Genomic DNA, 57,671 nt, shown 5'->3' on the forward strand with positions numbered 1-57,671 from the left:
AGATAGGAAAACGAATTAATCCTGCCGATATCAGCTTGCTGGCAAACTTAGGTGTCAGCGAAGTGAGCGTGTTTCAACCACTCGTCGTCGGTGTGCTCGCGACAGGCGATGAGCTCGTCGCTATTGGCGATGAGCTGGAACATCTAGCCCAAATATATAATTCAAACACCCCAACGCTCAAAAGCTTACTGTCGGATCTACCTATAATTATTCGTGACTATGGCATCATTCCTGATGATTTGGATAAGACGACAGCTGCGGTTCATGAAGCCATGCAAGACTGTGATGTGCTCATATCGACAGCAGGGGTTTCGGTTGGCGATTATGATTTTTTGACGACGGTGATCGAAACGCTTGGGCAAATCAACCACTATAAAGTGGCGATGAAACCTGGTAAGCCTTTCGTATTTGGCGAGTTAAATAAAAATCTCGATAAGCCCGTATTGTATTTTGGTCTACCGGGTAATCCGCTCTCCACAGTTGTGGGCGCGCTACAGTTTGTGATACCCGCATTGTGGCAGATGTCAGGTGCGAGTGTGTCCGAGCAGCCGATGCCGCTAACGATCAACGCTAAACTCACAAATGACATCAAAAAGTTCCCTGGCCGCAAAGACTTTCAGCGCGGCGTATTGTCACAAGATGAGGCGGGTCATTACCAAGTTGAATGCTTTTCAAGTCAACAATCACACAGAATAAAACAGCTGAGCCGCGCCAATTGCTTTATTGTATTAGACAAAGACAGTGGCAACGTAGTATCTGGTGGTGAGGTTACCGTACAGCCGTTTCCTTGGTTGCATCGCTAATTCACCGTTTGCCAATCTGCTATAAAACGATGGAACGAAATTAAAAAGCAATCTAGCAATGGGATGCTAAACACGAATAATAAAGTAACGCTTATGGTAAGCAATACTGATGGCAGTAATATATGAATGACAACAATCTCAAAATAGACAGACCGCAACTGTATTCTCCTGCGTCAGCACCTGTGCTGTCCGACAGCTATATACCGTCTAATTTAGTGATGCCGATTGATCAGGCAACCCAAATCCATCAGCCTTTAACTGATGGGTTTGCACGGCGTCTGACGTATCTGCGCCTATCTATTACGGATTTTTGTAATTTTCGCTGTGAGTACTGTTTGCCAAATGGTTATCAAGGCAAACGTCCTGATGATGAGTTGAGCGTTTCTGAAATTGCGACATTGGTACACGGCTTTGCCCAAGTAGGTACCAAAAAAGTGAGAATTACAGGCGGTGAGCCATCCATTCGCCGTGATGTTGTCGAAATTATCGACACGATCAAGCAAACGGACGGTATTGAAACAGTGGCGATGACCAGTAATGCTTATAAGTTGGGGAAACATTTAGCGAGCTGGCAAGCAGCTGGACTTGATCAGCTCAATATCAGTATGGACAGTTTTGATGCGGCCATTTTTCACAAAATGACTGGCTTTGATACTTTACCGCAGATACTGGCAGATATGGATACCTTGCTAGAAACGACGGATATCAAACTCAAAATAAACAGCGTCTTGATGGCAGAGACTGCCTTTGAAAACCTGATCACCGCGATCGACTACGTCAAAGACAGGCAAGTAACGTATCGTTTTATTGAGTTTATGCAGACCAGTGACAATAGCGATTTGTTTTTTGCCCAGCATGCTCAGTCTGATATCATCACGGATTATTTGTTAGAGCATGGTTGGCAGCCACACGAGCGTGGCAGTGCCGATGGTCCAGCGGTCGAGTACAGTCACCCTGATTATGTCGGCCGTATTGGTATGATTGCCCCTTATGCGGCGCACTTTTGTGATACTTGTAACCGCTTGCGAGTCAGTAGTCAGGGCAAGGTGCATTTGTGCTTATTTGACCAAGGTAATTACGATATTCGTCCATACTTACAACAAAACGATATCCAAGGACTGGTAAACACTTTACATAGCTTTATGCCGATTAAGCCTGAGCATCATCATCTGCATGACTCGAACAGTGGTATCATGCACAATCTCTCGATAATCGGTGGTTAAGGCATTTTAAGACTTCAACTGTGATGCTAACTGATGCTGTTTTTGCTATTGCTTTTCTGACATAAGCTTTTTTTAATACATTTATAAAATTATATCTATAAAGGATCTTTTATGAGTAAGCCTGCTGCACCATTTACCCCTCTTAATATTGCGGTATTGACTGTTTCTGATAGCCGTACGCTGGCAGAAGACACGTCAGGTCAATATCTAGCCGATAGCTTGACCGAGGCTGGACATCATTTGGCAGACCGTCAGCTGATCACTGATGATATCTATCAGATTAGAGCGGTCATTAGTGGCTGGATTGCCAGTCCAGACGTGCACGCGGTCATTACAACAGGTGGTACAGGGTTCTTTATTAGAGATAGCATGCCAGAAGCTGTCAGCGTACTATTTGATAAGTCGATTGATGGTTTTGGTGAGATGTTCCGTTTGATCTCAAAAGACGAGATTGGTATGTCTACGGTGCAGTCGCGGGCAGTAGCTGGTATGGCCAATGGTACCGGTATCTTTTGTCTACCAGGTTCATCTGGCGCGTGCCGTACAGGGTGGGAAAATATCCTAAAAGAGCAGTTTGATAGCCGTACTCGTCCATGTAATTTTGTGCCGCATTTTTTGGCGCAAAACCCCAGTCATGACTGATTTATAAATAATTGATGATAAATGATTAAGCCATAACGGCTATTTAACCAAAAATGACAGGCAATGGCATAATGATGGGTTGCTCAAATAGTTCGGACAATTTGGCAGGGGTAGTTATTTTAGCTGGCGGAGCATCCAAACGTATGGGAACACCAAAGGCGACGCTCACTCTGCCGACAGGTGAGCAGCTGCTAAATTATCATGTTCGTCATGCCAGCGAGTTGCAAGTTCCTATTTTGATTGCGGATAACGGGCGAGGCTTTTATGTTGATTCAGATGCTACTTTGAACAAACCCAGTTTGCCCGTTATGCCTATTGCTGACTACGTTTCTGATTTTGACGCGGATAATGATGAGCAGATTCGTACAGGCGGTGCGTTGGTTGCTATCGAATCAGCATTGCAAACATTGACTGGCTCGAATAATCTGTTTACAACTAACAATCAGCGCGCATCGTGGCTACTGGTGATGAGTTGTGACAGCTTAATATCCGCCACTGATCTATGGCAGAAATTGCAACAAGCGATTAATACAGCCGCTGATAAGCGCGTTATTTGCTTAAAAGATGACAGTCACTTATATCCACTATTGGGACTTTATCATTTAGACATTGAACCTGATTTGAAAGCCTATATTGATAGTGGTCAGCGCCGAGTCATGCCCTTTATTCAGCCGATGGTGCGGACTGTACCATTTACCAAGGCGTGGCAGCATTTGACCAATTTTAATATGCCTCAAGAGTTTGAACAGGCGTGTGCCGCGCTACCAAAATAATAAAAATACTAATAAAGAGATTACTAAGAAAAGGTGATATCAATGAGTAACAGCGTTCAGATAGATCATCAATCTGCTTTATCACATTTAGATGGTAATGGTGACATCACGATGGTCGATGTCAGTGGCAAGACTGCAACGACGCGAGAAGCCAATGCAATTGGGCAGGTTCGTTTTCCGAGCGATATTTATGAGCAGATTAAAGCGGCTGATGGGATGACCAAAAAAGGCAGCATTACGCAAACGGCACACATCGCCGGCATCATGGCTGCCAAACGCACGCATGATTTGATACCGCTTTGTCACCCGCTGCCGTTAGATAAGATCGGCCTCACCTTTACATATGATGATGTGCTCAACAGTATTACGGTCAGTGCGGTGGTCAAAGTCACGCACAAAACGGGGGTTGAGATGGAAGCGCTAACCGCTGTGAGCGTTGCCTGCTTGACCATCTATGATATGACTAAAGCACTATCACATGACATCGTTATAAATGATATTCACCTGATTAAAAAAACAGGTGGCAAGTCAGACTATACTCATGCTTAGTGTGATAAAAAACCTAATCAATGACTAAAGATATATTGGATATCAAGCAAGGACGCTTGCAAAAGAAGGAGAATTTTATGAGTGTTATTGAGACAAAAGCTGATATCGAATCAACGATGGATATCAATGTCATGTATTTCGCCAGTTTGGCAGATGAGGCTAACTGTCAGCAAGAGACTGTCAAACTACCCCAAGACACCTCATTGACTGAACTATATGAACAGCTTAGCCAAAAGCATCGTTTTAGCCGTCCGCAAGCAGAGCTACGGGTGGCAGTGAACGATTATTTTGCTAAATGGACAGATCAAATCAATGACGGCGATAGCGTAGTATTTATCACGCCAGTCGCTGGTGGTTAGGTATATATTTATAAGCGGCTATAGCGCCACAATTAGTGTAAATAGAGAAAAAAATGACAGATAACATCCATAACCATTCAATGACCATCAAACGTAGTACCGATGAAGCGTATCTTATTGCTGAGCGCGACGGTTTTGCGTTACTCGATATTGCAATTGACGAAAATAAGCTCAAAAGTACATTGGACAATGACAGCTGCGGTGCGTTTGTTTGCTTTGAAGGGCGAGTGCGTAATCATAATAATGCCACGAGCGTTGATCGTCTTACGTATTACGGTTATGAAGACTTAGCAATCAACCAAGGCCGCGCCATTATAGAAGAAGCCAAAAAGCGCTTTGAGATCACTCACGCTATTGCCATACACCGCATCGGAGCGTTAGAGATTGGTGATGTGGCAGTGTGGGTGGGGGTAGTGTCAGCGCATCGCTATCCAGCATTTGATGCCTGCCGCTGGATACTAGATACCATAAAAGCCGACATTCCTGTCTGGAAGCAAGAGTATTACGAAGATGCTTCATCTAAGTGGCTCAGCAACAATGGGTAGTCCTATAGCTGCTATTAGTACCTCTGCGTGTTTGCTATTGGCATTAAGTGCTTGTACAGCAGATAACAGTACGAATAAAGAATCGGCGACTGCGACAAGTGCTGAGCACCAAACCTTACGTATCGCTGCGGCCGCCAACTTATCTGATGTCTTACCCAGCATTATTGACAGTTATCAGGTGGATCATAGGGTTTCTGATAGTACCTCTGACAAAAGTGACTTAGATATTGACGTTACTTACGCGTCATCTGGTAAGCTCTATGCTCAGATAAAGGCAGGCGCGCCCTATGATTTGTATTTGTCTGCCAATCAAGCATTCCCTCAAAAGCTTGCTGATAACAAGCGTGATAAATCTGTACAGCCGTTTACTTATGCCAGAGGTCAGTTGGCGCTCTATAGTGCCACAAAACCTTTAAATGACTTTACGCCAGCATCACTTATTGACGCATTTACAAGTGCTAGTTTTACAGATAATAGCAAGATTTCTATTGCCAATCCTGATCTTGCCCCTTATGGGGCATCTGCAAAAGCTTATCTACAATCACAAAAGATATATGAAAAATTAAATGCACAGAAAAGCCTGATACAGGCAGAAAATATTGGTCAAGTATTTCAGTACGCCCATACAGGTAGCGTGGATTATGGGTTTGTGGCGCAGTCTCAGCTTGTTGCGATAAAAGCCAAACCTGAGCAGTTTATTACTGTGCCAAAAGCATCCTATCCAGCCATCTTACAAGATGGTATCGTTATCAATAATACAGTCCCAGCAGCGGCGTTTACTGATTACTTGCGCTCGGATGCAGGACAACAGCACTTCGCGCAAGCAGGCTACCTGCCCATTCAGTAATCCGTTAGCCTAGACACTCTACCTATAAAACGAGCCGTGACATTATATGATCGACCAGTCTCTTATGTCAGATATGCTCAGTCCATTTTGGGTAAGTATTAAGCTCGCTTCTGTCACGACCTTGTGCTTACTGTTGTTTGCGACCCCTGTTGCTTATTGGCTTGCCAAACCAAGTCGAAAGAAGGCAGTTGGGCGTTTCAAAATTCTGCTCATGGGCATCATTGCCATGCCTCTGGTGCTCCCGCCTACGGTTATTGGCTTTTATTTATTATTACTGCTAAGTCCAAGTATGGGTATCGGTAAATGGCTGATTGAGCACAATATTAGTCCGCTTATTTTTACTTTTGAAGGTCTAGTGGTTGGGTCTATTATTTACTCACTGCCTTTTTATATACAGCCAGTGTATGCACAGTTTTTGCGTATTCCGCAAAGTGTCACGGAAGTCGCGCATCTTTTAGAACCCAGTCGTCTGCGCCGCTTCGTCAAGGTAGCCTTACCGCAAGCGCGCGTAGGTATTATTTTAGGTGGTTTGATAAGTTTTGCTCATACCATTGGTGAGTTTGGTGTGGTGTTAATGATAGGGGGGAGTATCTCAGGTGAGACTAAGGTGGTATCGATTGCGATATACGAGCAAGTAGAAGCGCTCAACTATGAGGCGGCGCATATGATGTCTGGTATTTTGATTATCATGGGCGTAGTAATGGTGGCGTTGATTGCTAGTGTGAGTCGCATGAGCCAGCGTCCATAATACTAAAATACCTGCACGCCCGTTGGATGATTATAACTATTGTGAATACAAAATAGATGCTTATCGAAAGGTAGTTATATTAGAAGGAACATAGACAAAAAACACAAACACAAAAAAACCCCAAACAATCTAATGTTTGAGGCGAAACTTGCTTAAACTTAACCGTTTAAATTCGTTTTAAATATGGCGCAGCGGACGGGACTCGAACCCGCGACCCCCGGCGTGACAGGCCGGTATTCTAACCAACTGAACTACCGCTGCTTAGGTCGTCTTAGCTTCTTGCTCTTATTTAAAGAGCCCACTTGCTAAAAAGTGGTGGGTGATGACGGATTCGAACCGCCGACATTCTGCGTGTAAGGCAGACGCTCTACCAACTGAGCTAATCACCCTGAGCGAGGAGCAAACGAAGCACTGCTTCGTCCGAGCGCAAGAGAATTTACATTTTTGTAAATTCTAGAAGCTCAGTACCCAATATAAGGTATAACTTCTACTACAAGAGAAATTCTTTAAATAGAATTTCTGTATTGCTTCATTAACATCAGCTGTCACACTCAATGTTAATTTAATCAGCTGGGCTTATCTAAGTAAGTCCCCTTGCTGTGGGTGTGTATTATATAGATTTACACTTGGCTGTCAAACGTTATTTTAACTATTTTATGAAATAATCGGAAATAAATTTTTAATGGTATTAAAAACAGTAATATATGGTAGATACTTACTTGTATTTTTTAGAGGCAGGTTATGATTGTTAGCAGTTGTTTGACAGCGAAAAGCTACTATACTACGGATACTTTGTTTTTTGAGCATGATTGAGGGAGGCCAGCATAGATATTTTTACGATTGGGCAGATCTTTACCAACTGGACGTGGGGAGAGTACGCAGGTCTAGGTCTGATATTTCATATTATGCTGATGATTGTTATGACATTACGCGTTGTGTCAGTGCAGCGTAATATTGGTGTATCCATTGCTTGGATTGCAGTGCTTTATACCGTGCCCGTGTTCGGTCTGATTGCATACATACTACTAGGCGAGCCGATGATTGGACGACGCTACCGTGAGCGCGTGGATCAAGCAAGCATCATGATGAATGACATGGCACGGCGCGAGCATCTGGTGTTTGATAAAGGACAAGATCTGCTACCCATCAAATACCGCGGTGTGAGCCAAATAGGAACGCGCTGGACAGGGCTAGGAGTATTTTCCGATCATCAAATGCAGTTGTTAACAGATCCTGCATCGATCTTTCAGCGTTTGATTGAGGATATCCATGCAGCGCAGCGCATTGTCTTTATGGAGTTTTATATTGTATATCCAAAAGGACAAGTGCTCGATGTGATAGAAGCGTTGTCCATAGCGGCTCAGCGCGGCGTAGAGTGTCACATATTGGCAGATAGCGTAGGCAGTTTTAGTTTTATTAATAGTAGTGCCCATCATAAGTTAGAAAAAGCGGGTGTTTTTGTCCATCAATCGTTGCCAGTAGGTCTATTAAAGACACTATTTAAGCGCTCTGATTTACGCAATCATCGTAAGATGGTGGTCATCGATGAGTATATTGGCTATATCGGTAGCTTTAATTTGGTTGATCCACGGTTTTTTAAACAAAATAAAAACGTTGGACAGTGGATTGATGTGGCCATACGAACGGTCAGTCAAGAGGCTATCAGTATCAATACGGCAATGGCCAAGGTTATTGTTACTGATATTGGTGCTGAAAATAACGACAATCTCGCTGAGCTACATCAGCGAGTTAACAATTACACGCGTAAATTGTATGTGATGGACCCAACTATCAACGATCTGAATAGTCGAGTAAAGGTGTTGGGTGAGACGATTGATTATCACGAGCAGCCAGATATCGGTAGCACTTCAATTGTGATACCAAAGATGCCTGTCGTAGACAAGGTGATGGCACAGCTCATACCGTCAGCACCGCAGCTGACAGCGCATGTGATTTACAATACGTTAGTGACGGTCATTCACCGTGCCAATAAGCGTATTCGTATTACCACCCCATACTTTGTACCCGATGAGTCGCTATCAGGTGCACTGACGATAGCGGCAAAGCGCGGCGTTGAGGTGACGATTATTGTTCCTGAAAAAGTCGATTCGTTTTTGGTGCAGCATGCTTCACAAGCTTATTATCAAGAGCTGCTGGATGCTGGCGTGACCATTGCGCTATTTCGAGGGGGGTTGCTACATGCAAAAACCGTGGTTATCGATGATGACTACTGCCTGTTTGGTACGGTCAATATTGATATGCGCAGCTTTTATTTAAATATGGAAGTCAGCTTGGCGATTTATACGCCAGAGATGGTCGCTCAAGTGGCTGACTGTCAAGAAATATATTTACAAAGTTGCCGTATTTTGGACAATGAAGAGTGGCAGCAGCGCCATGGGTCAAAACGCTTATTTGATAATGTTGTACGCTTGTTTAGTCCTTTATTGTAGCGCGCTGAATTTTAGGTTAAGGTAACCTGTCCATGTTTTTTATGCTCATATTTTCAATCATTATCACTGCCTCTATAATCAACTTATCTAAAAAAGGACACGCCTGTCTATGTCTGCCTCGCCCTTAACACCACTCGATTATATTGCAGAAGGCTACTGGCAAGATTTCTTAGCTGGGCGTCCTATCGCAGGTGGTATCGCATATGAGACACAGCTGCATAATTGTGCGCTAGATGAGTCGCTTGAGAGCTTACAGCGTATCGACACGCTATTGTCTCAGGTGCGCCGTGACATGATAAAAGGCGGTATATGGAACGAGGCGACATTACTGGTCGATGAGCACTATCGCAACTTTATGGTGTTTTTAGGATTTTATGCAGGTCGCGTATTGGCACAGCAGTGGGAAAACAGACCACGCTGGTATGGGCAGTTTGAGCTACGCAAACGCTATCCTGAACTGTCATTGATTACCGATGACTTTTATCAGCATATGGCCGTTGGCTATGGTGATAATAATGCGGCTACTGATGCGCTGCCTTTATTTTTTCCTTTAGAGCCAATAGGGCTGCGTCTATTTGGCAATATTGATCGGCCATTTGAAGCGGTACAAGGGGGACAGGCGGCGAGTGGACTATACCAAGCAGTTAGCGCAAGATTGCCAGATTTATCGGATCAAGCGAGTAATGCAGATACTCTTAGTTATTTAAAGACTGAGTCAGCAACGCATAATACGACCCAAAGCATTCACTCAACGACAGATTCGAGTACAACTATCAGTACAAGTCAACCTGCTAGTCATTATGAGGCATCAGAGGACGTACCAGTAAATAATGAATTCGATGATGTTAATATAGTATCAGCCAATATCGAGCGCCCTTCTGCTGCAACTACTGTATCTAAACCATTAGTGAGTACCGCGCCGCGCCAACCAGAGCTTCAAGCAAAACCTGAGCTGACGAAGGTAGAATCGCCAGCCACCAAGCCTATGGCGCCTGTAAAAACCCCACCGACACCAGAAATGTTTACGCAGCTGCTCATAGAGCTAGACGAGATTGAGGTGCCGCAAACAGCAGGCGTGACTGAATATCAGCAAGCTTGCAAAGTCCTCGATCAGTTTGAGCAGCACATTGCCAAGCAGGACAAACCGCGTGGCCAAGTTGTGTTTTCAGACAATCATATAGCAGCAAAAAATAAAGCATTGCTAGCATTACAGGCGGCTGCAGAAGCGGGTAATACGGCTGCCATGCTGCGCTTCGCCATGTACGAGTTGCTTGGCGAAGGACTCACGGCAGATGACAAGGACGCTAAAAAATCTGGCGTGGAATGGGTGAAGCAAGCCGCTAGCAAAAACGACAGCCGTGCCCAGCGCTTACTTAGCAAGCTCTACTATCAAGGGGTAGGCATGCCGCAAGATATTGATAGTGGTAAATACTGGCTAGAGCAAGCGGCAGATAATGGTCATATAGAGGCGGCAAACCTTGTGTCTCAATGGGAGCAAGCGCAAGCGCTGATCACGACGCAAAAACAAGAGCAGCACAGTATCAAGCGCTATCAGTTACTGTTTGGTGCAGTGATCGTGGTTGCGGTACTGATACTGATTATCGTCTAATCGCTATTTACTCAGTAAACTTTTAAAAGTTTATGGTTACGCGCTGATTTCAGGTAGAATTGGCGCGTTTTTATATTTACCTTTCTGCTGTTTGATTCATTACTAATCTGGGCTACTCCATGCCATCATCTCATACTCCATCTGACACATCTTCCCATTCGACTGACACTAGGTTGTCAGGTCATAATTTATTGACTGATCGTGCGGTGTATCAGACGCCATTTTATTATCAATTTCTGATCGGTGTGCTAAAACCATTATATCGCCTGCAAGTATGGCGGCGCTCTCACAAACGTGACAATTATCAGCAAGAAGTTGCTCAGCGTTTTGGCAAGCAATATCCACCGCGTCCAGCGATTACTGGTCACAGTAATAAAGGTGTGATTTGGTGTCATGCGGTATCGTTGGGTGAGACCAATACGGTTGCACCTTTATTAGACGCATTACTGGCTAGTGGTTATCAGATATGGTTGACCAACACCACGCAGACAGGTTTTGCTCGCGGTGCCAGTCGGTTTGCAGATGCAATCGCTCAAAACCGCATGAGCCACAGTTATGTCCCTGTTGATACTCCTGACGTGATTGAGACATTTTTGACGCACGTACAGCCTATCGCCGCGCTGTTTGTCGAAACTGAACTATGGGCGAATATCTTGACCAAGCTTGCTGAGCATCAGATACCAAGTATCTTAGTCAATGGTCGTCTCTCGGCGGCTTCTTTTAAAAGTTATCAAAAAATTGGTGCGGTGAGTACCAGCATGATGAAAAACCTTGCGCTCATCATTGCGCAAGACAGCGATTCTGCCAAACGCTTTCGTCAATTAGGGGCGGATAGCGCACAGATCCGCGTAGCAGGGTCGCTAAAGTGGGTCATCAATACGCCTAAAATTGATGTGGAAGCTATCGATTCCGATAATTTAGCTGTTGATGCAAAAGATGCAAGTGCGCAGATACCCTCTAAAAAAAATGCGCTGGCAAAAGCGTTTGCGATAGCAGACCGACCAGTTTGGGTGGCAGCAAGTACTCATAATGGTGAAGAAGAGACGGTGCTCTCGTTACATCAGCAGATCTTATCGCAGACAGCATTAGCCAATGCGTTACTGATCATCGTACCTAGGCATCCTGAGCGTTTTGATGAAGTCGCAGCATTGATCCAAAAAACTGGGCTAATAATGGCACGGCGCAGTCTTGATGAGGCCATCAATGCAGACACGCAAGTCTATCTGGCGGACAGCATGGGTGAGATGATGACTTGGTATACACTGGCAAATGTCGCATTGGTTGGAGGGTCGCTAGTAGACATAGGCGGACACAATCCCGTTGAACCTGCGAGCGTGGCAACGCCTATTATCATGGGTCGTTACACCCAATCGTGCCAAAGTGTGGTCGATAAGCTGGCCGAGGTAGGGGCTTTATATCAGCCAAACAATAAATTTTATCGTCCAATGACGATAGATGGTTCAAATGAGTGCGCTAAAATTATAGCAAATCATCTGCATGGTACTGATAGCGCTGATGACACCGCACTTATTTGTCAGCAGCTAGAGGCTTGGTTAAGTGATTTACCATTAGCGACGCACGCAGGGCAGGCTGGCGAGACAATAACCGTACAACAGCAAGCAGTGTTGACTCGTCAACTGGCTATGATTGAGGATGTTATTGAACGGTATTATCCTAAAACGTTAGACCAAGAGATATTATGAATTGTATATTACTGCCCGTTGAAAATTTCTCTGCAAACACGGCAAAGATCAATGACGTGGTGCAAGTCGACCATGTCAATAACATACTGGGCGCAAAAGTCGGTGACACGCTCAAAATTGGGCAGCTAGGTGGCAATCTTGGTACGGCTGTCATTGAGGACATTGCTGCTGATAGTATTCAGTTATACGATGTTCAGCTCGGTATTACCCCGCCAGCCAAACTGGATCTAACCGTCGTTTTAGCCTTACCTCGTCCCAAAGTATTGCGGCGTTTGATCATGGATATGACGGCGCTTGGCGTATGCGATATTGTGCTTGTTAACAGCTATCGCACGCAAAAAAGCTATTGGCAAAGTCCGCTGCTTGAGCGTCTTGATGAATTTGTATTAGAAGGGTTGCAACAAGGGGTTGATACGATTGCACCTCGTATTACGCTACAAAAACGTTTTAAGCCATTTGTCGAGGATACGCTTACCAGTTTGGTGAGTAATCAAGCGATCGTTGCACACCCTTATGCTGACCAGTCATTTTCTGAATTTCGACAATTAGATACAACATTAGAATTGCCCAGTTTGGTCTGCATCGGTGCTGAAGGCGGTTGGATCGATTATGAGATAGCGCTACTCGCCGCACACGGGTGCACGCCAGTACATATAGGGCCGCGTATCTTGCGTACAGAAGCGGCGGTCAATGTTATGTTAGGGCAATGGCTGCTCTAAATTGGTTTGGTATTCGTTAATATATTTGCCATTTCCAAGAGTGCAGGAGTACAAAAACACAAGAGCTGTTTTGGGTACAACTTAGCTTTAGAAAATGACTAATAAGCCAAATAATTTCAGCATCTTGGGTTAGATAAATGTATTGATAGTTAATCTCATTTCTATTAGTATGTTGTTTCCATGATTATGGTCCAACGAATCCCAACAAACAGGGGCTTTGACCATTTTATCTCACTATTTGCCGTCTCTTTTTTATCGCATTACTATGGGGAAAACCATGCCACTGAACACCATCCGCACTAATCTAGTCACCACCAAGCCTGTATTGTCTGCTGCCATATTTGGCCTGATGTTGGGAATGGTTGGCTGTAGCAATTCTTCTACCACCGAAGACAGCGCGGAGACAGAGACAACAGCGGCTGGCAGTGAGCAGCAAGTCGCGAATGATGACGATGCGACCAGTGCAGATGGTCAAACAATTACTATTTATTCTTCACGTAATGAGCAGCTGATTAAACCATTGCTAGACCGCTATACTGAACAGACTGGTGTCAAGATTGAACTTGTCACAGACAAAACTGGCCCACTGATGGCGCGCTTGCAAGCCGAAGGTCAAAACACTCCAGCTGACATGCTACTGACGGTGGACGCGGGTAACTTATGGCAAGCGGCTCAGCAAGGGTTGCTACAACCAGTAGCGTCGTCTGTGCTAGAGGCCAATGTCCCTGCAAAGTATCGCGATCCAAAAGGTCAGTGGACAGGTCTATCACTGCGCGCGCGTACGATTTTTTATGACCCAAGCAAAGTTAGCGCCGATCAATTATCGACTTATGCAGATTTGGCGGATCCAAAGTGGAAAGGCAAACTATGCTTGCGTACTTCTAAAAAGGTATACAACCAGTCACTTGTGGCCAGCATGATAGAGCATTTAGGTGAAGAAAAAACAGAAGCTGTCATCCGTGGTTGGGTTGATAATCTTGCCACTGACGTGTTCAGTGATGATACCGCTATGCTAGAGGCGATTGCTGCTGGTCAGTGTGAAGTTGGTATCGCCAACAGTTACTACTATGGCCGTCTATTAGACGAAAAACCAAACTTCCCTGTGAAAATATTCTGGGCAAACCAAGGCACCACTGGTACACATGTAAACGTTTCAGGCGCGGGCGTGGTTACAGGGTCAGATAATCCAGACGGTACACTTAAACTGATTGAGTGGTTGTCATCTGATGAGGCGCAAGGCCTTTACGCCAGCTCAGACAAAGAATTCCCAGTCAAAGAAGGGGTGGATGAGTCAGAAATGCTCAGATCTTGGGGCGAGTTCAAAAAAGACGATATCAACGTACAGAAATTTGGTGAGCTACAAACTCAAGCCATTCAAATGATGGACAAAGCGGGTTATAAATAAAAGACTGCCAGTCATCGTGATACCAAGCTCAACATCATCTTTTTTAAAGGACAGTTTTTAAAGAACAGCCTTTAAAAATAAGTCATTAAGAGTTAGTTATTAAAGTAATGACGGTTTTGAGTTTGGTCTATGCTTAAAAAGCCTCGATGAGTGAGTATGACACGGTAATGATACTATGATCACAACGCCAGATGCGTCTGTTAGCGAGCAAGATCCAATCAGTAGCAGAGCTGATGACAATCAGACGGTCAGTCAAGACTATGCCCTTCGTAAACGTATTATCTCGAAATCAGTCTTAGGGCTGATTTCGTTGTTTATGCTGGTGCCGATTTTGATCGTGTTGTTGTCGTGGACGCAACCAGTCGCCGATATTTGGACACATATGGCAGAGTATGTCCTGCCGCAAGTGCTCAAAAATACGGCGATTTTACTGTTCATGGTGGCTGTTATATCGGGGACCATTGGTACGATTCTCGCTTGGATAACCAGCATGTACCGCTTCCCTGGCCAGCGGTTTTTTTCGTGGGCACTCATGTTGCCGCTTGCCATACCGGCTTACGTATTGGCGTTTGTCACCATTGGTATTGTGGATTTTAGTGGGCCGTTACAGACAGGACTGCGCGATTTTGGTATCACGACAGCGATTCCCTCGGTACGTAATGTCTGGGGTGCAGGTTTAGTGTTGTCGCTGGCATTTTATCCATATGTGTATTTGCTGGCGCGTCAGGCGTTTTTGTCGCAAGGTCGGCGGGCGATTGAAGCAGGGCAGATGCTAGGTTTGAGCCGTAGCCGTGTGTTTTTTCGGTTGGCATTACCGCAAGCACTGCCGTGGATTATCGGTGGCTTATTGCTGGCAAGTATGGAGACATTGGCAGATTTTGGCGCGGTTTCGGTATTCAATGTCGATACGTTTACCACCGCTATTTACAAAGCCTGGTTTGGCTTTTTTAGTTTGACCACAGCGGCTCAGTTAGCAGCGTTGCTCATCGGTGTGATTTTTATTGTAGTACTGTTTGAGCAGTATTGGCAGGCCAAGCGCGGCAGTTCGATTACGCAAGGCAGCAACCAGCGTTTTGATGCCAGTACTCCTGCCAAAATAGGGATGAGCTTGCTATGTACGTTTGTATTTTTGCTGGCTTTTCTAATACCGTTCTTGCAGCTGATTTATTGGACTGCATTGAATTTTCGTCAAGATTTTGATGCGCGCTATATTGATTTTGTGACTAACAGCCTTATGATTGCTAGTATGACCACGCTTTTTATTGCCTTTTTGGCAGTGATTATTGCGTGGATCAAGCGGCAATATCCTGATAAATCGACTAAACTGATGACCACGCTCGCTAATTTAGGCTACGTCGTGCCAGGTACGGTATTGGCAGTGGGTATTTTTATTCCTATTGCGTGGCTAGACAATCAAATGATTGCTTTTGGTATCACCTCGCAGCAGGTGCTCTCAGGCAGTGTGATCGTTATGCTATTGGCATTGTCGACGCGTTTTATGACGGTGAGTTTTCAGCCAGTGGATCGGCAGTTGCAACGATTGACCGTCAATCAAGAGGCCGCAGCGAAACTGCTTAGTGACAGTGCGTACCAGCGTTGGCGTCATGTGATGCTACCTGTGCTTAGCCCTGGGGTACTAACGGCATTGTTAATGGGATTTGTCGAAGTGATGAAAGAGATGCCGATCACATTGATGACACGCAGGCAGGGCTGGGATACGCTGGCGGTGCGCGTGTTTGAGATGACCAGCGAAGGTATGTGGGGGCGGGCGGCACTACCGAGTTTATTGATTGTACTGGTCGGATTGCTTCCTGTTTGGATACTATTGCGTCAAAGTGACAAACACAGCTAACCGCCATTGCTGCTTATAAATGTGCCATGTTTAGTGGTGCTTGACCTAACTTATATTATCATTTTTACTACTTTATCCAACATTGTATTTACTAATAGCGAACTGGGATTGTCTATGTACACTGATTCAATGAACGACTCGTCAGACGCTCAGTCCGTAAAGACTGGAGCACGTAGTACTCCTGTCAAAAAATCACCAGTCGTGCAAACTCGGACAACCCAGTCTCAACGTAGCAATCCTGTAGAACAAGCCGATACTGCGCGCCAAGATACTGAGAGCACTATCGCGACCAATCCATATTTTAGTGTACAAAACCTAATTGTCGGCTATGACGATACTATTGTAGTTAATGGCATGTCTTTAGTATTAGAGCAAGGAGAGATTGGCTGTTTTTTGGGTTATAGTGGCTGCGGCAAGACCACGGCATTGCGAGCGATTGCAGGACTGGAGCAAAGCCGCGGCGGTACTATCCATTTAAACAATCAACGTCTAACGGAAAAAACAGCTCGGCACTCTTTTGCCGTGGCACCAGCCAAGCGCGGCATGGGGATGGTGTTTCAAGATTATGCGCTTTTTGGTCATTTGAGCGTGGCAAAAAACATTGCCTTTGGCCTCAATAAATGGTCAGCTGCTGACAAAAAAGCTCGTGTGGCTGAGATGCTAAGCCTGGTCGAACTGACGGAGCATGCGGATAAACGTCCAAATGAGCTGTCCGGTGGTCAGCAGCAGCGTGTGGCACTTGCAAGGGCGCTTGCACCGAAGCCTAAATTACTACTACTTGATGAGCCATTTTCTAATCTGGACGTGGTATTGCGCGAATCCTTGGCAATGAATGTCCGTGACATTCTCAAACGTACCAATACTACTGCAATCTTGGTCACTCATGACCAAAACGAAGCGTTTGCGTTAGCAGATAAAGTCGGGGTAATGGATAAGGGCAGATTGGTACAGTGGGCAACACCAAGCGAGCTGTATCATGAGCCTGTCAGTCCTTTTGTCGCTGAGTTCGTCGGCGAAGGCGCGATGATAGACGGTATCATCAAAGAAGGTCGTGTGGAGACGGCGCTTGGCAATATCTATCGCCGCATGGAAGTCTATGATCAATCAGGACAACCACAGTACTGCGAATATGATTATCCAAATGGTACACCAATCAAAGTGCTCGTGCGTCCTGACGATATTATCCATGATGATGATAGTACGCAGACAGCCTTGGTGATTGGGCGAGTGTTCCGCGGTGCCAACTATTTGTACCGTCTACAGTTAGATGACGGACAGACCATATTATCACTGGTTGCTAGCCATCATAATCATGAAATTGGTTCACATATTGGTATCTTGCCGTTATTGGAGCATGTGGTCGTGTTTGACGAAAAAGAGGTCAATGCCACCACTTGGTCAGAATATGACAGATCATCGAGAGTTGATGAAGACGTTTAGCAGCCTTCATAGCTTTTAAGCGGTTGTCTAAGTTTACCGTTTAGCCAGAATATGCAAATACCGTCCAAGCCATTTGTATGGCTCTAATTGTGAGTAGCGCAGCTCCATCCTTATCACCGCATCTGGATCGTTATGCCCGCCACGCTTGAGCGGTGCATAGTCATGAAATACTCGTAGACCACTGCTACGTACCGTCTGATAGTCATGCGCCTTCAACCAAGACTCCACTTCTTCTTTAGCAACGGGATGATTGGGTGTGAGGCTTTTCTTATTGTCCGCCTTGTAGTCTGTATTATCGAGTAAATTAAAATTTCCCATGATGAGGTTGCGATAATCAAAGCTTGCGGGATTATAAAAGCACAAAGACAGCGCGCCATTATCTGTCAAATGCTGATCGAAGAAATCCATAACGGCAGCAGGCTCTGCCAACCACTCAAGTAGCGCATGCGATAGGATCAAATCAAACTTATCGTTTTCTTCTTTACCTAGCGTTTCTTCAAGTGTTTGGTATGGACAGACGTGCCATGTGATATCCAGCGCTTGATCGATTTGTTCAGCGTTTGCTTTTGCCTTCTCAAGCATATTTGCTGAGATATCGTTGATGACGACGCTATGACCTTGAGTAGCAAGCTCTATGGCAATTTGTGCAAGCCCTGCACCCACATCTAAGATACGCAGCGGTCGTCCAAGCGCTTCACTCATTTGTGTACTATATTCAAAAATATCACGGCGTAATACCGCCAATCGGATTTCACCTTTTAAACCGCCATAGACCTTTTTTTCAAAATGATCGGCAATGGTATCGAAGCTACGATCTGCTCGTGTGTCTTCTGGTGCGGTGGCTTGGTTTAGGCCAAGTTGGTTGTTTTGATGTTTAGTTGTCATAAGGCGTTCAGATCAATAGCGGAGAGGTTGAGAGCAACAAAAATATTCAGTATAGCTTAGCGTTTCAAACGTCTATTAATGACCCATTTAAAAACGATCTTGGCTAAAACAATAATGACAAATACGACGATAACAAATACCCACATACCGTTGCCTTGTAGGTTTTCTTGATAGGCTTTTGCTAAATATGCTGACAAAGCCATGGCGACTAAAAGTGCTCCCCAACGGACATAGGGTACAGCGCGATTGTTATGGTTAGGAAAGCTAGCAACATAATCGCTCGAAAAGCTATATAGCACCATTGCTAAAATCCAAACAATCGCAAGAATGATATCCATAATAAAAGTAGCCTGTTAGGTCGTTATTCGAGTTCTATAAAAGATGAGTTAGTGTAACGCTTAGGATTTTTTTGTCCAGCGTCACTAAAAAAATAGCCTCATTGACCTAATTTAAATCATCATATACTTATGAAACCCATTAGCTCATGTTAGAACAATTGGTAGGCTCTGTTCAGCTAAGATGGACGGAGTATCTCTTTGCTCAGCAGGTTGTAAGTTCGTCTGTAAAAATGGCAAAATCAGCCAATCAAAAAAAACCTGTCATTAGAATTATTTTAGAGTGTATGGGTAATTCAAAATATCACTGCAAATGAACCGCCTAGCTTGATTTTAATGGTGGTCAGAACCCCCTAAATCAGCAAATTTGTGCTAAAATAGCTTCTTTTATTAAACATTGTTTTTAACAAAAACCGTATCACTATTTTCCTATTGTTTTGCACGTGTAGCAGTGTTTTTTTATGGTATGTATTTTGATCATGACTGCCCATTTATGTGGCAGTATTTTTATATGATCTGTGGGTGCTATAAGCGATGTGTCAACGTTAGAAAAAAATGTGAGTGAAGGAGTGTATATGAGCGAATCGGTCAGTCCTATTGGCATCGTAGATGAATTAAAGCAATCCTATCTGGATTATGCGATGAGTGTGATTGTCTCGCGTGCGCTGCCTGATGTGCGTGATGGGTTCAAGCCTGTACACCGCCGTGTGATGTACGCCATGCACGTGTTGTCTAATGATTATAATAAGCCGTACAAAAAGTCTGCCCGTGTGGTCGGTGATGTCATTGGTAAGTATCACCCACATGGTGATAGTGCAGTATACGATGCTATCGTACGTATGGCGCAGGATTTTAGCTTGCGCTACCCAATGGTTGATGGTCAGGGTAACTTTGGTTCGATCGATGATGATCCTCCGGCTGCCATGCGTTATACCGAAGTACGTATGACCAAGCTGACTCATCAGATGCTGGCAGATTTGGACAAAGATACGGTCGATTGGGAAGACAACTACGACGGCTCTGAGCGCATGCCAAGCGTAATGCCAGCGCGTATTCCTAACTTATTGGTCAATGGCGCGACGGGTATTGCTGTCGGCATGGCGACCAATATGGCACCGCACAACCTCACCGAAGTCATCAACGCTTGCTTGGCTTATGCAGAGAACCCACAAGTCTCAGCCGAAGAGTTAATGTCACACATCTCAGGCCCTGACTTTCCTACGGGGGGTATTATCTATGGTCGCGCAGGCATTTTAGATGCTTATCGCACGGGTAAAGGTCGCTTGCACATCCGTGGTCGCTATCATATCGAGCCGATGAGCAATACTGGCGTCAACCGCGATCGCGAGCGTATCGTATTCACCGAAGTGCCTTATCAGGCGAATAAAGCCAAATTGATTGAGCGTATCGCAGAGCTTGTTCGTGATAAAAAAATCGAGGGCATCAGCGAGATTCGTGATGAGTCTGACAAAGACGGCATGCGTATCGCTATCGATCTGCGCCGCGGTGAGACAGCGGAAGTTATCGTTAATAACTTGTTCTTGCAGACGCCGCTTGAGTCTAGCTTTAGCATCAATATGGTCGCGCTAGACAATGGCCAGCCCAAACTATTGACCTTGCGTCAGCTTATCGCTGCATTTGTGCGCCATCGTCAAGAAGTCGTGACACGCCGTACGATTTATGAATTGAACAAAGCGCGCGTCCGTGGTCACCTGCTCGAAGGCTTGACAGTGGCACTGGCGAATATCGATGATATTATTGCGACGATTAAAGCGTCTGCAAACCGTGGGCTCGCCCGCGAAAGCTTATTGAATAATACCTGGGGCTCAGGCAGTGTCGTTGCGATGTTGACTGCTGCTGGCAGTCAGTCTGTACGTCCTGAATTTATCGAAGGTGAAGATCCTAAAGCGCCGTTTGGTCTGATCGAAGGCGAAGAGCGCTATCGTTTATCCCTTGAGCAGGTCAATGCGATTTTAGATATGCAATTGCATCGCCTAACGGGCCTTGAGCAAGATAAATTGACCGAAGAATACCAAGACTTACTACGCGAAATCACTCATTTAGAGTCTATTCTTGGTGATTTTGATAAGCTTATGAGCATTATCTCTAATGAGATGATTGAGATTCGTGATAATTTTGGTGATGAGCGCCGTACTGATATCATCGATTCGCGTATGGACTTCAGCCGTGAAGACCTGATTCCTGAGCAAACCGTTGTGATGACCGTCTCACGTACTGGTTACGCAAAAACTCAGCCAATTGATGACTACGTCGCACAAAAACGTGGCGGCAAAGGCAAGTCTGCAACGGCAATGAAAGAAGATGATGTGATTGATCATCTGGTCGTGACCTCAACGCACTCTACGGTATTGTGCTTCACTGACAGTGGCCGCGTCTTTAGCTTACGTGGGTTTGAAGTGCCGATTGCCAGCCGCGGTGCTCGTGGTCGTCCGTTGGTCAATCTAATTGGTTTAAATAGCGACGAAACCGTTACGACGATATTGCCAATTCCAAAAATTGTGGAAGATACATCAGTAGTAAGTGGGGTATCAGAGCATAGCAATGATGACGATTCGGTAGAAGATAGCAATCAAGCAGAGCCACCTTTCGTATTCTTTGCCACGGCTAATGGTACAGTGAAGCGCGTAGAGCTGAAGCAGTTTGCCAATATTCGCTCGAACGGCTTGATCGCGGTTGGTCTAGAAGATGGTGATAAATTGGTCAGCGCTCGTATTACCAACGGCAATCAAGAAGTGATGCTATTTGCTTCAAGTGGTAAAGCGATTCGTTTTGATGAGAATGATGCTCGTGCGATGGGCCGTACAGCGAAAGGCGTCCGCGGTATGCGTTTGGCTACTGATGAATTTATCAAATCATTGGTCGTTATCGAAGATGATGTACATGAAATCCTAATTGCTTGTGAAAACGGCTTTGGTAAGCGTACCCTTATCGAAGAGTTCAATACGCAAAATCGCGGCGGCGGCGGTGTCATCGCCATTAAGACCAGTGCGCGTAATGGTGAGCTCGTTCGTGCCACCAAAGTTGAGCCTGAAGATGATATTATCTTAATATCTGACAAAGGAACATTGGTACGCACACCTGTTGAGCATGTCGCGAGCTCTGGCCGTAACACCCAAGGTGTCACGCTCATTCGTCTGCCAAAAGATGAAAAATTGGTCGCTATGGCGCGTGTTGAGCACGAAGAGGGTGATGATGAATTAGTCGATGCGATGAAAGAAGATGGCACGTTTGAGGTGGAAGGTCAGGAGCAGATAGATATCGATACCGCAACTGACAATACTGCTTTGAGCGATGCCAACGACGCTATCGATATTGCCAACGATTACACATTGGATAATGATGCAGTAGACGATGACGAGTAATAGTCTTGGTAGTTAGCTTTTCAGTCTAGTTTCTGATCATTGTCCTAGAAAAAAGCCTCTGACGTTGTCGTCGGAGGCTTTTATTTTTTATTCACTTTTTCTTAATAATGTACATAGGATTTTACTTTTAAGGCTGTTGTTATGCTTACGACCAATCAAACTTTTCAGGGAACTGTCGCAGCGGTATCGTCGAGCTTTTTATTCTCGATGATGTTTTTGTTTGGACTGTTTATGCTGCCCTTAACGGGGACACAGGTAGCCTCATGGCGAGTGCTGATGATGTTGTTAAGTTTGGTCATCTTGCTCAGTTTGACCAAGCAATGGCAGCATGTCTTTGATTATATAAAGACGCTTAAGACCTTAAAAGAATGGCTGATATTTATATTGCCTGCACCGATCTTGGGCGGCCAGATTTGGTTGTTTATGTGGGCACCCGTGAATGGATTTGGACTGGATGTCACCTTGGGCTATTTTTTATTGCCACTTGTGATGATTGTGCTTGGTCGGTTTTTTTATCGTGAGGATATGAGTGTCTTGCAGTATGCGGCAGCGATACTGGCAGCGCTCGGTATTGGCTACGACATTCTTCAATATGGTTCGGTGTCTTGGGTGACGCTATTTGTATGTTTGGGCTATCCGCCGTATTATCTATTGCGCCGCACACTTGCTGTACCGCCCATTACTGGCTTGTTGTTTGATTTGACATTGCTGACGCCAGTGGTATTGATCATGCTTTATCTCACTGGTGGTTTTAGTGTGGCGGCACAAAATATGAAGTTTTGGTACCTACTGCCATTGCTGGGTGCATTTAGTGCACTGGCAATGTCGCTAACGATGATTGCGAGTAGCAAGTTGCCAGTCTCGCTATTTGGGGCGCTGAGCTACATAGAGCCGCTACTGTTATTTGTGTTGTCCATTACCGTTCTGAGTCAAAGTCTTGATGAAGGTGGCTCGCTCTTTATGTACGGCATGATTACACTTGCCCTAGTGGTCATGATAATCGATAGTGCGATAGGCTATCTCGTTCGTCAGCGTAATGACCGCTTGCATGGCTATAGAGAGCCGCAGGTAGGAGGCTTTCCACCGCGTCGTCATTTTATCAATCAGCGTATCGATGGTGTGCTAAAAGCGCATCGCTTTCGCAAAATTCGTCGTTATCAAAAAAAGATGGATAAGATACAGCAAAAACTCGAACAACTTGATGCAAAATAAGGACTTACGAGCATTAAATTTGCTTGATAACGACATTGAGATACTAGATGCACACTGGTATTGCTTATCTATTCTGACTTTGACATAATGCCGCCCATGATGTAGCAAGATACATTAAAAGCGTTTATCTTAGATTGCGCGACGACCTTATATGCAAAAGCCTCAGACGTTATCGTCTGAGGCTTTTGTTTTTTTTTAAAATTGCAAAGGATATGCCCCAATCTCTAAAGACTGTTGTGATGTTGACTACTAACCAAACTTCTCAGGGTACGATCACTGCTGTGGCTGCAAATTTTTTATACTCATTGCTGTTCCTATTTGGTTTGCTATTGCAACCGTTATCAGGTACGCAAGTTGCTTCGTGGCGTGTGCTCACGATGTTTTTTAGTCTGGTGCTGCTAGTGAGTGTGCTAAAGCAGTGGCAGCATATTTTTGATTATCTAAAAACACTAAAAAACGCAAAAGAGTGGTTTTTATTTATATTACCCACACCGATTTTGGGGGCGCAAATCTGGATGTTTATGTGGGCACCAGTCAATGGCTTGGGGCTTGAGGTGACGTTGGGCTACTTCTTATACCCGATGATAATGATCGTGGTCGGTCGCTTTTTTTATAATGAAGATATGAGCTTGCTACAGTGGGCTGCGATTATATGCGCAGGTCTTGGTATTGCTTACGATATCTTTGAATATGGCGCGATCTCTTGGGCGACTTTGTTTGTGTGCTTGGGTTATCCGCCGTACTACTTGCTGCGTCGTAAACTGGCCGTACCGCCTATCACAGGCTTGATCTCTGATCTTGTATTGCTGCTACCAGTCGTATTGGTTGCGTTATATATGAATGGCGGCTTTGAGGTGGCAATCACCAACCATAAGCTTTGGTATCTGTTGCCGTTATTGGGCATCATCAGTACTGCTGCAATGTCACTGACGATGGTTGCGAGTCAAAAGCTACCTGTCTCGTTGTTTGGGACTTTGTGCTACCTTGAGCCGGTATTTTTATTCATAACTTTCGTCACAGTTCTACAAAGTTGCAGTGTCAAAGGGGCAAAAATTACGCTATTATCGAGAACAGTGGTGTCATATTTCATTCAAAACGTGGCGCCATATCCAAGAGATTATGGCTGATTTAAAACAATATATAACTAGGACGGTTTATGTTAACTCTGCATCATTTAAACAATTCGCGCTCGTTTCGTATTTTATGGCTGCTAGAAGAGTTGGAGCTGGATTATGAGCTGACAACCTATGAGCGTACTAAGGCGTATCTTGCACCTGAGAGCTTAAAAAAAGTGCATCCGTTGGGGCACACGCCGGTGCTTGAAGTGGGTGATCGCGCTTTGGCTGAGTCAGGTTTTATCATCGAATATTTGCTCAGACATTATGATAAAGAACATCAGTTTAAGCCGGCTGATGATAATGAAGCGGCGTGGGAAGATTATACTTTTTGGTTGCATTTTGCCGAAGCCACGGCGATGCCACAATTAGTCATGCGTCTGGTATTTAGTAAAGTCGTTGAACGATCGCCTATGCTCATCAAGCCAATCAGCAAAGGCATTCGTAAACAAGTTGAAGATGGCATGATCAACAATAATATTATCAACAACTTAAATCTGATGGAGCAGCATCTACAAAATAGTCACTGGTTTGCAGGGGAGACGTTTAGTGCCGCTGATATTCAAATGTATATCGTAGTTGCCGCATCTAATGCGCGTGCAGGTATGGACCAATCTAAATACGCCAATCTATTGAACTGGCTCAAACGCTGTCAAGAACGCCCCGCTTTTAAGCGTGCTGAGGCAAAGGGCGGAACACCGCAGTTTTAATAGATATTGGTATAATTACTTAAACACCTCTCAATACTTGAGGTGATATTGGATAAAAGGTTTTGTTTATTTATAAGCAAAGCCTTTTTTAGGATAAAACAATGACAGAATTGAATACATCGCATCATGCAAAAACAAAGAAAGACACAGATGCTAAGCAGTCGCTAGATCAGAACTTGCAAGGCAAGCAAACGGTTGATAACCAGCAAGTATCTATCAAATCTTGGTCACAGAAGCTGCTGGTTGTGATTCTGTGCGCCGCTAGTTTTTATGGTGGCTGGAAATCTTATGAATCTAATATGGTCAATGAATGTACGGCCAATGGTGGACAAATGATTGACGGTCAAAAAACCATGATATGCGAACGGTCCTAACCCGTGCCTCTGATAAATAAAAGACATGACCTATGCTAAAATTAACCTTTTTGGGCACCTCCGCAGGCGTGCCAACTAAGCAGCGTAATGTAACGGCATTGGCAATCGAGTGTTTGAATCCTCATGCGTCTGGTTCATCAAAAGGCAACCAGCCGCATAGCAACAGTCAAAATAAAAAGTCGCGCCCGTGGCTACTCATCGATTGCGGCGAAGGCACACAGCAGCAATTACTGCATACCAAGCTCTCCTTACGTCAATTGACGGCTATTTGTATTACGCACGTCCATGGTGATCACTGTTATGGTATGCCAGGACTGCTGGCGAGTGCCGCGACGTCAGGTCGCCGTGAGCCATTGACGCTCATTGCACCAAAAGCCATCTCTGCGCTGCTTGATGCCTTTATCCTACATACTGAACTATATCTGCCATTTACCCTCAACTTTGTGTCGATAGATGATCTGTTGTCGCAAGAAGACAATAAGAGTAAAGTAAAAATCGACTTGGATAATCAACATCAGCTGATGATAGAGGTTCATCCGTTATCGCACCGTGTGCCATCTCATGGATTTGGTATCACGCAGACCATAAGCCGTCGCACGCTTAACACGGATAAGCTCGTAGCAAATGGTATCCCAGCAAGTGCGCTGTGGGGCAAGCTACAACAAGGTGAAAATGTCACCACTGAGGATGGTCAGTACTTGCATTCAGCAGACTATGTTCATGATGATGTGCAGCGGACAAAAGTAGTAATAGCAGGGGACAATGACACGCCAGAGTGTTTGAGTGAAGCAGTTATGGATGCGGATTTGTTGGTGCATGAGGCCACTTATACGCACGAGGTCATGATGGCTATTCAAGCCCGCAACCCTGACTTTGACCCCATGCATAGCAGCGCGCATATAGTGGGCACATTTGCGCAAAAAATGAGCTTGAAAAATATCATTTTGACCCACTTTAGCGCTCGTTATCAGGGCTTTGAAAATCCAGATAGCGAAACGCCAAATATGGCCTATATCCGCTTAGATGCGCAAAGTGTCTATCAAGGCAATCTATGGCTGGCAGAAGATTTTGCTCAATATACCGTCAATGGGGCTATCGATTTGGCAGACAATCAAGCGGGCAGTCAAAAGGAGAGTCGCGTGCAGTATGTAGGCTCTGCACGCAGCAATTAGGCATGACTGTAAAGAGATAGTTTCAAAGATATAGCTTAGCGGCTATGATTTACGGTCTTCAATAGCCAATTGTGTTTTGCCACTCCAATAACGACTGAATTGATAAGCCACCCGACCTGAGCGTCCACCGCGTTCAGATGCCCAGCGCAAGGCGTCCATTCTGATTTTGTCAGGTAGATTTTCACCGTCCACATCCATTTCAATATCAGTATCAATGCGAGCTGAAATTTTCCGTTGCTCTAAATTTAGATAATGCTGCACAATCTGTAAGTAAGTCTGCTGATCCATAGGATGAAAGGTCAAGGACAAGCCAAATCGATCTGATAATGACACGGTCTCGTCAATGGTCTCGTAAGGATTGACTTCATCCGTCTGCCCATTATAAATATCAAGATTGTCCTTCATCATTTGTGGTAGCAAGCGACGGCGATTACTGGTGGCATAGACCAGTAGCTTGTCTTGCTCAGAATCAAGCGCGCCATCAAGCACGCTTTTTAGCGCCCGATAACTCTCATCTTGACCGTTAAATGCCAAATCATCACAGTAGACGATATAGCGACAAGCGCAGTCCGCTGGCAGCGCATTAATCGCGGCACGAATCTTGTCTAGCACCTGTAGATCATCACGTGCAATCTCGATAATGCGTAACCCTTCACTGTGATAGGCTTGTAGTAATGCGCGAATCAGCGAGGATTTGCCGGCACCACGTGTCCCTGTCATCAGGACGTGATTGGCAGGATAACCTTTGAGAAACTGGCGGGTGTTTTGTACCAGTTTGGATTTTTGCGTATCAATACCGTGCAAATCATCCAAGCTCAAAAATAGATTGACCGATAAAGGCTGCAGGTGACCAGTACGTCCACCGACCCAGCGATACGCAAGCTGGCTTGGGTCAATCTCAATGGTTGGTGTGACGTGCTCTTGCAGATACTGGCTAAGCAATGCTAATAAAGGGGCGGGCAGGGCGTAATTGTTAGACTGTGACATAATGACTCTAGCGGTAAAGTGGCGGTTGGGTAAAACGATAGTGCGCGATTGCGACTCTATAATATGATGAGAGATAACACTGTGAAAAATAGTGCCAGTAATTTGCCTATTACACAAGCCTTGCAAGCGCAATCTGGACAACTATTGCCAGTCATTACCCAAGTATTGTCAGAGTTACAATATACCCAAATAGTGCATCAGCGTATCAGTCAACAACTCAGAGAGGGAAGCACAGAGCAAACCCAAGAGAGCAAAACGCAAATTACCAAACAACGCAGCAAGCAAAGCTGCTATCAAGGTATAACGCGTGCACGCCATGTAGAGTATGGTAGCGTGATAATTAAATGGGAGCTACGTGCCACTTCAATTAGACTTCAAAGTGTCTCAGATTTAACTCATGAAATAAGCGTGTTGCAAGCGTTATATACTTCGCAGAAAACCCAAGTTAGCTCTATTACGCCACCTCTATTGGCCTATCACAATGTAGAGGTCGATACATTAGGACAGAGCCAGCAGTTAACGGTATTGGTCATGCCTTATTATGAAAGCGGCAGCTTAGCTAAGCTGTTGAATCACCATGTGTCATTAACAGACAAGCAAAAACATGATTTGATCAAAGAGTCTGCTCATTTAGTCTGCAACCTACACAACGCTGGCTGGCTTCATAATGATATTAAACCCAGTAATATTTTGCTCAGTGATAATCTAACAAGTCACGCCGATAGTGATTGTATAGTGCCTGACTTACTATTGACAGATTTTGCATTAGCCCAAAGAAATGATCGACCAAACGCAATAAATTTTTCTGGCGGAACACCAGCGTATTTGGCACCTGAGCGTTGGCAAGGACAAAGAGCAACGATACAAAGTGACATCTATGCCTTCGGTATCATGATGGTTGAGATATTGGTAGGGAAGCGACCATTTAATATAGACCCTCAAAGTAATCAGTCCATGACAGATTGGGCCATTCAGCACTGCCAGCAGCCTATTCCAAAATTACCGCTAGAGTATGTTCGCTATCAAAGTATTGTTGATAAAGCATTGGCAAAGCGAATAGAGAAAAGGTATCAGAGTATGGATGAGGTGATAGCAAATTTATAAAGGTTATAACTACAAACTCAAATTGCAGACACAAAAAAACCTGCTAAAAAGCAGGCTTTAATATTTGGTCTAAGATCTACTATCCGAAAATGGTGGGGCTGGAGAGACTCGAACTCTCACACCTTGCGGCGCCAGAACCTAAATCTGGTGCGTCTACCAATTCCGCCACAGCCCCATTTTCGTTACTCTATCATCAAAAGCGATTAAGTTCAAACGCTATCTAGACAGTTAACTGATTCGGTAGTGCGTCTCAGTGGTTGGCTATTATATAGAGTTTGAATTTTTGGTCAACCCCTATTTGCGATTATTTTTAATTATTTTGCATTTATTTTCACGTATTTTTATAAATAATTGATATTAATGGCTTTTTAATATTGCGTTTTAAGCCTTTATTTACTCTTTGGATGGCACTCTGGGTGCAGAGATATCTAACTGCTGTAATTTACGGGTCAGGGTATTGCGACCCCAACCAAGTAAGCTTGCTGCCTCTATCTTTTTGCCACCACTATGGTTGAGTGCTGCTGTTAGCAAGACCCGCTCAAACTCAGGTGTGGCCGTTTGTAGAATATCAGTTTCGCCTGTATTGAGAGACTGCTCAGCCCAGATAGCGAGCGCTTTTTGCCAATTTGGACTGGCAGGAGCTTGAGTGACTTGATCATTTTGGCTGTGATTATTTTGGCTTTGATTATTCAAGTCATCTTTATTTTGCAGTTGAGGGTTCACTGTATTTGCTTGTGGTGACGAGTCGTGTTCTTGGTCTAGCTCTGAGTCTAGAGGCGTGTTTTCTAATAGCTCTGGTGGCAAATCTGTCGCCATTACCGTGTCACCAGTTGCCATCACTGTCAGCCATAGGCAGACATTCTCAAGTTGACGCACATTGCCGCGCCAGTCAAAGGTCTGCATCATCTGTAAGGCCGCAGGATGCAAATGTTTCGGTGTTGTGTTCATTTGCTCAGCTGCAGACTGCATAAAGTAGGTCGCTAATGCAGGAATGTCTTCGGGGCGTTTACGCAGTGGTGGCAGCGGTAGACGAATGACATTGAGACGATAAAACAAATCTTCACGGAAACGATTTTGTTTGACTAATTCTTCTAAGTTCTGGTGAGTGGCGGCGATGATACGGACATCTACTTGGATCGGCTGCTGTCCACCAACGCGATAAAACTCGCCATTGGCCAGTACGCGTAACAGACGTGTTTGGGTACTAAAGGGCATGTCGCCAATTTCGTCCAAAAATAACGTACCGCCATTAGCCTGCTCAAAACGTCCTTGACGAGTTGTCGTTGCACCAGTGAACGCGCCTTTTTCGTGACCAAATAATTCAGACTCAATCAAATCATGTGGTATGGCTGCCATATTAAGTGCGATAAATGGTTGCTGTTTGCGCGGTGAGTGCTGATGCAAGGCACTGGCAACCAACTCTTTACCTGTTCCTGACTCTCCAGTAATTAAGACTGAGATGGGGGACTGCGCCAATCTACCAATGGCACGAAACACGGTTTGCATGGCTTGTGACTGACCAATGATACCGCTCGGATTGCTATTAGCTTTAGAGGCAGTTGTCACCTCAGCTTTATTTTTGCTGTGTTTAGAGTGTGTACTGGTAGGTGCTTCAGGTGTTATATCACTGTCAGCGCGCGCGTCAATTGTGGTTTGGGTATCAGACTCATTCGAATAATGGGCTATCACCATATTTGGCTGGTAGTTGATCGCTTTATAGATAGTGGCAACAGCATCATCTAGGTCAAAAGGCTTTGGCAAGTATTCAAACGCACCGGTCTGATAGCTATTAATCGCAGAGGTGAGGTCTGAGTGCGCTGTCATAATGACAATCGGCATGTCCGGAAAGTGCTGGTGTACCCAGTCACTAAATGACAATCCATCCATCATTGGCATACGAATATCAGTCAATATCACATCGGGTAACTGCGCGGCTGATTCTTGCTGTTTTAGCGCATCATTGAGCCGAGTCCATGCTGCCTGCGCTTGGGTAAAACTGATAACGGTCAATCCAGCATCTTCAAACGTATCTGCCAATACCATACGCAGCGCTGCATCATCGTCGATTAACCAGAGCGTTGCAGGCTGATCGCTGAGTGCATTATTGACGGTGACTATTGGAGAGTGTGCATCGCTTTTAGGGTTTTGGTTGTCACTGTATTGGGTCATGTATCGGGCCTAATGAGCAATTGTTATTGTCGGTTTGGGATTGGATGCCTTACAATTTAGCAGTTTTATGCCGCCATGTGTTCTATGATTCAGTGACGGGCTGGGTAAAAGGCAGATATAGTGTAAAGCGTGTTTGCTTGCCGTTCGCCTCCTCTGTAGAGCTCACATCAATCATACCATGATGATGGCTGATAATATCTTGTACGATAGATAAGCCAAGGCCAGTACCTGCTGCACGGCTGGTCACCATCGGAAAAAATATTTGTCCGATAAGTGCCGGATCAATGCCCGAACCATTGTCAGTGATAGTGATTTGCAGCACTTGCTTGTGCTGCTGCCCGACAATCGTATGCTGAAAGGCAACGCGCGTTTGAATGTGCAAGGTTGGCTGATAAGCAGTCTCTCTATCGGTCTGCACATCGGTTAATGGTAACTCCTTAGACGCAGAGAGCTTGTTCTGCTGTAGCGTTTGCTCAAACTCAGTCATAGACTCACACGCATTATTCATAATATTTAAAAATACCTGAATCAATTGGTCTTTGTCAGCACACAACTCAGGCAATGACAAATCATAATCCCTCTGTATTGTCACTTGTGGGTATTGACTGACTACCAAGGTCAAAACATGCTCTAGTGGTTCATGGACATTCAGCGTTTGCCAGTTTGGCAGCTGATTTGAGCCAAGCAGTTGAGCAATCAGATGTGTCAAACGGTCAGTTTCTGAGATGATAATATCGGTATAGTTACGCAGCTTTTGATTCATTTTTTGCAAATCATCGTTTGTGCCAGCGCTAGTGTCCTGTGAGATGCTGAGCGCGTTAGAGTGACTGTTGGCCGCCGTCGTATTCGCATCACTGAATTTAATAAACTGTCGCTGTAATAACTGCGCTGCACCCCGAATGCCCGCAAGTGGGTTTTTGATTTCATGCGCGACCGACCGTAGCATGTGACGAGCAACCGCATATTGCTGCTGCTGGCGCTGCTCCTCTGAGATGCGACTTTGGCGGTCTTTGCCCCACATCTCGATAATAAAATACGACTGCTGCTCGTAGATAACAGGCGTCACGCTATAATCGACCGAAAGTAGTAGGTTGCCATTCAAAGGCGTCTGGATGACGTGATCATGGTCAATGAAAGGCTGTTGGTAGTTTTGTGCTTGATTGAACCGCTCTGTCAAAGAGTAGAGGGGTTCATCCAGAGGTTTGTTTTCACTATCATCACTGACATTGTCGATAGAAGCATTTTCTTTTAGTTTTAATTCATCGGGTGCCAATAGCGTCAAGATAGATTGGTTGATTAACCTCCCACTACTAATAGCCAGTAATTGCTCCGCTTGAGCATTTAAACGGGTTATCGATAACTGATCATTGACCCACAAAATAGCGGTGAATAGATGCTGTGATACGAATGCTAAATCAGGGGTGGTTTTGGTGGTGATAAAATCAGCAGTCATGGATATTGCCCAGAAAAATAGGATGTTTGAATCAATATTTAACCATAAATCAAGACTATAGAGCGGCAAAACTGGTGATTTTTGCAAAAAAAACGTACAATGCGCTCAGCCAATTTATCTCTAGCAAGGTCAGCCATGTCCAAAACTTCTACCGAGTCAGTGAACACGACAACGACAGCCCCTACGTCAGCCGTAAAAGACACTGCCACTATCTTTAATCCTGCAAAGCCATCAATACCGCAAGAGCAGAGTCAGACAGATGTCAGTCAAACACATGCTGACCAGCCTTATCATCATAAAGCCAACCACAATCAAAACCGCAGCATTACTCAAAGCAGCCACGCTACTTCAGCCTCGACGGCTAATGCAACTGCCACGATGCCAGTGAGCGCCGCGCCAAAAATTGGGTTTGTGTCACTAGGTTGCCCCAAGGCCTTGGTGGATAGTGAGCGTATTATCACTGAGCTGAGCCGTGATGGTTATCAAGTCGCAAGCGACTATGATGGTGCGGACTTGGTCGTGGTCAATACCTGCGGTTTTATTGAGTCAGCGGTGCAAGAGTCGCTTGATGCGATCGGCGAAGCAATTAGTCAAAACGGCAAAGTAATTGTCACCGGTTGCCTAGGCAAAGAAGCAGACAAAATCCGTGAGATGCATCCCGCTGTACTCGCAGTGACGGGCGCTCATGCTTATGATGAGGTGATTACAGCCGTTGCACAGCACGTGCCAAGGCCAAATCGCAGCTTGGATGCCAACTATGATCCAAAAATAGATTTGATCAATGAAGCGGGGGTCAAACTGACGCCAAGTCATTATGCATATCTAAAAATCTCAGAAGGCTGCAACCACCGCTGTACGTTCTGCATTATCCCAAGCTTACGCGGTGATTTGGTATCGCGTCCGATTGATAATGTCATGAACGAAGCCATGGCGCTCAAAAAAGCGGGCGTGAAAGAGTTGCTTATCATCTCGCAAGACACTTCAGCTTACGGTCTTGATCTCAAGTATAAGACCAGTTTTTGGAATGGCATGCCGCTCAAGTCTAAGTTTTATGATTTATGCCAAGCATTGAACGATTTGGGTATTTGGGTACGCCTGCATTATGTCTATCCATACCCACATGTAGACAAAGTCGTTGAGCTAATGGGCGAAAAGAAACTGCTGCCTTATCTCGATATTCCTTTTCAGCATGCCAGTCATCGTATTCTAAAAGCAATGAAACGTCCTGCACACAGCGAAAACACCTTGGCTCGTATCAAAGCATGGCGTGATATCTGCCCTGATATTGTGATTCGTTCGACCTTTGTGGTTGGCTTCCCGGGTGAGACTGAAGAAGATTTTCAGTGCTTGCTTGATTGGCTGGTCGAGGCGCGACTTGATCGTGTAGGGGCATTTACGTATTCAGAAGTAGAAGGTGCGGTGGCTAATGATTTGCCAAACCATGTGCCTGAAGACGTCAAGCAATCTCGCTACGAGCGTTTGATGGCGCTGCAACAAGATATCTCAGCGCAAAAACTACAAGAAAAAGTCGGCAAAACCTTAATGGTATTGGTTGATGAGATTGATAGTGATGAGAATATCGCTATTTGCCGCAGTTATGCTGATGCGCCTGAAATTGATGGGCATGTCTATGTTGATGACATTACTGCTCAAGTCAAAGTTGGGCAGTTCCTGACCGTGACGATTGATGATGCCAGCGAATATGATCTATTTGCCAGTTATCAAGGTTAAGTGTTCGACAAGATATACGAGTGAAAATTGCCCAATAGCGGGCAGTTTTTGCTACAATTAGCGCAATTTAGCCTGTTTAATATGCTTGTCTTTAAGTGCAGCGTTACGGGCAAACTTGATTTGTGTTTTACCCATAATTTTCTTTATAATTTCATGATAATAAGGTGACCCCATGTCTGACAAAAACCCGCGTTACGCCCGTATCTTGCTAAAACTCTCTGGTGAAGCCTTGGCTGGTAGCAAAGACATGGGTATTGATACCGAAGTGCTCGATAAAATGAGCCTGTCTATCGCTCATTTGCGTGGACTAGGTGTTCAGGTTGGTATCGTGGTTGGCGGTGGCAACTTATATCGCGGCGCACAATTACAAAAAGAAGGTTTGGTTGGCCGTGTGACGGGTGATCAGATGGGTATGCTAGCCACTGTCATGAATGGTCTGGCGATGCGTGATGCGCTTGAGCGTCGTAATATCAAAACGCGTTTGATGTCTGCATTGCCAATTGGTGAGGTCACCGAAAGCTATAGCAGTCGTAATGCGATTCGCTATCTCAAAAATGGTGAAGTGTGTATCTTTGTTGCCGGAACAGGCAACCCATTTTTCACCACTGATACGGCTGCTTGTTTGCGTGGTATCGAGATTGAAGCCGGCTTGATTTTGAAAGCGACTAAGGTTGATGGCGTTTATGACAAAGACCCAAGCCTACACGATGATGCAGTCAAATATGACGGCCTGACCTTTGATGAAGTGTTAGAGCAGAAACTTGGCGTGATGGATTTGACTGCTATCGCGCTATGCCGCGAGCATAACGTACCGCTACAAGTGTTTGATATGACCAAACCTAATGCATTGCTAAATGTCATCATGGGTGAAAACGAAGGCACACGCGTTTTTCATTAATTAATTCCCTGAATTGATGTAGCGTTGATCGGTCACTTCAGAGAGTGGCTAATAACAAAAAGTAGCTAATAACAAATATCCCAATAGCAAATAAAAATTTGTCGATAGCGATAAATAAGGACACACAATGATTAAAGAGATTAAGCAAGACGGCGAAGCACGCATGCAAAAAACGTTGGAAGCGCTTGAGAGCACTTTCAGTAAAGTTCGCACTGGACGTGCACACCCAGGTATGTTGTCAGGCGTGATGGTCAGCTACTACGGTGCACCAACCCCCCTAAATCAAGTCGCCAGCGTCAACGTTGAAGACTCACGTACGTTATTGGTTCAACCGTTTGACCGTACGATGGTACAAGCAGTAGACAAAGCCATTCGCGAAGCAGATTTGGGTCTAAACCCAATGACTGCTGATGTGATTCGTGTGCCCATGCCAGCGCTGACCGAAGACACCCGCCGCGATATGCAAAAACTTGCTCGCGGAGAAGCAGAGAGCAGCCGTGTGTCTATCCGTAATATTCGCCGTGATATGATGAATGACATCAAAGATCTAGCAAAAGAGAAAGAAATCTCAGAAGATGATGAGCGCCGTGCTAACGATGACATCCAAAAAATCACTGACAAGTACATTGAAACTATCGATAGCCGCCTGAGCAGAAAAGAAAGCGATTTGATGGAAGTTTAATACTGATCCATTTGGTATTTATAGCAAGAATCAATTCGGTAGATTATCTGTAATTTAGCAGCCAATATCTTGTAGTTATTGGCTGTTTATTATGATATGGATAATATGATTTATTAATGTGAGTGCAGTTTACTGATATTTCTCAAATATATTGTAAGCTATAAAAATTTTGATCGCTAAATTATGATAAATTTGTGAATTATTTACATGGCGCTTTTTAATCGCCACTGCACACGTTATTATTATTTTACCTTAACAATAAGCAAGTTTGCCTATGTCCACTTCAGCCGTTACGGCTCCTAACATTCTTCCTCGTCATATCGCTATTATCATGGATGGTAATAACAGATATGGCAAAGCCAATAACCTGGGTAAAGGTCAAGGTCACATAGCTGGTAAAACTGCTTTAGACCCTATCGTAGAATATTGTGTCGAGACCGGTATTGAAGTACTGACTGTTTTTGCTTTCTCTAGCGAAAATTGGCAGCGACCACCTAGTGAAGTTGCACTATTAATGCAGTTGTTGGCATCGACCATTGATGAGCAAATGCCGCGTATGAAAAAATACTGTATTCGCTTACGTTTTATCGGTGATCGCAGTCAGCTTAGTGAAGAATTACAAGCGTTAATGGCGGATGCCGAAGCAGAAACTGCAAGCTTTGATGCCATGACATTAGTCATTGCGATTAGCTACGGTGGACAATGGGATATTGCTCATGCAGCAAAACAGCTGGCACAACAAGTGCAGGCAGGTGAGTTGAGGGCTGAAGATATTAGTGCAGAAATGCTCGGTGAGCAAGTACAACTGGCAGACGCTCCAGCAGTAGACATGCTGGTTCGTACTGGTGGTGATTATCGAATATCGAATTTTTTATTATGGCAAGCGGCCTATGCAGAGTTGTTTTTCACGCCAACTTTATGGCCAGATTTTGTTCCAGAAGAGCTGGCTTCGATGATGGCTGAGTTTGCACAGCGTCAACGCCGTTTTGGTAAAACCAGCGAGCAGGTAGGGATAGAGCAGCATAGTCGCTGATGCAATAGTAGCCATAAAAATTCAGACAGTATTCTCTAGGTCGCTAATACCGCTTGCTTACGAGATGATAAACCGTTTTAATGAGGGTCAATGCTATTAATGGGCACAGGTCTATCAACTGTTATAATGCATTTTTTTGACTGTACCTTCTTCATTATTATAAGGCTCGATAAGTATGTGGCAACGAATTAGAACGGCAATAGTTCTCGTTATTATCGTTGGTATTGCAATGTTTGCGAGCCAAACCCCTATTTTATTCGCACCGCTTTTAGCCGTTGGCGTCATTATCGCAGCTCATGAGTGGGCGAAGTTGATGCCGAAGTGGCGTCAACCTATTGTCTTTGTGCTATTAGTTTTAGTGATAACTGTCGTATCGCTTATGTTGAAGGTGACTTGGTTATTCTGGTGGACGGCCTCGTTTGTCATATGGCTGATGGCATTGTCTTGGGTACGTGCATTCCCAACACAGACAAAATGGTACGGAAAACATCTAGCGTTGTTGGGTGTGGTTATTTTGACAGCCTCTATTACTGCGATTTTTTACCTCTGGCAGCTATCAGCATGGTGGCTACTTTATGTGTTTTTATTGGTCTGGTGTGCTGATAGCGGTGCTTATTTTGTTGGTCGTAAGCTTGGCCGCCGAAAAATGGCACCCAATGTCTCACCCAATAAGAGTATGGAAGGATTGGTCGGCGGTTTGATTACAGGTCTACTGGTAGTCGTTGCGATCAGTGTGTTTAAGCTACAACTGACGGGCGCAGCGCTAGTCGCCTTTGTGGCACTATCGGCGCTAACGATTCTGGCTTCTGTGCTTGGTGATCTTTTTGAATCAATGCTCAAGCGCCGTGCTGATGTCAAAGACTCTGGTACCATCTTACCAGGGCATGGTGGTGTACTTGATCGTATTGATTCATTGCTATCTGCAACTCCGATATTTGCACTTGGCTTTTGGGCGATACAGCAGCTAGGTTTGATTGTGGTATAAGACTTTGATTGTGGTATAAGACAAAGTCACTTAGCTGACTTTATGGTGTGATAAGTAAGCGAAGTGACCGTTTTGGTTAGTCTTTTACAACGGTCTTATTTGTTACTACATAGTCTTATTATCCTTTATATTTTTTAAACCTCATTTATTCTTTTCTCCTTCTCTAAATATTAAATATCATAGGCATTAATGGTTATGACGCAACGCATCGCCGTACTAGGCGCGACAGGCTCGATAGGCGATAGCACGTTAGCAATATTAGCGGCGCAACCGCAACATTATGAAGTTTATGCATTGTCAGGCTACCACCGTTTAGATAAGCTATTTGCGCTTTGTCAGCAGTTTTTGCCTAAGCGCGTCAGCGTGCCAACAGCCGCTGTGGATGATTTTGCCAAAAAGCTTAAAGCAGCAGGGATTGATAGTGATGTAGTAGGGGGTGAGGAAGGTCTAGTAGATATAGCCACTGATTCACAAACTGATACGGTTGTTGCTGCCATCGTAGGCGCAGCAGGACTGCCTTCTACCTTAGCCGCAGCACGCGCAGGTAAGCGTATTTTGCTCGCCAATAAAGAAGCGCTGGTGATGGCAGGGCAGGTCATGATCAATGCGGTCAAAACACATAATGCGACGTTGTTACCCCTCGACTCTGAGCACAATGCTATTTTCCAGTGCTTACCACTCGCTATTCAGCAAGACAATACCCAAATTCATCAGCCAAATCATGGTGTACGCAAACTGTGGTTGACGGCTTCAGGTGGCCCATTTTTGCAGCAGTCTTTTGAGCAGATGCAGCAAGCAACTGTCGCAGAGGCAGTCAAGCACCCTAACTGGTCAATGGGCCAGAAGATATCTGTCGACTCAGCCACAATGATGAATAAAGGGCTTGAGTTGATCGAGGCTTGTCATTTGTTTGATCTGCCTGAAAATAAGATAAATGTGGTCATTCATCCACAAAGTATCATTCACTCAATGGTAGAATATAGCGATGGTAGCTTTTTGGCACAGCTTGGCAGTCCAGATATGAAAACCCCAATTGCCCATGCGCTCAGTTACCCGAGCCGTATTGATAGCGGTTCGCAGCCATTAGATTTATATGCACTTAGTGGTTTGGAGTTCATTGAGCCTGATCTGCAAAAATTTGCCTGTCTACGCCTTGCTCGTCAAGCAATGCAAGCAGGTACGCAGGCGACTATTGTACTAAATGCAGCCAACGAAATCGCAGTGGCGGCGTTTTTGGATGGACAAATTCGTTTAACTGACATTGCTGATATCAATGAGCGTGCCTTAAACGATATACAGCTGCCACCATTAACTGAAACGGCTGATATAGAAGATATATTAGCCATTGACAAGATAGCGCGTCACCTTACTGATAAGCTTGTGGCAAAATTGGCATAATCGTAGCCATCATTAGCCATAAATAGCCTCTTGGTTAAAAATGGTACTAATAAACGATATCAGTGAAGATGTTGATGTTGATAAAAGATGCTAAGCAACAATACTGAGAAAAGATCATGACGTTTTTATTAACGCTTCTTGCGGCAATATTTGTCTTAGGTCCACTCATTGCCTTACATGAGTGGGGGCACTATATCGTGGCACGGATGTGCGGCGTCAAAGTATTAACGTACTCTATCGGTTTTGGCCCTAAACTATTTGGTTGGACCAGCAAAAAAAGTGGCATCGATTATCGTATCTCAGCATTGCCACTGGGCGGCTATGTCAAAATGCTTGATGAGCGTGAAGGCAATGTCGCAAAAGATGAACAGCATCTTGCGTTTAATTATCAGCATCCGCTCAAGAAGATTGCGATTGTCGCCGCTGGGCCTATCATGAATTTCATCATTGCTATTGCGCTCTTTTGGGTGTTGTTTATGACGCCGTCTGAGCAATTGGCTACCAAAATTGGGCAAGTACTGCCAGATACTCCAGCTGCGATGGCGCAGTTACCTGTCGGTGATAAGATTGTTGCGATTGATGGGCACGATGTACAGACGTGGGAAGGTATCAATTATCGCCTTGCAGGACGGATGGGTGAGACAGACAATGTGAGTATTACACTACAGTCAGATGCTCAAACCAATCAGTCGATCAAAACCTATCAAGCACCAGTCACACAATTTATGCAGGGTGATGCACAAGGTAAAGATGCATTGACCAGCTTTGGTATGTTACCGTGGCAGCCACAGATTGCCCCGATTGTCGGTGAATTGGCGCCTGATGGTGCGGCTAGCCGTCAAGGTCTACAGGTGGGCGATCGTATTACCGCCATCAATAATCAAAACATTGACGATTGGATTAGCGCCACGCGTATTATTCGTGATAATCCCGAGGTGTTACTTGATTTTACCGTATTGCGTGATGACAAAACGGTGCAATTGCAAATTATGCCGCAAGGTAAAAAAGACAACTTGGGTAATGATTACGGTCAAATTGGCGCCATGGTTGATCAGACTGAGATTGTTATTCCTGATGCCTACAAAACCACCGTGGTTTATGGCCCTGGCGAGTCATTGGTCAAGTCGTTCGAGAAGACTGAGCAGCTAGCCGTGATGACGGTAAGCTCGATGGGGAAAATGCTCTCAGGTATGATTGGTCTGGATAACTTGTCAGGTCCGATTACCATTGCCAAAGTCGCCAAGCAAAGCTTTGATATCAGTTGGCAGATGGTATTATCGACGGCTGCATTGATTAGCCTGAGTCTTGCTGTATTGAACCTGTTACCGATTCCAGTATTGGATGGTGGTCATATCGTTTATCATTTTATCGAACTGATTCGCGGTAAACCGCTCTCTGAAGGGGTGCAAATGGTGGGGTTAAATATCGGTTTACTCTTACTGGCAGGTTTCATGGTGTTAGCAATTGGTAATGACATCAGTAGGCTGTTTTGACCGGTTAATGAGTAATGTAATCAATAAAGCACGATATACTAATGGTTTAATGGCTCTTACGCTTTGATTGTTGCTATTATACGCAAGATAATTTGTGTCATAGCCTCTGTACTAATCGTAATTTTTAGTTTATTTTGTGATTCTTTTTATATAAAGTGTTCTGAGTCAGGCATGCATGGAGTTGCGACTTTGTGCAAATGGGCTGGACAACATATGCTTTTTAACTTAACTTTAGCAAGTTTTTTATTGACGGATAGTGTTTATGCGTACGCCTTTATTTATGAGCGCGGCTGGGTTGCCGTTAGTTGTAGCGATGATGAGTATGCCGGTACAGGCTGCAGAATTTGTAGTGACTGACATCGGTTTCAATGGCTTACAACGCCTAACCCCTGATAGCCTCTATCCGGTTCTACCTATTACGGTAGGAGATACGGTAAATGACAGTAGCTTAGCTGCCAGTATCAAGGCACTATACGCCACTGAAAACTTTGCTGATATTCAAAGCCGTGTCGAAGGTGGCAATCTAAGGTTTGATGTTATTGAACGTCCAACCATTGCCGAAGTGAATTTTGAAGGTAACAAACTCATTCCCAAAGAAGGGCTTGAGCAAGGCCTTGGGAATGCTGGACTGTCTGTCGGTAATGTACTGAAGCAATCGACCCTGCAAGGCGTTGCTAATGAGCTGCAACAGCAGTATATCAGCCAAGGTTACTACAACAGTAATATTGAAGTAGATCAGACGGTACTTGATGGTAACCGCGTCAAACTTGATGTGCGCTTCATCGAAGGTAAGCCTGCCAAAGTGGTCGATATCAATGTGATTGGCAACAAACACTTTAGTGATGAAGAGATCAAAGATATCTTTGCTGTAAAAGAATCATCATGGACACGCTTGCTATCAAAATCTGATCGATATGCACAAGAAAAACTGGCCGCCAGTTTAGACAATTTAAAAGCATTGTATCAAAACGATGGTTATGTGCGTTTCGCAGTAGATAACGCGGTACTCAATATTAGTGAAGATAAACGTAGTGTGTTCATCGAAGTCAGTTTGAGTGAAGGTGAGCAGTATCAGTTTGGTGACGTCAATTTCTTAGGTAAGCCTACTTTTGATAACGACGAACTAAAAGAGTTGGTTACTTTTGCGCCTAATGAAAAATATTCACAGGCCAAACTGGATGACACCACAGCTGCGCTCAAAAGACGCTATGGTAACGAAGGGTATTATTTAGCTCAAGTTAGACCTGTACCACGCATTAATGACGACACCAAAATGGTTGACGTGGATTATTATATCGATCCTGCACGTCCTATTTATGTTCGCCGTATCAACTTCACAGGCAATCTAAAAACTCAAGATGAAGTATTGCGCCGTGAGATGCGTCAGTTAGAAGGCTCTCTTGCCTCTAGCGAAAAAATCCAGCTTTCACGTACACGTCTTATGCGTACCGGTTTCTTCAAAGCTGTTAACGTTGATGTAAAACCAGTACCCAATCAGCCAGATCAAGTAGATGTCAACTATACCGTAGAAGAGCAACCTTCTGGTAGTTCAACGATTGCAGCAGGTTACTCGCAGAGCGGCGGTGTTACTTTTCAGTTGGATTTAACCCAAAATAACTTTATGGGCACTGGTAACCGCGTTAAAGCCGCACTATCACGCTCAGAGACACGTGATTCGTATAGCTTAGGATATACCGATCCATACTTTACAGAAAATGGCGTCTCACAAGGGGTGAGTGCTTACTATCGCGAAACCAAATACGATGATAGAAACGTCAGTAATTATGTCACTGATGCCTACGGTGCTACGCTAAATTATAGCTATCCTGTGGATGAGACCAAGCGTGTCAGTGCTGGTCTAAATGTCGACAACACGACAGTACGTGGTGGTCGTTTCCTCGGCATATCAAACGCACAAGAAATCATCGATGATGGCGGTACTGTTGAAGACTTCACTGGAGATTTCGAAGGTCGTACTGGCTTTAAAAATGATTATCAGACTTACAACTTACTATTGGGCTGGGACTACAGCACACTAGATCGCCCAGTGTTTCCGACCAAAGGCATGAGTCACACTGTTGATGCTACCATTGGCCTTGGCGATTCTAGCTATCAGAAACTCGTTTATCGCGGCAACGTGTATTATCCGCTTTATAAAGATTGGATCGCGCGCGGTTATACCAAACTTGGCTATGGTAATGATTTGCCATTCTATGAAAACTTCTACGCGGGTGGTTATGGTTCAGTACGTGGTTATGAGTCTTCAACGTTAGGACCTAAGTCGCAAGCTTATTATGATGCTATTAACGATCCCGCTAATCAGACGTATAGTACAGAAGAGGTTGGTGGTAATGCGTTAGTTAGTTTTGGTACCGAGCTAATTCTACCAATGCCGTTTAAAGGCGATTGGGCAGATCAAGTGCGTCCAGTACTATTTGCTGAAGGTGGTCAGGTATTCGATACAAGTGACAAAGAAGACCGTACCTTCGTTAATCCTGGCACCGGTGAGGATACAGGTGTACCACTATTGACCCAAGACAACGAATTCCGTTTTAGTGCAGGTGCAGGTGTGACTTGGTATACACCAATTGGTCCAATTTCACTCAGCTATGCCGTACCTTTTGGTGATAAAGAAGGCGACGAAACTGAAAAAGTCCAGTTCCAGATTGGTAATACATTCTAGATCGCCAATATTATCTAAATATATCTAATCGTTCTCAAATATTTGTCTAAGTAAGTTAGAATGTCATTAGTTTCCAGTAGGTCGTCAAAACACATTGTTATTTTGACGACCGTTTTATATATAACAATAGTCTATTAATAGTCATTATGATAACGATTGAGCAACTTATCACTCGGATTGAGCAGCGTCAGCCCATTATCAATAAGGCTGATATTAGTGCTGAGCAGTTACGTCACCCATTTAACAGTGTTGGAAGTTTGACTACTGCTGACCAAAAGCAGCTAAGCTTTTTGGCAAACCCTCACTATATCTCTAGTTTGTCCGGTAGCCAAGCAGGTGCAGTATTGGTCACCCAAGCGTATCGTGACCAAGTACCTGAGTCGGCCTTAGCGTTGGTTGTCTCTGACCCATACCTAGCTTATGCCAGCGCTAGCCAACTATTTGCCCGTCAGTCACTATCTGCTGGAATCCATCCTAGTGCTGTGATCTCTGATAGCGCTGTGATTGGTGATCAGGTCAATATTGGTCCTTTTTGTGTGATTGGAGATTATGTGCAGATAGGCGCGCGTAGCTCACTAGAGGCGCATGTGGTCATCGAGGCACATACTGAGATTGGGACTGATTGTGTTATCAAATCGCAAGTCGTTATTGGACATAATTGTCTCATTGGTAATCACGTCAGACTACATGCGGGCGCGAGTATCGGTGCTGAAGGGTTTGGCTTTGCGCCTACTAAAGACCCGAGCGTATCAGGCTGGGAGCGTATTGCGCAGTTAGGCCGCGTGGTGATTGGTGATCATGCGCGTATTGGTAGTCATACCTGTATTGATCGCGGTGCTATCGATGATACGGTTATTGGCAATCATGTGATTATTGATAATTTAGTCCAAATCGCCCATAACGTACGTGTTGGAGATGGTACGGCGATTGCCTCCCAAACGGGTGTCGCAGGTAGTACGACAATTGGCAAACGCTGTATCATCGGCGGCGCTGTCGGTATCACAGGCCATATCGAAATCACAGATGATGTTGTCTTATCTGGTATGACCATGGTCACTAAATCGATCAAAACGGCTGGCTCATACTCTTCTGGAACAGCTGCTATGCCAACTGCGCACTGGCGACGTGCGGCGGTGCGTTTTCGTCAGATGGGCCGTGACTAATACGAATACAAACAATCAATATTTTAAATGCTGCAAGGAAGCCTCATTATGAGCAATACCTACATAGATACTCCAACTGACGAAGACATTGCAAAGTTGGCTGAGCAGGGTCTTACATTACCACTAACGTATCATACGATTAAACACTATTTGCCGCATCGCTATCCTTTTATGCTGATCGATAGAGTTGTCGCTTGTACGCCTGGTGAATGCATTACGGGTATCAAAAATGTGACCATTAATGAAGAGTTTTTTAATGGGCATTTTCCTGACGAGCCAATCATGCCAGGGGTATTGATGGTAGAGGCAATGGCACAGGTTTCAGGCATACTTGGGTTCATTACCGCAGGTCTGACTTCAGAAGATGGCTATCTGTATTTGTTTGCTGGTGTGGATAAAGTGCGTTTTAAGCGCCGAGTCATTCCTGGTGATCAACTCACCATTCGTGCCAAGACAGTGATGCAGCGCCATGGTATTTATAAGTTTGATTGTACGGTGCATGTCGAAGACGAACTTGCTGCGAGTGCTCAAATCATGATTGCGCGTCAAGAGCAGCAAAAAATCAAAGACAGTAAAAGTGCCTAAGTTTGTAATAAGTTAGCATTCATAAAGCGCTATATCGAATCGATCTTCACAATTATAATGAGCTATTATATTGATATTTAACAAAGCAGCGGATATTGGCCTCATTCATTAAGCCAAACTGGCTGTATTTGGCTGACTATTTATTTGCATTAAATGATACAAGGGCCCACATCATGAGTCAGATTCACCCTACAGCACTCATTTCACCATCTGCACAGATTGATGAGACTGCCATCATTGGTCCCTACTGTATCGTTGGTGATGAGGTGTCAATTGGACCACATACTGTGTTGCATCGGCATGTCGTTGTAACTAGGTTGACTCGTATTGGTGCGTATAACCAGTTTTATCAGTTCGCGAGTGTTGGAGAGGATCCTCAGGATCTAAAGTATGCAGGTGAGCGTACTTGGCTTGAGATTGGCGATCACAATACGATTCGCGAAGCTTGTAGCCTACATCGCGGTACTGCACAAGATAGTGAGCTAACCAAGATAGGTAGTCATAACTTGTTGATGGTCAATACTCATGTGGCGCATGATTGTGTGATTGGCGATCATAATGTGCTGGCAAATAATGTGGGTGTTGCAGGTCATGTGACTATCGGCAGCCATACAATCATCGGTGGCAATTCAGGTATTCATCAGTTTTGTACAGTAGATGATTACAGCTTAATCGGCGGTGCTAGTTTGATTTTAAAAGACGTCGCAGCGTTTACGATGGTGTCTGGTAATCCAGCAAAAGCTCATGGTCTAAATATCGAAGGCATGCGCCGAAAAGATTGGTCGAAAGAAACCATTGATGTCCTACGCCAAGCGTATCGTACTATTTTTAGATCCGGTTTGACGACAGCGCAAGCTTTAGAGGTTCTGCAAGGTGAGCTACTATCTCAAGAGCCAAAAGTTCAATTGTTGATTGATTCACTACAAAAAAGTCGTCGCGGGGTGGTGCGTTAAACGCATATTGAGCTACGATAGAAGCTAGGCTAGATAGTCGTTTTTTACAGTTTTAATCTGCCTAAATTTTATTAATAAAAGATAATATTGCTGAAAGCCATAACCAATTGTTATGGCTTTTTATATTTATGAGTGCTTGACTTTTTTGGTCGCTTAGCAGAAACTGAGCGTTTATGATATTGTAAACAATTCTTTCTTAATGTTACGGGGCACTCCATATTGAAGTGTTTACTAAATAGTTTGATAGTAGTAGTGACTATTTATGATGATCAAGGAGGATTGTCAGTAGCGTTATTTGAAGTACGAGGACGCAAAAAATGGCTATCAATAAACAAGAACATGCACAATGGAGCTCAAGTTTTGGCTTCGTGTTAGCGGCAGTAGGTTCAGCAGTAGGTTTGGGAAATATATGGAAGTTTCCATATATGGTGGGTGAGAGCGGTGGTTCAGCTTTCGTTATCGCTTATTTATTCTGTATCGCGCTAGTCGGTTTTCCAATATTAGTTGCTGAATGGCTCATTGGTCGCCGTGGACAAAAAAACCCAGTCAACACGTTTGCGGATGTGGCTGCTAGCGAAGGTAAATCTCGTAGCTGGACCATCGTTGGTGCTACTGGTATTTTGGGTGGCTTTTTAATTCTATCCTTCTATAGTGTGATCGGTGGTTGGGCACTTAACTATATCACCAAAGTGGCGTCAGGCAGCTTTACAGGTCAAGATAGTGATTCTGTGGCTGCGACCTTTGATGCGATGCTAGCATCAGCCGGTACATTGACGATTTGGCACACTGTATTCATGATTTTAACGGCCGTTATCGTTGGTATTGGTGTAACGAGTGGTATCGAAAAAGCAGCCAAGATTTTGATGCCACTATTGGGTGTGATCCTTTTCGTTATCGTTGGTTATAACATAATGAATGGCGGTTTTGGTGAGGCAGTTGCTTATTTGTTCACGCCAGACATGAGCAAGCTGACGGCTGACGTTATGCTTGCAGCATTAGGTCATGCCTTCTTCACGCTATCGATTGGTATGGGCATCATGGTTGCTTATGGTTCGTATTTGGGCCGCGAAGTGAACTTGCTAAAAACTGCACGTACCGTTGTTATTTTGGATACGGTTATCGCTTTGGCGGCTGGTTTAGCCATTTTCCCAATTATCTTTAGTAACGGTCTAGATCCTGCGTCAGGTCCTGGTCTGATCTTCGTCAGCTTACCGATTGCTTTTGGTAGCATGAGTGCGGGTACTATCATTGGTGCATTGTTCTTTTTGCTTATTACCTTTGCAGCTGTCACCTCATCTATCTCATTACTAGAGCCAACGGTTGAGCTGCTAGAAGAGCGTACGTCGATGAGCCGTACCGTATCGACTATCGTTGCCAGTACTGTGATTTGGCTATTAGGCATTGCCGCATTGTTATCGTTTAACCTATGGTCTGAATTTACTATCATGGGTAATGGTATTTTTGATGCACTAGACAAGATTACCAGTAAGTTCCTGTTACCTCTAACAGGTCTTGCGGCTATCGTATTTGTTGGTTGGAAAATGGATCAGCGTAGTATTCAGCAAGAGCTTGGTTTATCTAATGCGACATGGCAGCTTTGGCAAATTGTTGCAAAATTCATCGCGCCAATCGCTGTGATCGTGGTATTTGTTACCTCACTGATGGGCTAATAGTTATTTACAATGATTTAGACATGTAAATCATTGAGTGATAAAAGCAGCACACATAAAAAGGGCTTAAGATAATTCTTAAGCCCTTTTTATGTCTAATAATATCAATAAATACTAAAATGGATTAACGCAAGTTTAACTCAGGAATGGTTTGTCCACGCTTATTATAAAATTCGCTAACGAATTCATCAAACTGATCTTGCTCAATGGCCTCTCGGATACCTTGCATCAAACGTTGGTAATAGCGTAAGTTGTGAATGGTGGCTAGCTGAGCACCCAGCATCTCTTTACATTTATTAAGATGATACAAATAAGCACGGCTAAAGTTTTGGCAAGTGTAGCAGTCACATTCAGGATCTAATGGGCCTTCGTCGTTACGATACTGGCTATTACGGATACGTACCACACCAGCATTGTCTGCATCGCCCGTCACAAAGTAATGGCCATTACGCGCGTTACGAGTTGGCATCACACAATCGAACATGTCCACACCGCGGCGTACGCCTTCAACTAAATCCTCAGGCTTACCAACGCCCATTAGATAGCGCGGCTTATCTGCTGGCATATCATCAGGCAGGTAGTCTAGGACGTCTATCATCTCTTCTTTTGGCTCACCAACTGAAAGACCGCCGATAGCATAACCATCAAAGCCGATATCTAGCAAACCTTCGAGTGATTGCTGGCGCAAATCGGGATACATACTGCCTTGTACGATACCGAATAATGCGTTGGTGCTACCCAGTCTATTGTGCTCATCAACGCAGCGTTGTCCCCAGCGTAGTGATAGCTCTAGAGATTTCTTTGCTTCATCATGAGTCGCTGGATAAGGCGTACATTCATCGAACTGCATGACAATGTCTGAATTCAAGCTGTACTGGATTTGCATGGATTTTTCAGGAGAAAGAAATACTTTGGCGCCATCGATAGGCGATTTGAAGTTAACCCCTTCTTCGGTAATTTTACGCATGGCCCCCAGACTGAATACTTGGAAGCCGCCTGAATCCGTCAAAATAGGCTTGTCCCAATGCATAAATTTATGCAAGCCGCCAAATTTATCAATCACTTCCGTGCCTGGGCGTAACCAGAGGTGAAAAGTGTTGCCTAAAATGATATCAGCACCAATGGCTTCGATATCACGTGGCAGCATACCTTTGACCGTACCATAAGTCCCAACAGGCATAAAGGCAGGCGTCTGTACGTCGCCATGATTGAGATGAACGGTGCCGCGGCGTGCACGCGTTGCACCGCTGGCTGTTTTATGTAAGACAAATTGCATATGTTAACCGATATATGAGCTATGAAAATGGCGCTAATTATAGCATTGTTAGGGGTTTTTTGGATATTGATATTCATTCTGTCAATATAGTCAGTCAGTATGCAGCAAGATGACGGAAAGCGGCGCGTACAATTCGCGATGCCCAGCAAATATACGATGGAGACGTCACCAAAACCAAATAACCCAGAAGTCGAAATCGTCGAAGTACGAGCTCAAAATGATGACATTATCAAATTCTCAGGATTTACTGGAAGTGATAAAGTAGATAAAAGGACATAAGAACTGCGAAATTGGATGCAAAGCAAACATTTAACGCCTACAGGTGAGCCAGAATTGGCACGTTACGATGAGCCATGAGCATTGCCATTTTTACGTCGTAACGAGGTAATGATTGCGTATGAGCAAAAGTAATACAAGGATACTAGGGCGCTAGGGCATATATAGTTAAGTCTAAATAAAAACGATACAGGATAATAAATTCATTTGATTAAACGCTATTTTTCTTGCTTGCTGTGACTACGTCTCCAGAGGCTGCGAAAAATAGCGTTTAATCTTATTGTATCGATTTTATAGTGAACCGACTATAGTCATTGTTCTTAGCCATTTAGGTTATTGACCGCACAAAAAAGACAGCACTTGCTGTCTTTTTTATCTGATATTTTGGTTATTCGATTTAGTTATTTTGCTCACGAATGATATTCAGCATACGGCGCAATGGTTCTGCTGCGCCCCACAGGAGCTGATCACCAACGGTAAAGGCACCTAAATACTCAGGGCCCATTTTGAGCTTACGCAACCGGCCTAATGCAACTGTTAATGTACCAGTCACTGCGACTGGCGTTAAGCGATTCATAGTGGCTTCTTTGTCGTCTTCGACCAAGTCCAACCACTCGTTGTCGCTATTTTTTAGGGCGGCTTCAATCTCTTCTAGAGGGATATCTTTTTTGAGCTTGATGGTTAGACCTTGCGCATGGCAACGCATTGCCCCGACACGTACACACATACCATCGATAGGAATCGTGCTAGCTTCGTCATTACCAAGAATCTTATTAGTCTCAACGCCGCCTTTCCATTCCTCTTTTGACTGCTTATTTTCTAACTGTACATCGATATAAGGAATCAAGCTACCGGCAAGCGGCACACCAAAGTACTGTGTAGGGAAGTCTGCTGAACGCTGTGTCTGAGCGATTTTCTTATCAATATCAAGAATGGCGCTAGCAGGGTTGGCCAGCTCATCTTGTACAGCGTCATGCAAAACACCCATACCTGAGATAAGCTCACGCATGTTATTGGCACCAGAGCCACTAGCCGCCTGATAGGTCATCGCGCTGACCCATTCGACCCAACCTTTATTGAACAGCTCACCAATAGCCATCAGCATCAAAGATACGGTACAGTTACCACCGATAAAGTCTTTTTTGCCACTGGCTAGGGCGTCATCAATGACGCTGCGATTGACTGGATCAAGAATAATGATGCTATCGTCTTTCATTCGCAGCGTACTTGCCGCATCAACCCAATAGCCAGTCCAGCCGCTATCACGTAGTGGTTGGTGAACTTTTGACGTATAATCACCACCTTGGCAAGTAATAATCACATCACAGGCAGCGAGTGCTTCAATATCATGAGCGTCTTTTAGTTGGCCAGTTTTAATACCGTCGAATTTTGGCGCATCACCACCAGCATTACTGGTTGAAAAAAAGACAGGCGTAATACCGTTAAAGTCATTTTCTTCTTGCATACGTTGAATCAATACTGATCCTACCATGCCGCGCCAGCCTACCAAGCCTACTGTTAAATTACTCATGAAATTCAGTCCTATTTACAATTATTTGTTGCATCACCAACCGATAACAATGCCGTGAATGGTACAAAAAAGCAAGGCGTTTTGGCTATTATTTACTCGTTTTCCATACACTATTAACTATGTGTACTATAACTTTACGTTATTATTAGAGTCGCGCTTAGGTATTGGCAAAATATATTTGGTTGCCTATAAAGAATAAGGCTTTCGATAAAATACTTATTATTTTGATTGGGTAGGTATTGTAAATTTTTATGGCAGTTGTTGCAGAATCGCGACTCATATATAGGCGAAAATCTTATGAAATGCTAAAGTAAGCTTCTAGCATTAATACTTGACGTCAGTTCATTTAAAAATCAGTTCAGTTAAGATAATGATGTGCGTTGTCATGGAGTGAATGGCACAGCACATGTCATTATTGGCCCCATTATCATCTCAATAAACGGTTATCACATACTATGGATCTCTCACTATTATATTACAGCTTACAATGGCTAGCAGGATTCATCGCATTTGTAACGATCTGGGGTTGGGTGCCACTGGATAATTGGTGGGTACGTGGCGTCGAATTCCCACGCATTCAGATAATGGTACTGGGCATTATTGCTTGGATTGGCATGATCATGTTTTTCTCAGAGTGGCAACTGGGACAATGGTTGTTATTTATAGTGCTTAGCATCACGTTAGCGTTCCAGTTAAGAATGGTATTGCCGTATACCAAGCTATGGAAAAAAGAAGTTCAAAAAGCAAAGGACAAACCAGAAGGGCAAGCACATCAATTAAAAATCATGGTGTCAAATGTATTAACACCCAATAATGAAACACAAAAATTGGTTGATTTGGTCAAGCATAGACAGCCCGATATTTTAATTACGCTTGAAACTGATAAAAAATGGGAGAAAGCCTTACAGCAAATTGAGTCTGATTATCCATATACCGTAAAAGTGCCGTTGGACAATCTATATGGTATGCACCTGTACTCTAAGCTTGAGCTCATAGATCCTGAAGTGAAGTACCTAATGATTGATGACATACCTTCTATTCATACGCAGTTACGCTTGCAAGGTGGACGAGTGATTTGGCTATACTGCTTGCATCCTATGCCTCCAAGTCCAACTGAGGCTGATAAATCTACCACGCGTGATGCTGAGCTGTTGATGGTTGGCAAACACATCAAAGAAAATAAGCAAACCGCGATATTGGCTGGTGATCTCAACGATGTGGCATGGTCAAAAACCACGCGCCGCTTTCAGCGTATTTCTGGGCTGCTAGATCCTCGTATTGGGCGACACTTTATCAACACCTTTCATGTCAAATATCCATTTCTGCGTTGGGCATTGGATCACATTTTCCATAGTGCTTGCTTTACAGTAGTTGATATCAAACGTATGCCGTCTATAGGATCTGATCATTTTCCTGTCATGACGACTTTACAATATGAGCCAGAAGAAACGAGCAAGCAGGAAGGCAATGCGCCTACTGCAGAAGCAGAAGATGTAGCAGAAGCAGATAGCAAGATTGAAGAAGGTAAAAAAGAAGGCAAGAAAATGTCAGATGAACGCAAAGAAGCGCAAGGCAGTTTTAGTTGATAAGAAGTGCGACGTATAGGTTAAAGTTTATTCTTATAACGTAAGCATATGCTTACGTCAAATAAGGTCTTTAGCTTCTATTCGTACCAAATTGATTGTCCTATAATACATTCATCAACACAAGGATACGCAAGGATGCAGTGTTGAGACGGTATCAATAAAAGAACAGGTCAGCCCGCTGTCTTATACGTTACTGTTTATGACTTAGGATGAGTCAACATGGAAGAGAGATAATAACAATAACATGAAGCACTGAAGCCCCGAACCAATCGCCCTAGGTTCGGGGCTTTTCTTTGTGCATCCTCTATCGATTTGTAATATTCTTGCCATACACAGCTGAATAGATTGGTTTAACCGTCTGTTAAGTTAATTGTACTTAGGCGGTTTGCTATCCATTATTCTAATTAACTGGCAGTCAATTTCTAAATAAAAAAAGGGTATATGCATTGGCATATACCCTTTTTCTGTGCAAGCTAATTAGTATTATTAGCGTTCAGTGTATTAACTTATGACCAAGCAGTTGAACGTAAGTCTTTAACCGAGTACTTGGATGTAAGCACCTGCACGCAATTCTTGCAACCAGTCTTCTTGTGCTTGAGGCGCTAGGCGTTGATACAAAGCTTGGCGTGCCATATTGCGACGATATTGCTCGCTCACATCCTGCTGACGCTTACCGTCAACTTTTAAAATATGCCAGCCGAATTGAGTTTTGAATGGAGCAGAGTAGTCACCAACGGCTGTGTTTTTCATTGTGGCTTCAAATGGAGCCACCATATCTTCTTCACTGACCCAATCAAGATCACCACCGCGTCCAGCCGATCCTGGATCGTCTGAATAGGTTGATGCTAAGGCAGCAAAATCAGCGCCATTACGCAGTTGCTCATACAAATCATTAATTTTCTGTTCAGCCAGTGCATCTGTCTGTAACTCATCGACTTTTACTAAGATATGACGAGTGTGCCACTGCGGAATTAGCATGGTATCACTGGCTTTTTTATCAGCCAGCTTAACGATATCGATACCTTCAGGCGTTAGTAACGGCTCACTAACTGCACCAATATCGAGGTTGGTAATTTTGCTTGATAGCTCTGTCGGTAGGGAGGCCGCTTTGTGAAAGCCCATATCGCCACCTTGAATAGGGATAGGATAGCTACCTTGGCTTGCAGCAACAGCTTCAGAGACATTGACATTTGGTTCAAGTAAACGAGTACGCAAATCCTGTGCAACTTTTAGCGCTTCCTCACGTTGAGCTGCTGACAGACGGCTGTAGTCATCTATATAAGGAACGCGTACATGCACAGTTTGGTATTCACTTTGGTTCAAACGTTTTGCTTCAGGCGACGCCAAAAATGCATCAATATCTTGCTCGCTAATGCGTACTCGGCGACTGATTTGACGCTGCTGTAGCTCTTGAATAGCAGCATCTTCGATCAGTTGAGCACGTAATGCGGCATAACTACCAGGACGCGCGGCATCTAAGCGTTGCTGTAATGCTGAGATGCTATTAAGCCCTTGAGATTGAGCAATTTGAGCAAGGCGTTGATTGATCTCGGTCTCATCAGGAGATAGGCCGACACGTTTTACCATTGATAGTTGCAATTCACGCAAGATAAGCGCGTTTAGTACCTCTGACTGCAGTTGTGCTGAGTTTGCAATAGGTTCTCCTGCTGCTCGTGCGCGGGCTTGGGTTTGTGTAATGGCATCGACCAATTCACTTTTTAGGATAGCGTTTTCATTGACTAAAGCGACAATACCATCGGTGCTATTGGCAGGTGTCAAGCGACTTACTGCATTCTGATTAGCAGTAGTCGAGGCTTGTGCTGTGGCAGGTTTCACAGGCGCTGCTTGAGCACTTAATGTCAGTGCAAGACTGGCACTCATAGATAGCAATACAGCGCGGCTAGTTTGACGTAAAGAAAAAAATCTCATGATGCTCCTCATCAATGTCATCGCATCGGATGGTAGTCGGTCAACGCAATCCAATACTTAATAATCAAATATTTGACAGCGTGGCCTATAGTAGGGTTATAGATAATATCTTATAAATATTTGTGCAAATAGTGCGATAATCTAGCAAAAAATCTCGTTAGTCTTTCCATGCAGTTTGGACAGGTTCAAAGCCTAATATCTTATCAGAGAGCAATCGTGTTAAGCGGCTACTGCCACTACCAAGCCCATTTAATCTAATTTCCGCCATAATAGCTTGTGTTGGCTCGTCTTTGACGTTTAAGTCATTATAGTAACGACGACCGTAAACTGCAAAGCCAAAACAGCAATCTTCGTAATCAACGCCGATGAGTGAATCAAGCATCTTATTACTATTATAGTCATATTGACCTTGAGCCAATATCCGCCAGCTATTGTTGATAGGGAAAACAGCAGAGGCGGTAAATGCGGACAATGGCAACTGATCCGTATTTTCATCACGCTGACGCTTGACATAGCCCACATTGAACAAGCTATTGTCTGATGGCTGATAACGTAGCTCAGTCGTGATATAGTTCAAATCATAGTCGTTAGTCAGCGCACCGCTCACATCAACCCAAAAATTATTGTAAGGTTGGGTACTGGTATCCCATACCATGCCTGAGGAAGAAGAGTTGAAAACTCGTTGCTCATCATCAAGCGTGACACGGCCGTCATCTATATAGAACTGTTCTGCAATGCTACCATCAAAACGTGTCACACCCGTTGCATCGATGTAACGATAATTGACGCCAGGCGTAATAGAGTGCAGATCCTGCAAGCGATCATGCCCTAAGAACCAACTGTCTGAAAATAGCTGCTCATAGTTGATAGAGGCAATACGAGTATTGAAGTTAGGGATGTCGTTTTGGTTTTTGTACGGTGAATACGTGTATTTCACCCGCGGGCTAAGCAGACGATAGCCACCCATGGTGTCATCAAAAGCGCCAAAGGGTGAGCCTGCTTGGTAGAAATTCAGACCTGCATCAATGCTAGCTTGCGGCACGAATACTGATTGGCTACCATCTCCTTCACTAATGTTATTATCTGCCAAACTGTCCTCATCATATGAAGTGTAGAGATGCTGTAGGCTTAGCTTCGGTCTAATATAGCCCCAAGACTTCTCCATCGGATAGACGGCACTTATTTTGTTATAAATGCGTGCACCGCTCTTTTCATTCTCAGAGCCATCATCAATAGACTTCTTAAAATAGGCAGAATCATGTACACCAGTGATGTCAAAGTTCTTCGCCCACGGCAGTCGATAGTTGAGCTTTAGTTGTGGTAGGCGTGAATAGGGTTTGTCTTTATCCTCTAGAGCCTCACCGTTATCAGTAAACGCATCTAACGTTTGAAAGGTTTCTACTTTTAACTCACCATCGACGTAATCATTATAATAATTAACTCGAGCACGCCTTGGTAGGTTGATGGTGTTATCTGATAAACCTAAGGTATCAAAATCATCAAGATAGTCTGCATCTGATACATAGCTATATTTGGCATCACCACTTAACCGCGGAATACTTTTGGATGACCAATAATGATCATAAAAAAAGCTTTTACGATCTTCGTCATTATATTCTTTGTCATTAGGCAAGTATGAACCGTTAAAAATGCCTTCTCCATAGTTTTCGGTCAAATAACGGAACTCACCTGAGAGCATAGGATTACGATCAGTATATACATGCGTATTGAGCGTGGCATCGTAGTTGGGCGCTAGGTTGAAGTAATAAGGAACATCAATCTCAACACCGCTCTCGCTACTCACGCTCGCACTTGGTAACAAAAATCCGCTACTACGACGACTATCTATTGGAAAGTTAAAGTAGGGGAGATAAAAGACGGGCACGTCAGCAATGCGAAAAGTCGTATTATAGGCTTCACCGCGCCCTGTATCAGTATTCAAATCGATACTTTTGGCATCAAATTGCCATTTACGGTTGGTGGGTGGACAGGTGCTAAACATCACCTCGTCCAACTCGTACTCACTATCATTGGGCTTATTCAAGCGTTTAGCGTAGCCGTGTGCTTGTAGCTCAACACTAGCAAAAGCCACATCGTTGGCTGTTGATTGTCCAGTTTCAGTATTATAATTTAAGCTGTCTGCAACCCCAATCAAACCACCTTTTTTTGCTCTTTCATTAAAGCTGGCTTGAGCGTTGCTTGGTGCATTGCTACGTTGCAGTGATTGTCCTGTCGCCTGATCGGTAAACATGACTCTACCTTGTGCAGCAGCCACGCCATTGCTTAGATCAATCACAACTTTCTCTGCTTCGATATGCTGGGTGCCCTGATCGACTTTCACATTACCTGATAGCTCAGCATAGTTGATATTATTGTAATAACCATAGTCTGACTCTGTGAATAAAGGTGCTTGATTGTTGGGAATACTGTCGACATCAGGTACGGGTTGTCCATTTGCACCGCCAGCTTCATTCACAGCACGCTGATAATTAGGGTTGCTCTTTGGATAGACCCATTGACCTTCACAGCGTTGTGCACTATCTATAGCGTTTGGCAATAATCGTAAGTTTTTACCGACTTTTGGAATGGTCTGCGCTGTAGGCGCTAAAGTACTCTGTATGTTATCTGACTCAGCATCTTCTATATTATCCACGTCATTTGAGACAGGAGTCTCTGGTGTAAGCTCATAGAATTCTGCCAAACGCACTAGACTGTCTTGAATGCTCTCATCACTGATATCTAGCTGACGGTTATCCGCTACGCTATTTTCAGGTGTAGCTATAGCATTAGCGCGTGTGTCGCGGCTTACCTGATCGCTATCTGGCATATTTGATGGTTGTATCGAGGCAGTATCAGAAGACTCATTAATCTCTGTGATATTCAAAACATCATCGGAGGCGCTGTCTTCTAACTTAGCATCGCTTGCGAAACGGGTGTCATCAAAATCAGAGGCAGGAGTCGCTCTTTGAGAATTATCGATCTGTGAGCGCGCGTCTTTATAACGGATATCGTTGTAATCACTGCTTTGAGTGACATTACTGTTATTGGTATCAGGAAGGTAGCTGCTCGTACTACCAGCACTTGATGGCTCAGTTGTCTGTGTGTCAGCATCGTTGATGGCAGCATTAACCGTTAGGCTAGATAAGCCTAAGGCACCAAATAAGATCAAACGAATGCTTTGGTAAAGCGGAGAATATAACAAGGGCACACCTATGATTGCAGAGCCTATTGGA

At 44.3% G+C, this 57,671-nt stretch carries 47 protein-coding genes and 3 tRNA genes (1 of these 50 cut by a window edge); 38 read left to right on the forward strand and 12 right to left on the reverse strand.

The window, feature by feature from the left end; all coding sequences use genetic code 11:
* From AC58CZ_RS04855 to modB, 9 genes are all read left to right on the forward strand, one after another.
* Positions 1-803, forward strand: partial view of a molybdopterin-binding protein gene (locus AC58CZ_RS04855; RefSeq protein ID WP_494223897.1) — the 3' portion only. It extends 493 nt beyond the left edge of the window; only the last 803 of its 1,296 coding nucleotides appear in the window; the start codon falls outside the window, past its left edge; its stop codon occupies positions 801-803.
* A 122-nt stretch (positions 804-925) separates the two neighbouring features.
* The gene (moaA, locus tag AC58CZ_RS04860) at positions 926-2,026 is read left to right on the forward strand and encodes a GTP 3',8-cyclase MoaA (protein ID WP_494223896.1); all 1,101 of its coding nucleotides are present in this window, start codon (positions 926-928) and stop codon (positions 2,024-2,026) included.
* Positions 2,027-2,137: 111 nt separating this feature from the next.
* On the forward strand, positions 2,138-2,668 hold the full coding sequence (moaB, locus tag AC58CZ_RS04865; RefSeq protein ID WP_212563746.1) for a molybdenum cofactor biosynthesis protein B: 531 nt from the start codon (positions 2,138-2,140) through the stop codon (positions 2,666-2,668).
* Between the two features lie 71 nt (positions 2,669-2,739).
* Positions 2,740-3,441, forward strand: a complete 702-nt coding sequence (mobA, locus tag AC58CZ_RS04870; RefSeq protein WP_497413139.1) for a molybdenum cofactor guanylyltransferase — start codon at positions 2,740-2,742, stop codon at positions 3,439-3,441.
* A gap of 42 nt (positions 3,442-3,483) precedes the next feature.
* Positions 3,484-3,990, forward strand: coding sequence for a cyclic pyranopterin monophosphate synthase MoaC (moaC, locus tag AC58CZ_RS04875; protein WP_494223894.1), 507 nt, complete (start codon positions 3,484-3,486; stop codon positions 3,988-3,990).
* Between the two features lie 77 nt (positions 3,991-4,067).
* Positions 4,068-4,349, forward strand: coding sequence for a MoaD/ThiS family protein (locus tag AC58CZ_RS04880; RefSeq protein WP_071003397.1), 282 nt, complete (start codon positions 4,068-4,070; stop codon positions 4,347-4,349).
* Positions 4,350-4,402: 53 nt separating this feature from the next.
* A complete protein-coding gene (locus AC58CZ_RS04885) occupies positions 4,403-4,894 on the forward strand; it encodes a molybdenum cofactor biosynthesis protein MoaE (protein WP_071003399.1) in 492 nt (163 codons plus the stop codon).
* Positions 4,887-5,741, forward strand: a complete 855-nt coding sequence (gene modA / locus AC58CZ_RS04890) for a molybdate ABC transporter substrate-binding protein (RefSeq protein WP_494223893.1) — start codon at positions 4,887-4,889, stop codon at positions 5,739-5,741. Before AC58CZ_RS04885 ends, modA begins: the two co-directional genes overlap by 8 nt.
* Positions 5,742-5,787: 46 nt before the next feature.
* Positions 5,788-6,489 carry a molybdate ABC transporter permease subunit gene (gene modB, locus AC58CZ_RS04895; protein ID WP_494223892.1) on the forward strand — a complete coding sequence of 234 codons (702 nt, stop codon included), beginning with the start codon at positions 5,788-5,790 and terminating at the stop codon, positions 6,487-6,489.
* Between the two features lie 184 nt (positions 6,490-6,673).
* Here the strand turns inward: modB and AC58CZ_RS04900 are convergent.
* Together AC58CZ_RS04900 and AC58CZ_RS04905 are read right to left on the reverse strand one after the other, a co-directional pair.
* Positions 6,674-6,750 (reverse strand) — tRNA-Asp (locus tag AC58CZ_RS04900).
* Between the two features lie 52 nt (positions 6,751-6,802).
* A tRNA-Val gene (locus AC58CZ_RS04905) sits at positions 6,803-6,878 on the reverse strand.
* A gap of 420 nt (positions 6,879-7,298) precedes the next feature.
* Here AC58CZ_RS04905 and AC58CZ_RS04910 point away from each other — a divergent pair.
* The 7 genes from AC58CZ_RS04910 (at position 7,299) to AC58CZ_RS04940 (ending at position 17,667) form a co-directional block, all read left to right on the forward strand.
* Positions 7,299-8,939: a phospholipase D-like domain-containing protein gene (locus tag AC58CZ_RS04910; protein ID WP_494223891.1), complete on the forward strand. Its 1,641-nt coding sequence runs from the start codon at positions 7,299-7,301 to the stop codon at positions 8,937-8,939.
* 109 nt (positions 8,940-9,048) lie between these two features.
* The gene (locus AC58CZ_RS04915; protein WP_494223890.1) at positions 9,049-10,548 is read left to right on the forward strand and encodes a tetratricopeptide repeat protein; all 1,500 of its coding nucleotides are present in this window, start codon (positions 9,049-9,051) and stop codon (positions 10,546-10,548) included.
* Between the two features lie 119 nt (positions 10,549-10,667).
* Positions 10,668-12,251, forward strand: a complete 1,584-nt coding sequence (locus tag AC58CZ_RS04920; RefSeq protein ID WP_494223889.1) for a glycosyltransferase N-terminal domain-containing protein — start codon at positions 10,668-10,670, stop codon at positions 12,249-12,251.
* Positions 12,248-12,970, forward strand: coding sequence for a 16S rRNA (uracil(1498)-N(3))-methyltransferase (locus tag AC58CZ_RS04925; RefSeq protein ID WP_494223888.1), 723 nt, complete (start codon positions 12,248-12,250; stop codon positions 12,968-12,970). Before AC58CZ_RS04920 ends, AC58CZ_RS04925 begins: the two co-directional genes overlap by 4 nt.
* Positions 12,971-13,247: 277 nt before the next feature.
* Positions 13,248-14,375, forward strand: coding sequence for an extracellular solute-binding protein (locus AC58CZ_RS04930; RefSeq protein ID WP_494223887.1), 1,128 nt, complete (start codon positions 13,248-13,250; stop codon positions 14,373-14,375).
* Positions 14,376-14,550: 175 nt separating this feature from the next.
* Positions 14,551-16,227, forward strand: coding sequence for an ABC transporter permease subunit (locus tag AC58CZ_RS04935; protein ID WP_494223886.1), 1,677 nt, complete (start codon positions 14,551-14,553; stop codon positions 16,225-16,227).
* A gap of 114 nt (positions 16,228-16,341) precedes the next feature.
* A complete protein-coding gene (locus tag AC58CZ_RS04940; RefSeq protein WP_494223885.1) occupies positions 16,342-17,667 on the forward strand; it encodes an ATP-binding cassette domain-containing protein in 1,326 nt (441 codons plus the stop codon).
* 33 nt (positions 17,668-17,700) lie between these two features.
* Here AC58CZ_RS04940 and AC58CZ_RS04945 read toward each other — a convergent pair whose 3' ends face one another.
* Positions 17,701-18,552 carry a methyltransferase domain-containing protein gene (locus tag AC58CZ_RS04945; protein ID WP_494223884.1) on the reverse strand — a complete coding sequence of 284 codons (852 nt, stop codon included), beginning with the start codon at positions 18,550-18,552 and terminating at the stop codon, positions 17,701-17,703.
* 56 nt (positions 18,553-18,608) lie between these two features.
* A complete protein-coding gene (locus tag AC58CZ_RS04950) occupies positions 18,609-18,890 on the reverse strand; it encodes a hypothetical protein (protein WP_058025545.1) in 282 nt (93 codons plus the stop codon).
* A gap of 181 nt (positions 18,891-19,071) precedes the next feature.
* Between AC58CZ_RS04950 and AC58CZ_RS04955 the strand changes: the two genes are divergently transcribed.
* The 7 genes from AC58CZ_RS04955 (at position 19,072) to AC58CZ_RS04985 (ending at position 26,853) form a co-directional block, all read left to right on the forward strand.
* Positions 19,072-19,158, forward strand: coding sequence for a hypothetical protein (locus AC58CZ_RS04955; protein ID WP_487778643.1), 87 nt, complete (start codon positions 19,072-19,074; stop codon positions 19,156-19,158).
* Positions 19,159-19,462: 304 nt separating this feature from the next.
* The gene (gyrA, locus tag AC58CZ_RS04960) at positions 19,463-22,270 is read left to right on the forward strand and encodes a DNA gyrase subunit A (protein WP_494223883.1); all 2,808 of its coding nucleotides are present in this window, start codon (positions 19,463-19,465) and stop codon (positions 22,268-22,270) included.
* Positions 22,271-22,411: 141 nt separating this feature from the next.
* Positions 22,412-23,482, forward strand: coding sequence for an EamA family transporter RarD (rarD, locus tag AC58CZ_RS04965; RefSeq protein ID WP_494223882.1), 1,071 nt, complete (start codon positions 22,412-22,414; stop codon positions 23,480-23,482).
* A 212-nt stretch (positions 23,483-23,694) separates the two neighbouring features.
* Positions 23,695-24,609, forward strand: coding sequence for an EamA family transporter RarD (gene rarD, locus AC58CZ_RS04970; RefSeq protein WP_494223881.1), 915 nt, complete (start codon positions 23,695-23,697; stop codon positions 24,607-24,609).
* Between the two features lie 29 nt (positions 24,610-24,638).
* Entirely contained in the window at positions 24,639-25,307 is a 669-nt protein-coding gene (locus AC58CZ_RS04975) for a glutathione S-transferase (RefSeq protein ID WP_443517644.1), read from the forward strand.
* Positions 25,308-25,408: 101 nt separating this feature from the next.
* Entirely contained in the window at positions 25,409-25,681 is a 273-nt protein-coding gene (locus tag AC58CZ_RS04980; protein ID WP_494223880.1) for a hypothetical protein, read from the forward strand.
* Between the two features lie 32 nt (positions 25,682-25,713).
* The gene (locus AC58CZ_RS04985; RefSeq protein WP_494223879.1) at positions 25,714-26,853 is read left to right on the forward strand and encodes an MBL fold metallo-hydrolase; all 1,140 of its coding nucleotides are present in this window, start codon (positions 25,714-25,716) and stop codon (positions 26,851-26,853) included.
* 42 nt (positions 26,854-26,895) lie between these two features.
* Here AC58CZ_RS04985 and AC58CZ_RS04990 read toward each other — a convergent pair whose 3' ends face one another.
* Entirely contained in the window at positions 26,896-27,840 is a 945-nt protein-coding gene (locus tag AC58CZ_RS04990) for a DUF815 domain-containing protein (protein WP_494223878.1), read from the reverse strand.
* 81 nt (positions 27,841-27,921) lie between these two features.
* Here AC58CZ_RS04990 and AC58CZ_RS04995 point away from each other — a divergent pair, with 81 nt between their 5' ends.
* Positions 27,922-28,944 carry a protein kinase domain-containing protein gene (locus tag AC58CZ_RS04995; protein ID WP_494223877.1) on the forward strand — a complete coding sequence of 341 codons (1,023 nt, stop codon included), beginning with the start codon at positions 27,922-27,924 and terminating at the stop codon, positions 28,942-28,944.
* A 90-nt stretch (positions 28,945-29,034) separates the two neighbouring features.
* Here the strand turns inward: AC58CZ_RS04995 and AC58CZ_RS05000 are convergent.
* The 3 genes from AC58CZ_RS05000 to AC58CZ_RS05010 form a co-directional block, all read right to left on the reverse strand.
* Positions 29,035-29,119 (reverse strand) — tRNA-Leu (locus AC58CZ_RS05000).
* 218 nt (positions 29,120-29,337) lie between these two features.
* Positions 29,338-31,113: a sigma 54-interacting transcriptional regulator gene (locus tag AC58CZ_RS05005; RefSeq protein ID WP_494223876.1), complete on the reverse strand. Its 1,776-nt coding sequence runs from the start codon at positions 31,111-31,113 to the stop codon at positions 29,338-29,340.
* An 82-nt stretch (positions 31,114-31,195) separates the two neighbouring features.
* Positions 31,196-32,566: a two-component system sensor histidine kinase NtrB gene (locus tag AC58CZ_RS05010; RefSeq protein ID WP_075106247.1), complete on the reverse strand. Its 1,371-nt coding sequence runs from the start codon at positions 32,564-32,566 to the stop codon at positions 31,196-31,198.
* 135 nt (positions 32,567-32,701) lie between these two features.
* On the opposite strand from AC58CZ_RS05010, the gene rimO reads away from it, so the two are divergent.
* The 12 genes from rimO (at position 32,702) to AC58CZ_RS05070 (ending at position 47,840) form a co-directional block, all read left to right on the forward strand.
* Positions 32,702-34,297 carry a 30S ribosomal protein S12 methylthiotransferase RimO gene (rimO, locus tag AC58CZ_RS05015; RefSeq protein WP_494223875.1) on the forward strand — a complete coding sequence of 532 codons (1,596 nt, stop codon included), beginning with the start codon at positions 32,702-32,704 and terminating at the stop codon, positions 34,295-34,297.
* Positions 34,298-34,469: 172 nt separating this feature from the next.
* Positions 34,470-35,195 carry a UMP kinase gene (gene pyrH / locus AC58CZ_RS05020; RefSeq protein WP_057759121.1) on the forward strand — a complete coding sequence of 242 codons (726 nt, stop codon included), beginning with the start codon at positions 34,470-34,472 and terminating at the stop codon, positions 35,193-35,195.
* A 127-nt stretch (positions 35,196-35,322) separates the two neighbouring features.
* The gene (gene frr / locus AC58CZ_RS05025; protein ID WP_494223874.1) at positions 35,323-35,877 is read left to right on the forward strand and encodes a ribosome recycling factor; all 555 of its coding nucleotides are present in this window, start codon (positions 35,323-35,325) and stop codon (positions 35,875-35,877) included.
* 274 nt (positions 35,878-36,151) lie between these two features.
* Positions 36,152-36,910 (forward strand): polyprenyl diphosphate synthase, encoded by a 759-nt coding sequence (gene uppS, locus AC58CZ_RS05030; protein WP_071003453.1) that lies wholly within the window; start codon positions 36,152-36,154, stop codon positions 36,908-36,910.
* 175 nt (positions 36,911-37,085) lie between these two features.
* Positions 37,086-37,895, forward strand: coding sequence for a phosphatidate cytidylyltransferase (locus AC58CZ_RS05035; protein WP_494223873.1), 810 nt, complete (start codon positions 37,086-37,088; stop codon positions 37,893-37,895).
* 189 nt (positions 37,896-38,084) lie between these two features.
* Positions 38,085-39,293 carry a 1-deoxy-D-xylulose-5-phosphate reductoisomerase gene (gene ispC, locus AC58CZ_RS05040; protein ID WP_494223872.1) on the forward strand — a complete coding sequence of 403 codons (1,209 nt, stop codon included), beginning with the start codon at positions 38,085-38,087 and terminating at the stop codon, positions 39,291-39,293.
* Positions 39,294-39,409: 116 nt separating this feature from the next.
* Entirely contained in the window at positions 39,410-40,786 is a 1,377-nt protein-coding gene (gene rseP / locus AC58CZ_RS05045) for an RIP metalloprotease RseP (RefSeq protein WP_058023668.1), read from the forward strand.
* Positions 40,787-41,048: 262 nt separating this feature from the next.
* Positions 41,049-43,469, forward strand: a complete 2,421-nt coding sequence (gene bamA, locus AC58CZ_RS05050; protein WP_494223871.1) for an outer membrane protein assembly factor BamA — start codon at positions 41,049-41,051, stop codon at positions 43,467-43,469.
* A 146-nt stretch (positions 43,470-43,615) separates the two neighbouring features.
* Positions 43,616-44,632 carry a UDP-3-O-(3-hydroxymyristoyl)glucosamine N-acyltransferase gene (gene lpxD / locus AC58CZ_RS05055; RefSeq protein WP_494223870.1) on the forward strand — a complete coding sequence of 339 codons (1,017 nt, stop codon included), beginning with the start codon at positions 43,616-43,618 and terminating at the stop codon, positions 44,630-44,632.
* 48 nt (positions 44,633-44,680) lie between these two features.
* A complete protein-coding gene (gene fabZ, locus AC58CZ_RS05060) occupies positions 44,681-45,217 on the forward strand; it encodes a 3-hydroxyacyl-ACP dehydratase FabZ (RefSeq protein WP_494223869.1) in 537 nt (178 codons plus the stop codon).
* A 173-nt stretch (positions 45,218-45,390) separates the two neighbouring features.
* On the forward strand, positions 45,391-46,170 hold the full coding sequence (gene lpxA / locus AC58CZ_RS05065; protein WP_494223868.1) for an acyl-ACP--UDP-N-acetylglucosamine O-acyltransferase: 780 nt from the start codon (positions 45,391-45,393) through the stop codon (positions 46,168-46,170).
* 317 nt (positions 46,171-46,487) lie between these two features.
* Positions 46,488-47,840, forward strand: coding sequence for a sodium-dependent transporter (locus AC58CZ_RS05070; protein ID WP_075106239.1), 1,353 nt, complete (start codon positions 46,488-46,490; stop codon positions 47,838-47,840).
* 124 nt (positions 47,841-47,964) lie between these two features.
* Here AC58CZ_RS05070 and tgt read toward each other — a convergent pair whose 3' ends face one another.
* Positions 47,965-49,116 (reverse strand): tRNA guanosine(34) transglycosylase Tgt, encoded by a 1,152-nt coding sequence (gene tgt, locus AC58CZ_RS05075; protein ID WP_494223867.1) that lies wholly within the window; start codon positions 49,114-49,116, stop codon positions 47,965-47,967.
* A gap of 99 nt (positions 49,117-49,215) precedes the next feature.
* Between tgt and AC58CZ_RS05080 the strand changes: the two genes are divergently transcribed.
* Positions 49,216-49,395 (forward strand): heme-binding protein, encoded by a 180-nt coding sequence (locus AC58CZ_RS05080; RefSeq protein ID WP_494223866.1) that lies wholly within the window; start codon positions 49,216-49,218, stop codon positions 49,393-49,395.
* Between the two features lie 394 nt (positions 49,396-49,789).
* On the opposite strand, the gene asd is transcribed toward AC58CZ_RS05080, so the two are convergent.
* A complete protein-coding gene (gene asd, locus AC58CZ_RS05085) occupies positions 49,790-50,923 on the reverse strand; it encodes an aspartate-semialdehyde dehydrogenase (RefSeq protein ID WP_494223865.1) in 1,134 nt (377 codons plus the stop codon).
* A gap of 455 nt (positions 50,924-51,378) precedes the next feature.
* On the opposite strand from asd, the gene AC58CZ_RS05090 reads away from it, so the two are divergent.
* On the forward strand, positions 51,379-52,509 hold the full coding sequence (locus tag AC58CZ_RS05090; protein ID WP_494223864.1) for an endonuclease/exonuclease/phosphatase family protein: 1,131 nt from the start codon (positions 51,379-51,381) through the stop codon (positions 52,507-52,509).
* A 534-nt stretch (positions 52,510-53,043) separates the two neighbouring features.
* Here the strand turns inward: AC58CZ_RS05090 and AC58CZ_RS05095 are convergent.
* Positions 53,044-54,438, reverse strand: coding sequence for a peptidylprolyl isomerase (locus tag AC58CZ_RS05095; protein ID WP_494223863.1), 1,395 nt, complete (start codon positions 54,436-54,438; stop codon positions 53,044-53,046).
* A gap of 157 nt (positions 54,439-54,595) precedes the next feature.
* Entirely contained in the window at positions 54,596-57,640 is a 3,045-nt protein-coding gene (locus tag AC58CZ_RS05100; protein WP_494223862.1) for an LPS assembly protein LptD, read from the reverse strand.
* Positions 57,641-57,671 lie beyond the last annotated feature (31 nt).

Source organism: Psychrobacter sp. CR212 (genome assembly GCF_059693765.1).

Bases quoted from the DNA above. Each gene is read 5' to 3' on its own strand.
- moaA (WP_494223896.1), top strand. From the start codon at position 926: ATGAATGACAACAATCTCAAAATAGACAGACCGCAACTGTATTCTCCT.
- moaB (WP_212563746.1), top strand. From the start codon at position 2,138: ATGAGTAAGCCTGCTGCACCATTTACCCCTCTTAATATTGCGGTATTG.
- mobA (WP_497413139.1), top strand. From the start codon at position 2,740: ATGATGGGTTGCTCAAATAGTTCGGACAATTTGGCAGGGGTAGTTATT.
- moaC (WP_494223894.1), top strand. From the start codon at position 3,484: ATGAGTAACAGCGTTCAGATAGATCATCAATCTGCTTTATCACATTTA.
- AC58CZ_RS04880 (WP_071003397.1), top strand. From the start codon at position 4,068: ATGAGTGTTATTGAGACAAAAGCTGATATCGAATCAACGATGGATATC.
- AC58CZ_RS04885 (WP_071003399.1), top strand. From the start codon at position 4,403: ATGACAGATAACATCCATAACCATTCAATGACCATCAAACGTAGTACC.
- modA (WP_494223893.1), top strand. From the start codon at position 4,887: ATGGGTAGTCCTATAGCTGCTATTAGTACCTCTGCGTGTTTGCTATTG.
- modB (WP_494223892.1), top strand. From the start codon at position 5,788: ATGATCGACCAGTCTCTTATGTCAGATATGCTCAGTCCATTTTGGGTA.
- AC58CZ_RS04915 (WP_494223890.1), top strand. From the start codon at position 9,049: ATGTCTGCCTCGCCCTTAACACCACTCGATTATATTGCAGAAGGCTAC.
- AC58CZ_RS04920 (WP_494223889.1), top strand. From the start codon at position 10,668: ATGCCATCATCTCATACTCCATCTGACACATCTTCCCATTCGACTGAC.
- AC58CZ_RS04925 (WP_494223888.1), top strand. From the start codon at position 12,248: ATGAATTGTATATTACTGCCCGTTGAAAATTTCTCTGCAAACACGGCA.
- AC58CZ_RS04930 (WP_494223887.1), top strand. From the start codon at position 13,248: ATGCCACTGAACACCATCCGCACTAATCTAGTCACCACCAAGCCTGTA.
- AC58CZ_RS04935 (WP_494223886.1), top strand. From the start codon at position 14,551: ATGATCACAACGCCAGATGCGTCTGTTAGCGAGCAAGATCCAATCAGT.
- AC58CZ_RS04940 (WP_494223885.1), top strand. From the start codon at position 16,342: ATGTACACTGATTCAATGAACGACTCGTCAGACGCTCAGTCCGTAAAG.
- AC58CZ_RS04945 (WP_494223884.1), bottom strand. From the start codon at position 18,552: ATGACAACTAAACATCAAAACAACCAACTTGGCCTAAACCAAGCCACC.
- AC58CZ_RS04950 (WP_058025545.1), bottom strand. From the start codon at position 18,890: ATGGATATCATTCTTGCGATTGTTTGGATTTTAGCAATGGTGCTATAT.
- AC58CZ_RS04955 (WP_487778643.1), top strand. From the start codon at position 19,072: ATGGACGGAGTATCTCTTTGCTCAGCAGGTTGTAAGTTCGTCTGTAAA.
- gyrA (WP_494223883.1), top strand. From the start codon at position 19,463: ATGAGCGAATCGGTCAGTCCTATTGGCATCGTAGATGAATTAAAGCAA.
- rarD (WP_494223882.1), top strand. From the start codon at position 22,412: ATGCTTACGACCAATCAAACTTTTCAGGGAACTGTCGCAGCGGTATCG.
- rarD (WP_494223881.1), top strand. From the start codon at position 23,695: ATGCCCCAATCTCTAAAGACTGTTGTGATGTTGACTACTAACCAAACT.
- AC58CZ_RS04975 (WP_443517644.1), top strand. From the start codon at position 24,639: ATGTTAACTCTGCATCATTTAAACAATTCGCGCTCGTTTCGTATTTTA.
- AC58CZ_RS04980 (WP_494223880.1), top strand. From the start codon at position 25,409: ATGACAGAATTGAATACATCGCATCATGCAAAAACAAAGAAAGACACA.
- AC58CZ_RS04985 (WP_494223879.1), top strand. From the start codon at position 25,714: ATGCTAAAATTAACCTTTTTGGGCACCTCCGCAGGCGTGCCAACTAAG.
- AC58CZ_RS04990 (WP_494223878.1), bottom strand. From the start codon at position 27,840: ATGTCACAGTCTAACAATTACGCCCTGCCCGCCCCTTTATTAGCATTG.
- AC58CZ_RS05005 (WP_494223876.1), bottom strand. From the start codon at position 31,113: ATGACCCAATACAGTGACAACCAAAACCCTAAAAGCGATGCACACTCT.
- AC58CZ_RS05010 (WP_075106247.1), bottom strand. From the start codon at position 32,566: ATGACTGCTGATTTTATCACCACCAAAACCACCCCTGATTTAGCATTC.
- rimO (WP_494223875.1), top strand. From the start codon at position 32,702: ATGTCCAAAACTTCTACCGAGTCAGTGAACACGACAACGACAGCCCCT.
- pyrH (WP_057759121.1), top strand. From the start codon at position 34,470: ATGTCTGACAAAAACCCGCGTTACGCCCGTATCTTGCTAAAACTCTCT.
- frr (WP_494223874.1), top strand. From the start codon at position 35,323: ATGATTAAAGAGATTAAGCAAGACGGCGAAGCACGCATGCAAAAAACG.
- uppS (WP_071003453.1), top strand. From the start codon at position 36,152: ATGTCCACTTCAGCCGTTACGGCTCCTAACATTCTTCCTCGTCATATC.
- AC58CZ_RS05035 (WP_494223873.1), top strand. From the start codon at position 37,086: ATGTGGCAACGAATTAGAACGGCAATAGTTCTCGTTATTATCGTTGGT.
- ispC (WP_494223872.1), top strand. From the start codon at position 38,085: ATGGTTATGACGCAACGCATCGCCGTACTAGGCGCGACAGGCTCGATA.
- rseP (WP_058023668.1), top strand. From the start codon at position 39,410: ATGACGTTTTTATTAACGCTTCTTGCGGCAATATTTGTCTTAGGTCCA.
- bamA (WP_494223871.1), top strand. From the start codon at position 41,049: ATGCGTACGCCTTTATTTATGAGCGCGGCTGGGTTGCCGTTAGTTGTA.
- lpxD (WP_494223870.1), top strand. From the start codon at position 43,616: ATGATAACGATTGAGCAACTTATCACTCGGATTGAGCAGCGTCAGCCC.
- fabZ (WP_494223869.1), top strand. From the start codon at position 44,681: ATGAGCAATACCTACATAGATACTCCAACTGACGAAGACATTGCAAAG.
- lpxA (WP_494223868.1), top strand. From the start codon at position 45,391: ATGAGTCAGATTCACCCTACAGCACTCATTTCACCATCTGCACAGATT.
- AC58CZ_RS05070 (WP_075106239.1), top strand. From the start codon at position 46,488: ATGGCTATCAATAAACAAGAACATGCACAATGGAGCTCAAGTTTTGGC.
- tgt (WP_494223867.1), bottom strand. From the start codon at position 49,116: ATGCAATTTGTCTTACATAAAACAGCCAGCGGTGCAACGCGTGCACGC.
- AC58CZ_RS05080 (WP_494223866.1), top strand. From the start codon at position 49,216: ATGCAGCAAGATGACGGAAAGCGGCGCGTACAATTCGCGATGCCCAGC.
- asd (WP_494223865.1), bottom strand. From the start codon at position 50,923: ATGAGTAATTTAACAGTAGGCTTGGTAGGCTGGCGCGGCATGGTAGGA.
- AC58CZ_RS05090 (WP_494223864.1), top strand. From the start codon at position 51,379: ATGGATCTCTCACTATTATATTACAGCTTACAATGGCTAGCAGGATTC.
- AC58CZ_RS05095 (WP_494223863.1), bottom strand. From the start codon at position 54,438: ATGAGATTTTTTTCTTTACGTCAAACTAGCCGCGCTGTATTGCTATCT.